General features: G+C 67.2%; 50 protein-coding genes and 4 tRNA genes (1 of these 54 running past the window's edge). 19 read left to right on the top strand and 35 right to left on the bottom strand.

Features of this window, described 5'->3' with window-relative positions; genetic code table 11:
* Positions 1-1,475: the 3' portion of a glycerol-3-phosphate 1-O-acyltransferase gene (locus NFL01S_RS06685; protein WP_062972595.1), read on the top strand. It extends 1,018 nt beyond the left edge of the window; only the last 1,475 of its 2,493 coding nucleotides appear in the window; its start codon lies off the left edge, out of view; the stop codon is at positions 1,473-1,475.
* The gene (locus tag NFL01S_RS06680; protein ID WP_062972593.1) at positions 1,472-2,920 is read left to right on the top strand and encodes a 1-acylglycerol-3-phosphate O-acyltransferase; all 1,449 of its coding nucleotides are present in this window, start codon (positions 1,472-1,474) and stop codon (positions 2,918-2,920) included. Before NFL01S_RS06685 ends, NFL01S_RS06680 begins: the two co-directional genes overlap by 4 nt.
* Here NFL01S_RS06680 and NFL01S_RS06675 read toward each other — a convergent pair.
* The 6 genes from NFL01S_RS06675 to NFL01S_RS06650 form a co-directional block, all read right to left on the bottom strand.
* On the bottom strand, positions 2,917-3,636 hold the full coding sequence (locus NFL01S_RS06675) for a polyprenol monophosphomannose synthase (protein WP_210745201.1): 720 nt from the start codon (positions 3,634-3,636) through the stop codon (positions 2,917-2,919). The two genes, NFL01S_RS06680 and NFL01S_RS06675, sit on opposite strands and share 4 nt — an antisense overlap.
* 160 nt (positions 3,637-3,796) lie before the next feature.
* Positions 3,797-3,979 (bottom strand): hypothetical protein, encoded by a 183-nt coding sequence (locus NFL01S_RS06670; protein ID WP_062972589.1) that lies wholly within the window; start codon positions 3,977-3,979, stop codon positions 3,797-3,799.
* A 73-nt stretch (positions 3,980-4,052) separates the two neighbouring features.
* A tRNA-Phe gene (locus NFL01S_RS06665) sits at positions 4,053-4,126 on the bottom strand.
* A 59-nt stretch (positions 4,127-4,185) separates the two neighbouring features.
* Positions 4,186-4,259 (bottom strand) — tRNA-Asp (locus NFL01S_RS06660).
* A gap of 30 nt (positions 4,260-4,289) precedes the next feature.
* Positions 4,290-4,362 (bottom strand) — tRNA-Glu (locus NFL01S_RS06655).
* 95 nt (positions 4,363-4,457) lie between these two features.
* Complete coding sequence (locus NFL01S_RS06650; protein WP_062972781.1) at positions 4,458-5,120, bottom strand: TetR family transcriptional regulator; 663 nt, start codon at positions 5,118-5,120, stop codon at positions 4,458-4,460.
* Positions 5,121-6,009: 889 nt separating this feature from the next.
* On the opposite strand from NFL01S_RS06650, the gene NFL01S_RS06645 reads away from it, so the two are divergent.
* Together NFL01S_RS06645 and NFL01S_RS06640 are read left to right on the top strand one after the other, a co-directional pair.
* Positions 6,010-6,082, top strand: a tRNA-Lys gene (locus NFL01S_RS06645).
* Between the two features lie 380 nt (positions 6,083-6,462).
* Positions 6,463-7,431, top strand: a complete 969-nt coding sequence (locus tag NFL01S_RS06640; RefSeq protein ID WP_062972587.1) for an acyl-ACP desaturase — start codon at positions 6,463-6,465, stop codon at positions 7,429-7,431.
* Between the two features lie 126 nt (positions 7,432-7,557).
* Here the strand turns inward: NFL01S_RS06640 and NFL01S_RS06635 are convergent, their stop codons facing one another.
* Positions 7,558-8,187 (bottom strand): hypothetical protein, encoded by a 630-nt coding sequence (locus tag NFL01S_RS06635; protein WP_157116306.1) that lies wholly within the window; start codon positions 8,185-8,187, stop codon positions 7,558-7,560.
* A gap of 355 nt (positions 8,188-8,542) precedes the next feature.
* Here NFL01S_RS06635 and dusB point away from each other — a divergent pair, with 355 nt between their 5' ends.
* From dusB to phoU, 3 genes are all read left to right on the top strand, one after another.
* On the top strand, positions 8,543-9,691 hold the full coding sequence (gene dusB / locus NFL01S_RS06625) for a tRNA dihydrouridine synthase DusB (RefSeq protein ID WP_062972584.1): 1,149 nt from the start codon (positions 8,543-8,545) through the stop codon (positions 9,689-9,691).
* 824 nt (positions 9,692-10,515) lie between these two features.
* Positions 10,516-12,456 carry an LCP family protein gene (locus tag NFL01S_RS06620; protein WP_063915880.1) on the top strand — a complete coding sequence of 647 codons (1,941 nt, stop codon included), beginning with the start codon at positions 10,516-10,518 and terminating at the stop codon, positions 12,454-12,456.
* Positions 12,457-12,537: 81 nt separating this feature from the next.
* Entirely contained in the window at positions 12,538-13,200 is a 663-nt protein-coding gene (gene phoU / locus NFL01S_RS06615; protein ID WP_062972580.1) for a phosphate signaling complex protein PhoU, read from the top strand.
* Positions 13,201-13,357: 157 nt separating this feature from the next.
* Here the strand turns inward: phoU and pstB are convergent, their stop codons facing one another.
* From pstB to NFL01S_RS06585, 6 genes are all read right to left on the bottom strand, one after another.
* Positions 13,358-14,134, bottom strand: a complete 777-nt coding sequence (pstB, locus tag NFL01S_RS06610) for a phosphate ABC transporter ATP-binding protein PstB (protein ID WP_033244108.1) — start codon at positions 14,132-14,134, stop codon at positions 13,358-13,360.
* Between the two features lie 19 nt (positions 14,135-14,153).
* On the bottom strand, positions 14,154-15,059 hold the full coding sequence (pstA, locus tag NFL01S_RS06605) for a phosphate ABC transporter permease PstA (RefSeq protein ID WP_174555652.1): 906 nt from the start codon (positions 15,057-15,059) through the stop codon (positions 14,154-14,156).
* Entirely contained in the window at positions 15,059-16,030 is a 972-nt protein-coding gene (pstC, locus tag NFL01S_RS06600) for a phosphate ABC transporter permease subunit PstC (RefSeq protein ID WP_062972578.1), read from the bottom strand. The genes pstA and pstC overlap by 1 nt, the downstream gene beginning before the upstream one ends.
* A gap of 88 nt (positions 16,031-16,118) precedes the next feature.
* The gene (pstS, locus tag NFL01S_RS06595; protein ID WP_062972576.1) at positions 16,119-17,228 is read right to left on the bottom strand and encodes a phosphate ABC transporter substrate-binding protein PstS; all 1,110 of its coding nucleotides are present in this window, start codon (positions 17,226-17,228) and stop codon (positions 16,119-16,121) included.
* Positions 17,229-17,485: 257 nt separating this feature from the next.
* Positions 17,486-18,415 carry a mycothiol synthase gene (mshD, locus tag NFL01S_RS06590; RefSeq protein ID WP_084492468.1) on the bottom strand — a complete coding sequence of 310 codons (930 nt, stop codon included), beginning with the start codon at positions 18,413-18,415 and terminating at the stop codon, positions 17,486-17,488.
* Positions 18,412-19,179, bottom strand: coding sequence for a winged helix-turn-helix transcriptional regulator (locus NFL01S_RS06585; protein WP_062972574.1), 768 nt, complete (start codon positions 19,177-19,179; stop codon positions 18,412-18,414). Before NFL01S_RS06585 ends, mshD begins: the two co-directional genes overlap by 4 nt.
* Before the next feature lie 325 nt (positions 19,180-19,504).
* Between NFL01S_RS06585 and NFL01S_RS06580 the strand changes: the two genes are divergently transcribed.
* The 6 genes from NFL01S_RS06580 (at position 19,505) to NFL01S_RS06555 (ending at position 24,275) form a co-directional block, all read left to right on the top strand.
* The gene (locus NFL01S_RS06580) at positions 19,505-20,314 is read left to right on the top strand and encodes an LmeA family phospholipid-binding protein (protein ID WP_062972572.1); all 810 of its coding nucleotides are present in this window, start codon (positions 19,505-19,507) and stop codon (positions 20,312-20,314) included.
* On the top strand, positions 20,311-20,757 hold the full coding sequence (locus tag NFL01S_RS06575; RefSeq protein ID WP_062972570.1) for a thioredoxin family protein: 447 nt from the start codon (positions 20,311-20,313) through the stop codon (positions 20,755-20,757). The genes NFL01S_RS06580 and NFL01S_RS06575 overlap by 4 nt, the downstream gene beginning before the upstream one ends.
* 451 nt (positions 20,758-21,208) lie before the next feature.
* On the top strand, positions 21,209-21,709 hold the full coding sequence (locus NFL01S_RS06570) for a DUF4395 domain-containing protein (protein WP_062972568.1): 501 nt from the start codon (positions 21,209-21,211) through the stop codon (positions 21,707-21,709).
* 28 nt (positions 21,710-21,737) lie between these two features.
* A complete protein-coding gene (locus NFL01S_RS06565) occupies positions 21,738-22,571 on the top strand; it encodes a sulfurtransferase (protein WP_062972566.1) in 834 nt (277 codons plus the stop codon).
* A 5-nt stretch (positions 22,572-22,576) separates the two neighbouring features.
* Entirely contained in the window at positions 22,577-22,882 is a 306-nt protein-coding gene (locus NFL01S_RS06560; RefSeq protein ID WP_033244100.1) for a DUF1416 domain-containing protein, read from the top strand.
* Positions 22,883-23,531: 649 nt separating this feature from the next.
* A complete protein-coding gene (locus tag NFL01S_RS06555; RefSeq protein WP_062972564.1) occupies positions 23,532-24,275 on the top strand; it encodes a heme-binding beta-barrel domain-containing protein in 744 nt (247 codons plus the stop codon).
* Positions 24,276-24,672: 397 nt separating this feature from the next.
* On the opposite strand, the gene cydC is transcribed toward NFL01S_RS06555, so the two are convergent.
* The 5 genes from cydC to NFL01S_RS06530 all read right to left on the bottom strand — a co-directional run bounded on the left by cydC (position 24,673) and on the right by NFL01S_RS06530 (position 32,172).
* Positions 24,673-26,490: a thiol reductant ABC exporter subunit CydC gene (gene cydC, locus NFL01S_RS06550; RefSeq protein ID WP_062972562.1), complete on the bottom strand. Its 1,818-nt coding sequence runs from the start codon at positions 26,488-26,490 to the stop codon at positions 24,673-24,675.
* Positions 26,491-26,597: 107 nt separating this feature from the next.
* Positions 26,598-28,607, bottom strand: coding sequence for an ABC transporter ATP-binding protein/permease (locus NFL01S_RS06545; RefSeq protein WP_062972560.1), 2,010 nt, complete (start codon positions 28,605-28,607; stop codon positions 26,598-26,600).
* A 6-nt stretch (positions 28,608-28,613) separates the two neighbouring features.
* On the bottom strand, positions 28,614-29,648 hold the full coding sequence (gene cydB / locus NFL01S_RS06540) for a cytochrome d ubiquinol oxidase subunit II (RefSeq protein WP_062972558.1): 1,035 nt from the start codon (positions 29,646-29,648) through the stop codon (positions 28,614-28,616).
* A 9-nt stretch (positions 29,649-29,657) separates the two neighbouring features.
* The gene (locus NFL01S_RS06535) at positions 29,658-31,115 is read right to left on the bottom strand and encodes a cytochrome ubiquinol oxidase subunit I (RefSeq protein ID WP_062972556.1); all 1,458 of its coding nucleotides are present in this window, start codon (positions 31,113-31,115) and stop codon (positions 29,658-29,660) included.
* A gap of 136 nt (positions 31,116-31,251) precedes the next feature.
* Positions 31,252-32,172, bottom strand: a complete 921-nt coding sequence (locus tag NFL01S_RS06530; RefSeq protein ID WP_062972773.1) for an aminodeoxychorismate lyase — start codon at positions 32,170-32,172, stop codon at positions 31,252-31,254.
* Positions 32,173-32,324: 152 nt separating this feature from the next.
* Here NFL01S_RS06530 and NFL01S_RS06525 point away from each other — a divergent pair, with 152 nt between their 5' ends.
* The 5 genes from NFL01S_RS06525 (at position 32,325) to NFL01S_RS06505 (ending at position 35,892) form a co-directional block, all read left to right on the top strand.
* Positions 32,325-32,744, top strand: coding sequence for a sterol carrier family protein (locus NFL01S_RS06525; protein WP_062972554.1), 420 nt, complete (start codon positions 32,325-32,327; stop codon positions 32,742-32,744).
* Positions 32,745-32,790: 46 nt separating this feature from the next.
* The gene (ygfZ, locus tag NFL01S_RS06520; protein WP_062972551.1) at positions 32,791-33,906 is read left to right on the top strand and encodes a CAF17-like 4Fe-4S cluster assembly/insertion protein YgfZ; all 1,116 of its coding nucleotides are present in this window, start codon (positions 32,791-32,793) and stop codon (positions 33,904-33,906) included.
* Positions 33,907-33,946: 40 nt separating this feature from the next.
* Positions 33,947-34,558, top strand: coding sequence for an MOSC domain-containing protein (locus NFL01S_RS34195; RefSeq protein WP_084492483.1), 612 nt, complete (start codon positions 33,947-33,949; stop codon positions 34,556-34,558).
* Positions 34,555-35,520 carry an asparaginase gene (locus tag NFL01S_RS06510; protein ID WP_062972549.1) on the top strand — a complete coding sequence of 322 codons (966 nt, stop codon included), beginning with the start codon at positions 34,555-34,557 and terminating at the stop codon, positions 35,518-35,520. The genes NFL01S_RS34195 and NFL01S_RS06510 overlap by 4 nt, the downstream gene beginning before the upstream one ends.
* 162 nt (positions 35,521-35,682) lie before the next feature.
* Complete coding sequence (locus NFL01S_RS06505; protein ID WP_033244090.1) at positions 35,683-35,892, top strand: DUF3073 domain-containing protein; 210 nt, start codon at positions 35,683-35,685, stop codon at positions 35,890-35,892.
* 669 nt (positions 35,893-36,561) lie between these two features.
* Here NFL01S_RS06505 and purM read toward each other — a convergent pair.
* The 10 genes from purM to purS all read right to left on the bottom strand — a co-directional run bounded on the left by purM (position 36,562) and on the right by purS (position 48,370).
* Positions 36,562-37,641, bottom strand: coding sequence for a phosphoribosylformylglycinamidine cyclo-ligase (purM, locus tag NFL01S_RS06500; protein WP_062972547.1), 1,080 nt, complete (start codon positions 37,639-37,641; stop codon positions 36,562-36,564).
* 135 nt (positions 37,642-37,776) lie between these two features.
* Positions 37,777-39,372, bottom strand: coding sequence for an amidophosphoribosyltransferase (gene purF / locus NFL01S_RS06495; RefSeq protein WP_062972545.1), 1,596 nt, complete (start codon positions 39,370-39,372; stop codon positions 37,777-37,779).
* 357 nt (positions 39,373-39,729) lie between these two features.
* Entirely contained in the window at positions 39,730-40,224 is a 495-nt protein-coding gene (locus NFL01S_RS06490) for a WapI family immunity protein (protein ID WP_157116302.1), read from the bottom strand.
* Positions 40,221-40,898, bottom strand: coding sequence for a CPBP family intramembrane glutamic endopeptidase (locus tag NFL01S_RS06485; protein ID WP_063915878.1), 678 nt, complete (start codon positions 40,896-40,898; stop codon positions 40,221-40,223). Before NFL01S_RS06485 ends, NFL01S_RS06490 begins: the two co-directional genes overlap by 4 nt.
* Positions 40,895-42,634 (bottom strand): alpha/beta hydrolase, encoded by a 1,740-nt coding sequence (locus NFL01S_RS06480; RefSeq protein ID WP_062972541.1) that lies wholly within the window; start codon positions 42,632-42,634, stop codon positions 40,895-40,897. The genes NFL01S_RS06485 and NFL01S_RS06480 overlap by 4 nt, the downstream gene beginning before the upstream one ends.
* Positions 42,635-42,710: 76 nt before the next feature.
* Positions 42,711-45,002: a phosphoribosylformylglycinamidine synthase subunit PurL gene (purL, locus tag NFL01S_RS06475; RefSeq protein WP_062972539.1), complete on the bottom strand. Its 2,292-nt coding sequence runs from the start codon at positions 45,000-45,002 to the stop codon at positions 42,711-42,713.
* A 407-nt stretch (positions 45,003-45,409) separates the two neighbouring features.
* Positions 45,410-46,690 (bottom strand): M18 family aminopeptidase, encoded by a 1,281-nt coding sequence (locus NFL01S_RS06470; RefSeq protein ID WP_062972537.1) that lies wholly within the window; start codon positions 46,688-46,690, stop codon positions 45,410-45,412.
* Positions 46,691-47,093: 403 nt separating this feature from the next.
* Positions 47,094-47,351: a hypothetical protein gene (locus NFL01S_RS06465; RefSeq protein WP_062972535.1), complete on the bottom strand. Its 258-nt coding sequence runs from the start codon at positions 47,349-47,351 to the stop codon at positions 47,094-47,096.
* Between the two features lie 108 nt (positions 47,352-47,459).
* Positions 47,460-48,137, bottom strand: coding sequence for a phosphoribosylformylglycinamidine synthase subunit PurQ (gene purQ / locus NFL01S_RS06460; protein WP_062972533.1), 678 nt, complete (start codon positions 48,135-48,137; stop codon positions 47,460-47,462).
* The gene (gene purS, locus NFL01S_RS06455; RefSeq protein ID WP_033244081.1) at positions 48,134-48,370 is read right to left on the bottom strand and encodes a phosphoribosylformylglycinamidine synthase subunit PurS; all 237 of its coding nucleotides are present in this window, start codon (positions 48,368-48,370) and stop codon (positions 48,134-48,136) included. The genes purQ and purS overlap by 4 nt, the downstream gene beginning before the upstream one ends.
* A gap of 148 nt (positions 48,371-48,518) precedes the next feature.
* Here purS and NFL01S_RS06450 point away from each other — a divergent pair, with 148 nt between their 5' ends.
* Complete coding sequence (locus NFL01S_RS06450) at positions 48,519-49,163, top strand: MBL fold metallo-hydrolase (RefSeq protein ID WP_062972531.1); 645 nt, start codon at positions 48,519-48,521, stop codon at positions 49,161-49,163.
* Positions 49,164-49,224: 61 nt separating this feature from the next.
* On the opposite strand, the gene NFL01S_RS06445 is transcribed toward NFL01S_RS06450, so the two are convergent.
* The 7 genes from NFL01S_RS06445 to NFL01S_RS06415 all read right to left on the bottom strand — a co-directional run.
* Positions 49,225-49,926, bottom strand: a complete 702-nt coding sequence (locus NFL01S_RS06445; protein WP_062972529.1) for a DUF2334 domain-containing protein — start codon at positions 49,924-49,926, stop codon at positions 49,225-49,227.
* 322 nt (positions 49,927-50,248) lie between these two features.
* A complete protein-coding gene (locus NFL01S_RS06440) occupies positions 50,249-52,414 on the bottom strand; it encodes a S9 family peptidase (protein ID WP_371851783.1) in 2,166 nt (721 codons plus the stop codon).
* A 24-nt stretch (positions 52,415-52,438) separates the two neighbouring features.
* The gene (locus NFL01S_RS06435; protein ID WP_174555655.1) at positions 52,439-53,371 is read right to left on the bottom strand and encodes an alpha/beta hydrolase; all 933 of its coding nucleotides are present in this window, start codon (positions 53,369-53,371) and stop codon (positions 52,439-52,441) included.
* A 442-nt stretch (positions 53,372-53,813) separates the two neighbouring features.
* Positions 53,814-54,245, bottom strand: a complete 432-nt coding sequence (locus NFL01S_RS06430; protein ID WP_062972769.1) for an HIT family protein — start codon at positions 54,243-54,245, stop codon at positions 53,814-53,816.
* A 293-nt stretch (positions 54,246-54,538) separates the two neighbouring features.
* Positions 54,539-55,966 carry an adenylosuccinate lyase gene (gene purB, locus NFL01S_RS06425; RefSeq protein WP_174555651.1) on the bottom strand — a complete coding sequence of 476 codons (1,428 nt, stop codon included), beginning with the start codon at positions 55,964-55,966 and terminating at the stop codon, positions 54,539-54,541.
* A gap of 6 nt (positions 55,967-55,972) precedes the next feature.
* Positions 55,973-56,611: a TetR/AcrR family transcriptional regulator gene (locus NFL01S_RS06420; protein ID WP_033244076.1), complete on the bottom strand. Its 639-nt coding sequence runs from the start codon at positions 56,609-56,611 to the stop codon at positions 55,973-55,975.
* A 102-nt stretch (positions 56,612-56,713) separates the two neighbouring features.
* A partial coding sequence (locus tag NFL01S_RS06415; protein ID WP_062972525.1) for an RNA-guided endonuclease InsQ/TnpB family protein occupies positions 56,714-57,671 on the bottom strand: 958 nt, incomplete at its 5' end.

Raw genomic sequence — 57,671 nt, 5'->3', positions numbered from 1 at the left:
TCGGATATCTGCTGGCCCGCCGCTTCAACCTGGAGTGGTATTTCGAGGGCGGGCGTACCCGCACCGGCAAACTGCGGCCGCCACGCTACGGCCTGATGAACTATCTGGCCGCGGCGATCCGCCGCGATCGGGTCGCCGACGCGTTGCTGGTACCGGTTTCGATCACCTACGAGCGGCTCAACGAGCTCGGCGCCATCGCCGACGAACAGGTGGGCGGCCGGAAGAAGCCCGAAGGTATCGCCTGGCTCGCCCGCTATGTACGCAACCAGCAGCATTCGGCCGGCCATGTGTACGTCCGCTTCGGCGACCCGATCTCGGCGCGCGACCGACTGGCCACACACGGCGATCCGCTCACCGCACCCCCGGTTACGATCCCGCTGCACCGTACCGATACCGGCGAGCGCCCGGCCCGCGCCGAACCCGATACTCTCGGCGAACATCTCGGCGAACGAGAACGCTCCGCGGTGCAACGGCTCGCCTTCGACGTGGCTGTCGGAATCAACGCGGTCACCCCCATCACCGCCAACGCACTGGTCACCCTGGCGCTGCTGGGCGTGCACGATCGCGCACTGACACTGGCCGAGGTCTGCGAAGTCCTCAATCCGGTCATGGACTACATCGCCGATCGCGATCTCCCCCGCGGTGAGGTCGCGAAATTACGCGACGAGCACAGCCTGGTCGCCGTGCTGGAGCAGCTGTCGCTCGCCAAGGTGGTCACGATCTATCGCGGCGGGGTCCAGCCGGTGTACGCGATCGAACCCGGCGCTCATCTCGAGGCCGCGTTCTACCGCAACAGCGCGGTCCATTGGTTCGTCGATCGGGCAATCCTGGAACTGGCGATTCTGGCCGCGGTCGAGGCGGCCCCCGACGCGCCGGCGGCAGGAGCCGTCGGACCGGACGCCGATGCCCTGGATATCGGCTGGGCGGAGGCGTATCGGCTGCGGGATCTGCTCAAGTTCGAATTCTTCTTTCCGGACCGGATGGAATTCGCCGAGCGGATCACCGCGGAAATGCTGCTGGTGGACCCCGCCTGGCGGACCCGTCCACGCAATACGCTGGGCAGTGAAATCCTCGCGGCGCTCACCGGTAGCGGTTTCATGATGGCCCACCGTGTACTGCGTTCCTTCTTCGATGCGCAATTGGTGGTGGCCGAGCGGCTGGCCGATCGGGAACCGACCGTCGAAATCGACCACAAGGAGTTGATCGCCGAATGCGTATCGGTCGGTAAACAGATGCTGCTGCAGAAACGCCTGCACAGCACGGAATCGGTATCCACCGAGCTTTTCGGGAGTGCACTGAAATTGGCCGCGAATCACGGACTGGTCGAAGCCGCCGACCCGGATTCGGAGAAATCCGTGACGGCGCTGGCCGAAGCGCGGCGCGATTTCGCCGACCGGCTGCGCACGATCGGGATCCGCATATCGCAGGCCGCCGCGCTCGACCCGTCCAACCGCACCGAAGGGCGGACGCGATGAGCAGGCCCGCCACCACGGAGACCGGTGGCTCGGGTGCGCTCGACGCGATGGTCACGGCGATCCGTTCGGGTCCGCACGGCGCGGGTATCAGCGCGGTTTTCGACCTGTCGGCGGTCGCGGATCTGCGCACCATGCCGGGCCGCCGGTTCCGTGCCCCCGATTCCGCGACGGCCGGGCTCCTGTTCGAGCAGTTACGCCACAGCGGCGACAGTTCGGGGCCCGAGCTGCTCGAACAGCTCGCCGGGCACGCCGCCGGAAAAACACCCGGCGAATTGGCCGCGCAGGGTGAGCGGGTGTTCAAACGCGGCTGGTACGACCGGGTGTATCCGGAGGCCTGGCGGCTGGTACGGGAACATGTCGCCGCCGGACACACCGTGGTACTGACCGGCACGGTCACCGAGTACCAGCTACATCCCGTGGCTGCGGCGCTGGAAATCGGCCATATCCTCGGTGCCCGGCTCACGGTGACCGGCGACCGGTTCACCGGAGGGTTCGACGGTCCGCTGCCCTACGGCCCGGGCAAAGCTGCGATGGTCGCCGATTTCGCCGGCGCCCACGGTATCGACCTACGGCGTTCCTATGTCTACGCCGGTAGCGCCACCGATCTCCCGCTGTTGTCGAGTGCGGGAACCCCGGCCCCGATCGCACCGGATACCACCCTCGCGGCCACCGCGGCCGACCAGGACTGGATCAGGCCGGTCGTCGCCGCCCGGACCGCCCCCACCACCGGCGACCGGCTGCGCACCGTCCTCGGCTTCGCCGCGCTGCTCGGCGGCGCGTTGTTCGGAGTGCTGAGCAAGGCATATACCCGCGACCGCCGCACCATGGCCGACGCATTGATGCGCTACGGCACCGGCTGGCCGTTACGGCTGTGCGGGATCAGGCTGCGGGTCACCGGCGCCGAATACGCCCGGAATCCGCGGCCGGCGGTGTTCCTGTTCAACCACCAGAGCCAGTTCGATGTCCTCATCGTTCCGGCGGTCCTCGGTGCGGGGGTGACCGGGGTCGGGAAGAAAGAACTCATCCGGCATCCGGTTTTCGGTCCACTCATGCGGTTCGTGGGGGTGACCTTCATCGACCGTTCGAACACCGATCGCGCGAAGGCCTCGCTGGCACCGGTGGTGCACACGCTGCGCGATGGGCTGTCGATAGCGATCGCTCCGGAAGGAACCCGCTCTTATACGCCGCAACCGGGCAAGTTCAAGAAAGGAGCGTTTCATATTGCCGCGCAGGCGGGTGTACCCGTCATACCGGTGGTGATCCGCAATGCCGCCGATATCGGCCGGCGCGATTCCATGATCGCTCGCCCCGGCATCGTCGATATCGCGATTCTGCCGCCGATCGACAGCAGCGACTGGGATCCCGGGGATCTGGGCCGGGAGGTCGCTGCGGTCCGGCAGCGCTACCTCGATACCCTCCGGGACTGGCCTGCCACCGCCGGCTAGAGCGACCGGCCCAGCAGCAGCTTCCAGGGCATGAGCGCGGATTCCAGCTGTACCGACAGGCTCATCTTGGATGCGCCCAGCGTCCGCTCCTCGAAGCGGATCGGAACCTCGGCGATTCCGGCGCCCTGCTTCTTGGTCCGGTAGTTCATCTCCACCTGGAACGAATAGCCGTTGCTGCGGATGGTTTCGATATCGATCGCCCGCAGCGTATCGGCGTGCCAGGCCTTGAAACCGGCGGTGGCGTCTTTGATGCCGAGCCGCAGGATGGCGTTGACGTAGAAGTTCGCCCAGGCCGAGAGAGCTTTGCGGTACCACTTCCATTCCGCGGCGGTCGAGCCGCCGGGCACATAGCGCGACCCCAGTACCACGCCGATCCCGGGCCGGCTCAGCTGTTCCAGCATGGCCGGGATCACCTCGGCGGGATGGGAAAGGTCCGCGTCCATCTGGATCACCACATCGGCGCCTTCGTCGAGCGCCTGGGTGATCCCTGCGATATAGGCGCGCCCGAGGCCGTCTTTCTCGGTGCGGTGCAGCACCGAGACGACGTTCGGCAGGTCCACGGCCAGTTTGTCGGCCACCTCGCCGGTACCGTCCGGGGAGTTGTCGTCGACTACCAGTACGTGCAGGTCGGGCACGGGTAGCGCAGTCAGCCGTTCCACCGCAACCGGCAGATTGTCCCGCTCGTTGTAGGTCGGCACAACAACGGTAACCCTCAAGGGTCGCCCTCCCTGGTCTCGCTCGGCGGCCGAACCATGAGCCGCGGGCGTCGCTACGTATTACCCGTGAACGGTAGCCCAACCGCGGACACACAGCTGCAGCGCACCGGTCATACCGGCCGCTTCCCGGGCCGGACCGGCCGATCGTGACCCGGCAGCGTCACCGCCCGTCGCGCCACTCCCGGTCCGCCGCGTCCTGTGCGGCGTTGCGCTGCCGCACTATATCCAGCGCCCGCTCGGCGGTGGCGCGGTCCGGATACGGACCCATCCGGTCGCGGAACCAGCACTGACGTCCGCGCTCGGCCCGCTGATGCTTCAAACAGTAGTACCACCGTTCGGCCATGACCCCAGCATCCCATCCCTCCGGGGCCAGGACGAACAAAACCCTCGGACCATTGCGGTCAGGGGGTGAATTGTGGCCAGGGCCGGGATCGAACCGGCGACCTTTCGCTTTTCAGGCGAACGCTCGTACCAACTGAGCTACCTGGCCGCAGGCACCCGGAACGAATGCCATCCGATGGATGGCGGATTGCTCCGCACATCCATGGGCGACCCTGACGGGACTCGAACCCGCGACCTCCGCCGTGACAGGGCGGCGCGCTAACCAACTGCGCCACAGGGCCTTGCTCTGTGCAACCTACTCTCGTAAGTCGTACCCCCTACGGGATTCGAACCCGCGCTACCGCCTTGAAAGGGCGGCGTCCTAGGCCGCTAGACGAAGGGGGCTCGTCCCGGATCTCTCCGGACCGGCTTTTCAACGGCTGTCCGTTGGGAGCTCGCATAGCTTATGTCAGGGTGCGTGCAATTCCCAAATCGGCTGGTCACACCGGGGAAGTGAGCTCCTCCAGCTGCGCGTGCGCCCGCCAGCCGTTCGCCTGGAACTCCGCGGCCCATTCCGGCGTGCAACTCGCCTGCACCACGACCTCCAGCACCTCCCGGAACCGGGTACGCAGATCCGGGCCGCCGCGGTGGACATCGACGATATACCGCTGACCTATCAGCGCACCGGCGAGTGTGCGTGTGAAACGGTCGAGATCGATATCCGGCCGTAGCTGTCCCTGATCGACGGCTCCTACGGCCAGTTTTCGGATGGTCGAGCAGAGCATCCGGCAACCACCGCCGTCCTGCTGCCCGAAACCCGGATCGACGACCAGACGGAATTCGGCCTGCACGATGATGTCGTGTTCGAGGCGCAGCGCTACCTCGTCGAAGATCCCGTGCAAAATATCGAGCGGTCCCAGTTCCGCACGAATGAGCCAGCGATCGATGGTGCGGCCGTAGCGTTCTACGGCCGATTCGAGTACCGCCCGCGCCAGATCCTCTTTCGAGTCGAAATGGAAGTACATGGCGCCCTTGGTTGCTCGCGATCCTTCCAAAATACGGTTGAGCGAAGCCGCGGCATAGCCGCTCTTCCCGAACTCAACGGCGGCGGACCGGATAATTGCCGCCCTTGTCCGACGGGCCCGCTCTTGCTGCCGTGCCATGCTCGAAACGCCTCCGAAGCCTTGTGCATCCGCCGGAATTTCCACCTGCGGAATGCCCGCGACCGATCAGCTGCTTTCGACGAGCGGGCCGACGTCGCGAACGTATCCTGTTGTATCCGACCTTCGGTCGGTTTTATGACCTGTATAGAACTTTCGGTACGGAACCCAGCCCGAAGAAGAAACACACCGGCTGGTATAATTTGAACGCCCGGGTGCGCCGCAGGGGGTGCGCATCCGGGCAACTCCGTTGCGCTCTTCCTCGTCCCCGATCCGCCTCCCACAGCGTCGACCCAAGTGACACCCCGAATTCGCTGAATCGTCACGGTACTCGGAATCGGGTACCGACACGCGGTAAACCGATAGAGCCGTCTACGATTTCGCGAACGGGATTTTGCGAACGCAACATGGTCCGCCAGGTCGCGAACGGAGGAACGAATCGAACCGGGCAACGCCGAATGTTCTCCCGCCGAGGCAGGTTTCGGACCGGAGTTCAGCCGGCCGCTCCCATCCCTCGGTACATACCGCCTCGCCCAGGGGCGATCACGGACCGCCGACACTCCGGAAAACTCGGCCCCGGACCCCACTTTTGCGAGAATTCTGCCTTTACCGATCCAAAGGCATTGGTATCCAACATATTTGGATCGTATCGTGCTACCCGTTGTATCAACAATGCCAGAGGTACCGTGTTTCGATACCCAGTGGTATGGTTTCGGGTCGCCGAGCAATCCCGAACCGGCCGGACAACCGCGCTACCTCGCCCGACACCACACCCGCAGATGACGCCAACCGGTGCCGGAACACCTCGGGCGGCCACACCGAGTGACACAAAGCACCAGCTTATCCACCCGATTACGTCCTCGCACCGTCTTCCCAGTACACTATCGCCCGCGCCCCTATAGCTCAGTTGGTAGAGCTACGGACTTTTAATCCGCAGGTCCCAGGTTCGAGCCCTGGTGGGGGCACAGCTCGGGCTCCCGATGGTCATCGATGGTCGCCGGGAGCCCGTTCCCGTTCCCGGAAGCCCGCCGCGGCGCTGTGACTTCCCCCAGGTTCCACCCCAGGGCACTGTGACCGAAATCGGCCACCGCCCGCCGCGACCCGCGATGTGCCGTTTCCCACGCCCGCTAACGCAAATGAGAAGGCCATCGATATGCCCATAACCGAGCTTCGGGTCATACACTCGCTGTGACGACCGATGGCGGACGCCGTACATCACCGTGCACTCTGTGTCCGCTGGATGCGTTTCGCATCACACCTACGGTGCCGTAAGGTATGGCCGCATCGGCAACGGTCTACATCAGGTGACCCGCACCAACGCGCAACATATGAAGGGCTTGATCACATGGCAAGGGATCTGACTCAACTCGAGCTGCTCTCCGAGTTGGAGCCGGTTGCCGAGCAGAACGTCAACCGGCACCTCTCCTTGGCTAAAGAGTGGCATCCGCACGACTACGTCCCGTGGGACGAGGGGCGAAACTTCGCCGCGCTCGGCGGTGTGGACTGGGACCCCGAACAATCCAAGCTCAGCGAGGTCGCGAAGGCGGCCATGATCACCAACCTCCTCACCGAGGACAACCTGCCTTCCTACCACCGGGAAATCGCCGAGAATTTCTCTCAGGACGGCGCATGGGGGACCTGGGTCGGGCGCTGGACCGCCGAGGAGAACCGACACGGCATCGCTATGCGCGACTACCTTGTGGTCACCCGCGGCGTAGATCCGGTGGCGCTGGAGCAGGCCCGGATGGTCCATATGACCAACGGCTTCGCCTCCCCTGCCGAGGCCGACGCCGGATTCCTGCACTCGGTCGCCTACGTGACCTTCCAGGAACTGGCCACCCGTGTCTCCCACCGCAACACCGGCAAGGTCTGCGACGACGCCATTGCCGACCGGATGCTGCAGCGCATCGCGGCCGACGAGAACCTGCACATGATCTTCTACCGCAATATGTGCGGAGCGGCCCTGGACCTCTGCCCGGACCAGGCACTCGACGCGATCACCCTGATTCTGGAGAACTTCCAGATGCCGGGCGCGGGGATGCCCAATTTCCGGCGTAACGGCGTCCTGATGGCCAAGCACGGAATCTACGATCTGCGCCAGCACCTCGAAGAGGTGGTTCAGCCGGTCCTCAAGAAGTGGAATATCTTCGGCCGTACCGATTTCACCGCCCGCGGTGAGGAAACCCGGGAGCGGCTGGGCCTTTTCCTGGACAAACTGTCCAAGGACGTCGACAAATTCGAAGAACAGCGCGACCGGATGCTCGCCCGCGAGGCCGCCAAGCGGGAAAAGGCTCTCGCCTCGACCGGCAGCTGAGATCACTCACCCATATCCCCCCATATCGCAAGACAACGACGTAACCGCCGGGAGCATCCCGGCGGTTACGTCGTTGCGACCCGGCCGGGCCGATCAGTTCGCGGTGCCGCCCAATTCATGGGCCGCTCAGTTCATGGGTAGAGCACCATCCACTCCACCGACGTCGGTGATCTGCCAACCGGCGTTTTCGTCCAGGGTCACGGTGTAGGTGACCGTTGTCCGGGTGCCGTCCGGGTTCTGTGCATTGGTCGAGGTCACATTGACGAAAACGTTCACCTTGAAGGTCCCTTCCTGATCGGACATGACCTTCGCGGTGATGGGGCTCGCCGTGGACGTCCATTGCAGCGGAACCAGGATCTGCTCCAGTTTCGGCGCCGTTTCGTCGAACTTCCCGGCCAGCTGCGGGGTGGTGTTCTTCTTCAACGCGGTGATCCAGGCGTCGAGATCCTGGAAATTCACCGTGGCTGCGCCCACCGCGTATTCGGTGGCCAGTTGTTCGGCACGGCGGTTGTCGGCGGCACGTTCGTCACGTTCGGCCAGATCGGCGCGCGCGGTGAAATACAGCACGGCGAACACGATCGCCACCACCGCGAGCACGGCGATCAATGCGCCACGGACCAGGCTGGATACCTGGATCGACACGGTGCCCGGCCGTTCGGCACCGCGCCGGCCGCCCGGCTTGTTTCCCGGGGGATCAGCGGTCGGGGCCGGGCCGGCGCTCGGTTTGCTACCGGGGTCTTCGGTCTGGTCGGCCATGGTTCTGTCGTCCTCTTTCGTTCGCCCCCGGTCGAGCCGGCCCGGGCTGTGCGGGAAAACTTTCGGTTATCGGTGGCCGCCACCGGGAACTGTTCGTTCCCGCAGGTCGCAGCCGCGGTATTCGGCGACCTCGTCACGGGCGATGCAGGGTTCGGCGGAATCGCCTCCGGCGGCCGGCAGATAAGGCCGTACCGCGGATCCGTCGTGGCCGCGGACCCGGGTCGGGCCGTGAACACCGGGCGATTCACTTTCCATGAGGCTAGCGGTGGCCATGATGCAATCGACCGGCAGGGGCGCGCGCCGGTGAGACACCCGATAGTGACGCCGGACCCCGCAGCAGGGAAAATAGATCCTCATGCAGGCAGAGTTGGAACAGGAGACAGGTTTGCGGATCGGCCCCTACCCGGTCGACCCGCCGGTGGTACTCGCCCCGATGGCGGGAATCACGAACCTGGCATTCCGGAAACTCTGCCGGGAGTTCGGCAGCCCGACGGCAATCTATGTCTGCGAGATGATCACTGCCCGGGCCGTGGTGGAACGTAACGAGAAAACACTGCACATGATGTCGTTCGACCAGGGCGAATCACCGCGGTCCATGCAGTTGTACGGGGTGGATCCGGCCACCCTCGGCGAGGCTGTGCGCATCATCGTCGGCGAGGGCTGGGCCGACCATATCGATATGAACCTCGGCTGCCCGGTGCCGAAGGTGACCCGGCTCGGCGGCGGTGCCGCCCTGCCGTACAAGCGGAACCTGTTCGCCTCGATCGTTCGCGAGATGGTCCGGGCCGCCGAACCGGCCGGTGTTCCGGTGACCATGAAATTCCGGATAGGCATCGACGACGACCACCACACCCATCTCGATACCGGGCGGATCGCCGAGGCCGAAGGCGCCGCTGCGGTCGCGCTGCATGCCCGCACCGCCGCCCAGCGCTACTCCGGCACCGCGGACTGGTCTGCCATCGCACGACTCAAGGAAGCGGTCACCACCATCCCGGTGCTCGGGAACGGGGATATCTTCAGTGCCGGTGACGCCGTCGCGATGATGGCGCAGACCGGTTGCGACGGGGTGGTGGTCGGCCGCGGCTGCCTGGGCCGGCCCTGGCTGTTCGGCGAACTGAGTGCCGCCCTGCGCGGCGAACCCGCTCCCACCCCGCCGAACCTCGGCGAGGTCGGCAAGATCCTGGCTCGGCACGCCGGATTGCTCGCAGAGCACCACGGCGAAGACAAAGGCATGCGCGACCTGCGCAAACATATGGCCTGGTACTTCATGGGCTTTCCACTCGGGGCCGAGTTGCGCCGCGGTTTCGCCACGGTCTCCTCCCTCGCCGAACTCGACGGTCTGATCGCACAGCTCGATCCCACGGCCCCCTTCCCCGAGGACGCCGAAGGTCCGCGTGGCCGGCAGGGCTCGCCGGGTAAGGTCGCGCTACCGCACGGCTGGCTCGACGATCCGGACGACAGAACCGTGCCGACCGCGGCCGACGTGATGCACAGCGGGGGCTGACCCGGCTCGACACGCCGTAGCGCGGGTAGCCGAAACCGCCGCGCGTCGCGTGAAAACATAGCCTCAGGCAACTTTCCAGCGTTACCCGCACCGCCCGCCCGCTCGAGATGTCCGAGTGGCTCTCAGTGGCGAAATCGTTATCATTGCGGAATCCCGCCACAGCCTTTCGAGCACGGCTGCGGCGGCAGCGAGTTGCGAAAGAGCGAGGTTCATTGGTGGGTGACGATCGGAACGGGCGTTCACCACGGTCCGGAGGTCGCGCACCGTGGGAGCGCTATCCCACGGCCGAGCCCCCCGAAATGGACGACGCACGAGGGGCTCGGCGGCAACGGCAACCCGAGCCGCCGGCAGACCAGGCACCACTGACGGTGCAGGACCTGGTCGATCGGGTAGACAGCGAACGTACGGCCCGGCGCCGCCCGGGCGAAACGGGCCGGCACGCCTCGCCGGGTCCGCCGCAACCACCGCCGGACCGGCCGGCGGGTCCACCGGCGCGCCAGGGTGCCGAACCCCGCCCGAGGCCGGAGGCGTCCGGGCCCACCGGTCCGCCGACCGGCCGAACCGCACGGCCCCCGGCCGTACCCGCCGGCCGGCCTCCGGGGCCTCCGCCGGGGAAAGCGCCCGGCCCGCCGCAGCGCCCCGCACCGCCGGGCGGCCCCGGGCCGCGCCGTCCCGATCGAGCACAACCTCCGGCGACGCGCTCCCAGCCACCGGTCCCCCCCGCCCAGCGCGCCGACAGCGACCCCGTCGCAGGCTCCGCCCGCCCGCCCGTCCCGCGCGGTGCGAGAGATCCGGCCGGCACGGTTCGTCCACCGGGGCGGCCCATGGACCCAGGCCCCCGGCCGGCCGGTGACCCGCCCGCTCGCGGCCCTGCCCGGCCGCCCACGGAGGGCCGGGCAGCCGTACCTGCGCCGCCGCCCGAACAGGCCCGGGATGCTCCCCGCAACCGGCCGCCGAACGCCCGGCGTCCCGCGCCGGCCGCGGAGCCCGAACCCACGACCACGCTGTCCCAGCAGCCGGACCCGGAGCTCGGTGCTTCGCGAACCGATGCCGGTGCCGCCCCGAAACGCTCCCGGCAATCACGCAGCACACTCGGCCGGCGCAGAAAAGCCACCGCGGCCGCGGTCGACGAGAATGCCACCGATGTATTGCCTCCCCTCGACGAGAAGGGCGGAACGCGTACCGGCGGACGTACCGATACCGGCGGCTGGCCCACCTCCGGAACGGCCCAGCCCGAATCGGTCGGCAAGCCGAAGTCACGGTCGGCGCCACAGTCGCGGCGCGAGAAGCGGCTACGCCTGGCGGCCCGTGCGGGCGTCGCGTTCCTCTCCGTGCTGGCATTGCTGATCACCGGTGGCGGGTGGAGCTATCTGCGCGCCACCGGCAACAGCTTCACCCAGGTCTCGGCTCTGGCCGAGAACGAAGACGATGTGATCGATGCGCAGGCTCAGCTCGGTGACGAGAACTATCTGATCGTCGGCACCGATACCCGCGCCGGGCAAAACGCCGAAGTCGGCGCAGGCACTGTGGAAGATGCCGAGGGCGCGCGCGCCGACACCACGATGCTGGTACATATCCCGAAGAACCGGCAGCGGGTAGTGATCGTGTCCTTCCCCCGCGACCTGGATGTCACTCGGCCCGAATGCAAAGGCTGGGACAACGAGAAACCCGGCTACACCGATGAGGTGTTCCCCTCGGCCATGGGCGACAAGCTCAATGCCGTGTACGCGCTCGGCGGTCCCCGCTGCCTGCTGTCCACTATCCAGCGTTTGACGGGTAGCACGATCAATCACTTCATCGGTATCGATTTCGCCGGTTTCGAACAGATGGTGGACAAGGTCGGCGGCGTCGAGGTGTGTGCGAGCAAACCGCTCGAGGACGGCATGCTCGGCACGATCATCCCGGTGGCGGGGCGCCACAAGATCGATGGGAAGACCGCCCTCAACTATGTGCGGGCCCGGCACGTCTACGGCGAAGAGCGCAGCGACTACGACCGGATCAACCGGCAGCAGAAGTTCCTCGCTTCACTACTGCGCGGCGCGCTGTCGAGCAGAATGTTGTTGGATCCCGGCAGGTTGAACGGATTCGTCCAGGCCTTCTCCCAGGCGACCTTTGTCGACCAGGTCGAACCCAACGATCTGCTGATGCTGGGCAAATCGCTGCAGGATCTGGAATCCGGGGCAGTGACGTTCCTGACCGTGCCTACCGCGGGTACCACGTCCTACGGCAACGAGATCCCCCGCACCTCCGATATCCAGGCGATCTTCCAGGCAATCCGCGACGATCAGCCGCTGCCCGGTGAGAAGACCGCACCGGCACCGCCGCCGACCTCCGAAGCTCCGGTGCCGCCGTCGCTCACGGCAGTGGATCCCAGCACGCTGTCGCTGCTGGTATCCAACGGCTCGGGAATCGAGGGGCTGGCGAGCTCCACCGCGAGCGAGATGGCCAACGTCGGTTTCAACATCTACAACTACGGCAACTACACGGAAGGAAACGCGACCGAGACGAAGGTCCGCTACTCCCCCGGTCACGAGGCCGAGGCCGCCACGGTGGCGAGCGCGATCCCCGGTGCGACCATGCAGCTCGACGAGTCTCTCGGCAGCATTGTCGAACTCGTTCTGGGCGAGAACTACCAGCAGATCGTGAACGAGCCGGCCCTGGTCGGTAGCGCCATCACCGATGTGCCGGCCGCCGGCACCGAACCGGTGGAACTGCCCAGCGACCTCGAGCATGTGAACGCCGGCGACGATCCCTGCGCCGCCTAGTGGCCTCCGAAACAACCCTGCTGCGGGTTTGTTCATCCTCTGTTGGTGACGTGGACAGTGGAGCGAACTAGTCTTCGGATCATGCGTGTCATCTACAACGAGCGAATGGCCGATCTCGCCCACCTACTGGGCGAGATGGCCGGGCTTGCCGGTTCGGCCATGGATCGCGCCACGCAGGCTCTGCTCCAGGCCGACCTGCCGCTGGCCGAACAGGTCATCAGCGAGGGTGATCGGATCGCCGAGATGATCGCCGACGCGGAGGAGAAGTCCTTCGCGTTGCTGGCCACACAGGCCCCGGTCGCCGGCGATCTCCGGCAGGTCGTCAGTGCGATCCAGATCGTCAACGATGTCAACCGGATGGGTACGCTCGCCCTGCATGTGGCCAAGGTGGCCCGCCGCCGGCATCCCAACCACGCCCTGCCCGAGGCGGTGAACGGATATTTCGCCGAAATGGGCCGGATCGCGGTCAGCATGGGCCAGGGCGCGAAGGAAGTGCTGGAATCCCGCGACCCCGAACGCGCCGCGCAGCTCAACCAGGACGACGAGGCGATGGACGATCTGCATCGCCACCTGTTCACCCTGCTGATGGACCGGGAATGGAAGTACGGGGTGGCGCCCGCTGTCGATGTCACCCTGCTCGGCCGCTACTACGAGCGGTTCGCCGATCACGCGGTGGAGATCGGTCGCCGGGTCATCTTCCTGGTAACGGGCGAACTGCCCCCGGATGCCGACGCCGAGAGCTGACCCACTTCCGCCCACCAACGTGAGCTGTGACCCGATGAAGTTCATCGGGTCACAGCTTTTCTTGCGGATTCGGTAACGGTAGGAGAATTCCGGACGGTACGATGCCGACAGAGAAGCCCGCGGAAATCGTTCCCGCGGGCTTTTCGTCGTCGGCGGCTCAGCCGAAACGGCCGGAGATGTAGTCTTCGGTGGCCTTTTCCCCGGGATTGGAAAAGATCTTCTCCGTATCGTCGATCTCGACCAGCCGGCCCGGTTTGCCCTGGGCCTCGAGGTTGAAGAATCCGGTCTTATCGCTCACCCGCGCCGCCTGTTGCATGTTGTGGGTGACGATGACGATCGTGTATTCCTTCTTCAGCTCGGTGATCAGGTCTTCGATCGCCAGCGTGGAGATCGGGTCCAGTGCCGAACAGGGTTCGTCCATCAGCAGCACATCCGGGGAGACCGCGATCGCGCGGGCAATGCACAGACGCTGCTGCTGGCCGCCGGACAAACCGCCGCCCGGCTTGTCGAGCCGGTCCTTGACCTCGTTCCACAGGTTCGCGCCGCGCAGCGAGCGTTCCGCGACCTCGTCCAGTTCGGACTTGTTGCGCATGCCCTGGAGTTTCAGGCCGGCCACCACATTGTCGCGAATGGACATGGTGGGGAACGGGTTCGGGCGCTGGAACACCATACCGATGGTGCGGCGCACGCCCACCGGGTCCACCTGGGAGCCGTAGATGTCCTCACCGTCGAGCATGACCGCACCCGAGACGCTGGCGTTCGGGGTCACCTCGTGCATCCGGTTCAGCGACCGCAGCACGGTGGATTTACCGCATCCGGAGGGGCCGATGAAAGCGGTCACGCTGCGCGGCAAGACGTTCAGCGAGACATCTGCGACGGCATGGAATTTGCCGTAGTAGATGTTCAGGTCTTTGATATCGATGCGCTTGGCCATCTATTTTTCCGTTTCCGCCTTATCGGTTCCGCATCAGGAACTTGTTGACACCCGCGGCCGCCAGGTAGAGCAGTGCGATCAGTAGGATGAGCGTGAGCGCCGCACCCCATACGCGCTGGCGACCCGCGTCTTCCGCGTTCGCCAGTTCCTGATAGATCAGCAGCGGCAGCGAGGCCATATTGCCGTCGAAGATATTCATATTGATCGACTTGCTGTAGCCGACCAGCACCAGCACCGGCGCGGTCTCACCCATCACGCGGGCCAGCGCGAGCAGGATGCCGGATATCATGCCCGGCAGGGCGGTCGGGATGACGACCTTGACGATCGTCTTCCATTTCGGGATACCGAGCGCATAGGAGGCTTCGCGCAGTTCGTCCGGGACGAGTTTGAGCATTTCCTCGGTGTTGCGCACCACCACCGGCAGCATCAGCAACACCAGGGCCAGGGCGACCGCGAAGGAGCTCTGCGGGAAGCCCAGGGTCGCGATCCACAGGGCGAAGACGAACAGCGCGGCGACGATCGAGGGGATACCGGCCAGGATATCGACCATGAAGGTGGTCACCTTGGCGAAGCGGCCGGTGCCGTATTCGATCAGGTAGATCGCAGCCATGATGCCCAACGGCACCGCGATCACTGCCGCCACCGCCGATTGGACGATAGTGCCGTAGATCGCGTGGTAGACACCGCCACCGGGCTGATCGGGCAGAATGCCCTTCTGCGAGTTCTGCCACCAGTCCAGCGAAAGGATTGCCTCGACACCGTTGGCGATCACCATGCCCAGCACCCATACCAGCGGGATGAGTGCGATGACGAAGCAGAGGGTGAACAGCCCGGTGGCGATATTGTTCTTGATCTTCCGCGCGGTGCTCACATCGCGGAAAGTCGGTGCCTTGATCGGCTGATCGAATTTGGTCATGGTGGCCATCAGCCGTTCACCTTTCCGCCGGCCACGAACCGGGCCAGCGCGTTGACCACGAACGTCAGCACGAAGAGCACGAAGCCCGCCGCGATATAGGCGCCGGTCGGTAGCGGCGCACTGAACTCGGCAGCGGCCGATGCGATCTTGGATGCGAAGGTGAAGCCGCCGTCGAACAGCGACCAGCCGCCCGCATCCGCCGATGTTTTCAGGATGAGGAGCACGGCGATCGTCTCGCCGAGCGCCCGGCCCAGACCGAGCATGGAGCCGGCGATGACACCGCTGCGCCCGTAGGGGAGCACGGTCATCCGCACGACTTCCCATTTGGTGGCGCCGAGCGCCTGTGCCGCCTCGATATGCGCGGCGGGGGTGAGCGCGAACACTTCCCGGGCGACCGAAGTGATGATCGGCAGGATCATCACGGCCAGGACGATTCCGGCGGTGAAGATCGTGCCGCCACCGGCGATGGACACATTGCCATCGGCGAACAGGAAGAACCAGCCCAGGTTGTCGTTGAGGAAATGCTGGACCGGTTTCAGGTAGGGCGCCAGTACCAGCAGACCCCACAGGCCGTACACGATCGAAGGCACGGCGGCCAGCAGATCGGTCAGCATCGAGAACGGGCGGGCCAGCTGTTTCGGTGCGTAGCGGGTGAGGAACAGCGCGATACCGACCCCGATCGGCACCGCGATGATGAGCGCGAACGCGGAGCTCAACACCGTCACCATGAACAGGTCACGGATACCGAAGCGGAGATTGTCCGCGTCACCGGTGTTGAACTCCGTGCTGGTGAAGAAGTTCACCTGGTCAGCCCCGAGCGAAGGCACCGCGCGGATGAGCAGGAACAACGCGATCAACGCGATCGAGCCCACGATGATCGCCGCGGCGGCTACGGCCAGCGATTTGAAAACCAGTTCGGGCCGTCGGCCGTGCCCGCCGCCCAGCGGGCGTAGCGGCGGTTTGTTCGGTTCGCTCGACATGGATGCGGTGTCTCCGGCCTTACGCAGGCTCGCCCCGGTGGACGAGCCCGCGGAGGCTACCTCTGGGTTGACTGTCATATTCGCACTATCAGGAGATGGCGTTGATCGCCGTGGTCAGCTTGGTTTTGAACTGCTCCGGGATCGGTACATAGCCGTTGTCCTCCAGGCCTTCCTGACCATTGGTGACGGCCGAGGTCAGGAACCCCTTGATCGCGGCGGCGACCTCACCATCGGCGTACTCGGAGCAGACGATCTCGTAGGTCGGCAGGATGATCGGGTACGAACCGGCCTCGGTGGGCTTGTAGAACGACGAGGTGTCGAGCACCAGATCGTTGCCCTCACCCTTGATCTTCACGCCGTCGATCGCCTTGCCCGCGGTTTCCGAGGTCAGCTCTACGGGCTCCGGGCCGGCCGAGGTGATGACCCGCACCTGGGACAGGTTCTGCGCCTTGGCGAAGGACCACTCGTTGTAGGAGATCGAGTTCGGAGTCGACTTCACCGCAGCCGAGGTGCCCTCGTTGCCCTTGGCACCTTCACCGACGCCGCCGTTGAAGACCTTGCCCGCTTCCTTGCCCCAGGCGCCTTCGGAGGCCGCATCGAGGTAGAGCTGGAAATTGTCGGTGGTGCCGGACTCGTCCGACCGGTAGATGACCTTGATCGGCTCGGCGGGCAGCTGCGCGTCCGGGTTGAGCGCCTTGATCTCCGGCGCGTCCCAGGTCTTGACGGTGCCGTTGAAGACCTTGGCCATGGTGGGGCCGTCGAGCGCCAGATCGGTGACACCGGCGACGTTGTAGGTGATGGCGATCGGACCGAACACCGTCGGCAGGTTCCAGGCCGGTGATGCGCAGCGCTCGGCGGCCTTCGCCACCTCGCCCTTGGATTCGCTCAGCGGCGAGTCGGAGCCGGCGAAATCGGTCTGCCCCCCGAGGAATTCCTTCACGCCCGCGCCCGAGCCGCTCGAGGTGTAATTGAGGGTCTGGCCGTCGCAGTTGGTTTCGTAGGCGGCGGTGAAACGCTCGACGGCGTTCTTCTGCGCCGAGGAACCGCTGGCCTTGAGTGCTTCCGTGCCACCGCACTGGACGTCGGCGTTGGCTTCGACACCGGTCGCGCCCGTGTTGTCGTCGCTGCCACAGGCAGCCAACGGCAGGATCGCGGCGGCGAGTACGCCGACGATGGCGCTGCTGCGCTTGTACTTCACTCCAGTCCTCCGGATACATCCTGCTCGCCCGGTCCCTCACCGGCCCGGACGGGCCTCATGGGCGTGACCGTTCGCGAGGAACTTGCACACCAGGCGGCCCACGACCGCCCAGAATCAACCTAGGTCCCGTCGGTAGACAGCCGGACCAGGGCGAGTGAACGGAAAGTGAACACCGGCGCGGTGATGGCGCCCGATATGTGTGATATTTGCCGCGCTGTTACTCGGCACACGCCCGGATGCCGCCGAACGGTCGCTTTTCAGCCGTTCCCGTCCGGTGCCGAGTAGGCGATATCGATATGCGCCGTGCCGAAACCGAGACGGCGGTAGGTCCGGACGGCGGCGGTGTTGTCGGCCTCGGTGTACAGCAGCACTTCGCCCAGCCCCGCATCCCGCAAATGGTGCAGGCCGATCAGCGTGAGCAACCGGCCGAGCCCGCGCCCCTGCGCGGCGGGATCGATACCCACCACATAGACTTCACCGGCCGGCGGACTCTCGTCGTGATGCACCTTGGTCCAGTGGAAACCGAGCAACCGGCCGGGATCGTCGGCGGCGAAGGCCAGGAACAGACCCGACGGGTCGAACCAGGATTCTGCGCGCCGTTGCGCCAGCTCGGACGCGGACCATCCGCCCTGCTCGGGGTGCCAATCGAAGGCAGCGTTGTTGACCCGCAGCAGTTCGGCGTCATCGGCCGGTCCGGCGTAGTGACGCACCACGATATCGGCCGGGATCTCCACCTCCGGTAACTGTGGAGTTGCCAGCGGGCGGCGCATCTGCCACAGCTCGCGCGCCGCGACCAGACCCAGCCGAGCCGCGACCGCCTCCGCCGCGGGTAGTTTCCCGTGCGCCCACACCCGGGCCCCACTACCGCCGGCCGCGAGCACGGCGGCCACCATGTCCCGGCCGATCCCCCGGCCGCGGTACGCGGGTGCCACGGCGGCCTCCGCCATGGCGGGATGTTCGTCGTGCATCGGGGTGAGGCCCGCGTAACCGGCCACCACACCGTCACTCGAGGCGAGTAGATGCCGGACCGGCGAACCACCTCGCAGCGCGAGCAGCCCCTGTTCCGATACCGGTGCGACACCGTCGGCCGCCGTGGCGGCGGCCAGCAGGGCATTCACCTCATCACCGTTGCCGAGCGCACCGTCGACCCAGCGCAATTCGATATCGGGCACCGATTCCCCACTCATTGGACCGTACCGTTCACCGGGGCCACCGAATCCGCGTCCGCACCCTCGCGATCGCCACTACCGGCACGAGATTCGGCATCGCCCTTGTTCTGCGACCGAGCGGGCCGCACAGCCTTGTAACCCACATTGCGGACCGTACCGATCAGCGATTCGTATTCGCTGCCCAGCTTCGCCCGCAACCGCCGCACATGCACATCGACCGTGCGCGTGCCGCCGAAGAAGTCGTACCCCCACACCTCCTGCAACAGCTGCGCCCGGGTGAAGACCCGCCCGGCATGCTGCGCGAGGTACTTCAACAGCTCGAATTCCTTGTACGTGAGGTCGAGCGGGCGGCCACGCAAACGTGCGGTGTAGGTGCCCTCGTCGATCACCAGCTCCCCCAGGGTGATCTTGCCGGCGTTTTCCGGGCTCGCCGCCCCACCGGTGCGGCCGACCAGCAAGCGCAACCGGGCATCCAGCTCGGCCGGACCGGTACCGGGCAGCAGAATATCGTCGAGCCCCCAATCGGCATTCACCGCGACCAGACCGCCCTCGGTGAGCACGGCCACCACCGGAACGGACGATCCCGTACTGCCGAGCAGCCGGCACAAACCGCGCGCGGCAGCCAGATCGGTCCGCGCATCCACCAGCGCGATATCGGCGGTACCCGCCTCGAGCAACGAGGCCACCTCGGTAGGCGCGGGCCGCACATTATGTGCGAGCAGCGATAGCGAAGGCAGAACCGAATCAGGGTCCGGATCGGCAGTCAGCAGGAGCAGCTCCACGGCACTCCTCCCATCTCGTAGCTACGCGAAAGCCAGCTTCGTCGCCGTCGCCACGTTGCTTATCCACAAGTGATGGCTGCAAGATTAGCGCGCTGCAACGCTGTGCCGCCTCCGGCGGCGCGGGTTCGGGTCCCCCGAGGTCTCGAATTCTGCCTCCTCCGCTCCTCCGCTTCGCTCCCCTCGCTCCGTCGGTCCAGATCCGGGCCGGGACCCGAACCGCAGAGATGAACCGCAGGCAGCGGGCGTTTTCGGGGCATCGCCGTTTCGATTCCGGAAGACGTACCGCGGGCAGCCGACCCGCGGAGCGTCCATTAGGGTGCATGACATGCGGAAGCTGATCATCGGACTGCTGTGCCTGGCCGGCCTGGCAGTGGTCGCCGATTTCGGCGCGGCCGCATATTCGGAATACCGGGTGTCCCGGTCGCTGCGGGTCGGCGCCGAACTCAGTGCCGACCCGGAAGTCACCTTCCACGGCTTCCCGTTCCTGCGCCAGGCGCTCGGCGGCCGTTACGACAATATCGAGGTCAATGCCGACAGTGTGCGCGCCGATATCCCCGGCGAAATCGCGCTCGAAGCCACCCTGCTGGGGATGCGGTTGCCGTTCGGCGACCTCGTCGACGGCCGGGTACGCAGCCTCCCGGTGGATCAGGTGGACGTCCGGATGCGGGTCGCCCCCACCGAGCTCGGCCGGCTGTTCGGCATACCCGATCTCGAAGTGCATTCGCGGCCCGCGGACAAATCCGACGGAACCGGGGGCTCGGGCGGCTCGGGAATGACCACGGCCGGCGCACTGGTGCTGACCGGGACGCTACCGAAGGCTCCCAGCGGCCAGCAGGGCGCGAGTTTCACCGGCGAACGGGTCAGTGTGGCGGCGGATCTGCTGCTCGACGGCGACCAGGTGCGGATAGTGGCCACCGGCCTGTACTCCGACGAACTCTCCCCCGTCCCGTCGGAGCCGGTGGTCGACGAGGCAGATATCCCGGCGGTGCTGGCGATGTTCACCCGTACCATCGATACCAAGGAACTCCCTTTCGGGATCCGGCCCACCGAGGTGACCGCGCTGGGCGGCCATATCGTGGTGGAAGGCCGGGGTGAAGATGTGACGATCGACCTGAACAGATTGCGGCGACCATGATCGAGATCACCATTCTGGTGGTAATGCTGCTGGCAGGGCTGGCGGTGGGGTTCTACCTGCGTCACCGCGAAGGCACGGTACGGAACGCTCCGGCCACCCTCGATCGCGATACCGCCGCCCGCGACGAACTGCTGGTCGCCGCCGGGGTCACCGGGCCCGGGCCCGCCGTACTGCATTTCTCGGCCGATTGGTGCGGGCCGTGCGCCGCGGTACGCCGGGTCGTCGCCGACGCCACCGCAGACCTGGCCGATTCCCCGCAGCCGCCACGGGATATCGAAGTCGATATCGACGCGGATCCGGCGCTGGCGCGGGCGTTGAACGTACTTTCGCTGCCCACCACCTTTGTCTTCGACGCCGAGGGGCGGGAACGGTTCCGTATCTCCGGGGTGCCCAAGACGAGTGATCTGCGCAGTGCACTGAGTCCGCTGACGGCTGCGCTGTGATTTCCCGCTCCGTCGCTCCAGAACAGGGCGGGCCCCACCCGGGCTGAACCCTCCAGGGGAGGCGTGGGGATCGGCGGCGGGGGTGATCCGGGGATGGTGAGCGAACGGTCAGCCGGCTGGAACGGCGAAGCGAGGATCGCTCGGTGGCGGCTCGGGAGCGAGCCCGGGCTGCCGATGGTTGCTGCAAGGGGGCCTGACCAGGCGGTTACCCCCTACCCATTGGTTCCTCGACAGGATTGGGTAGACTGCGCGTTGTGCAAAACCACCGCGAGCTGATGCTCACCCGTCGCCGCACAGTCGATCTGTGCCGCCTCGGTGGTTGTTGCTGCCTGTGCCGCTGAGCGGTCGGCTCTTTTCCTGACGCCGACCACGGTTCGTCCGCGCGAGTGATTTCATCCCCCGGCGAACCGGCCGAATACCGCCGAACAGTTCGAGCGCAGGAGTTTCGTTCATGTCCCCTATCACCACCTCGGCAAGCGGCCCGGGAACAGCCGCCGGGCAGGTCGATATCCGTGGTCCCCGCTTCGTCGCCTGGATCACCACCGGCGTCCTGGTCGTGGTGTTGCTGCTGGCCGCCGTCGCCACACCGGCCGCGACGGTGCTGATCGCCATCCAGACCGTTGTTTTCGCGCTGGGCGCTGCCCTGGGACCGCGCCGGCATCCGTACGGTCTGCTCTACGCTCGTCTCATCGCGCCACGCTCGGGACCGGCCACCGAGACCGAGCCGGCCGCGCCGTTGCGGTTCGCCCAGCTCCTCGGTTTCGCCTTCGCCGCCGTGAGCCTGCTGGGTTTCCTGCTCGGCGTCTCCGCGGTCGGCGCACTCTTCGCCGGGTTCGCCCTGTTCGCGTCATTCCTGAATGCCGCATTCGGTATCTGCCTCGGCTGCAAGATCTACCCGCTGGTCACCCGGCTGGTCACCCATTCCCTGTCCGAATCTCCCGCACCGAACTGAATCGCTGTTCACCACTGAAAGGAAACAAATGGCTCGCTCCGATGTCCTGGTCTCCGTCGACTGGGCCGAAGAGAATCTCAAGACCCCCGGCGTCGTCTTCGTCGAGGTCGACGAGGACACCTCCGCCTACGAGGGCGGGCACATCGAGGGCGCCGTGCGGCTCGATTGGAAGACCGACCTGCAGGATCAGGTTCGTCGTGACTTCGTGAACCAGGAGCAGTTCTCCGCGCTGCTCTCGGAACGCGGAATCGCCAACGACGACGAGGTCGTGCTCTACGGCGGCAACAACAACTGGTTCGCCGCATACGCGTACTGGTACTTCAAGCTGTACGGGCACAACAACGTCAAACTGCTCGACGGCGGCCGCAAGAAGTGGGAGCTCGACGGGCGTCCGCTCTCCCGTGACGCGGTGTCCCGTCCGGCCACCCAGTACAAGGCCGCCGCACCGGACAACTCGATCCGCGCGTTCCGCGACGAGGTCATCGCCGCCATCGGCACCAAGAACCTGGTCGACGTGCGCTCCCCCGACGAGTTCACCGGCAAGATCCTGGCGCCTGCGCACCTGCCGCAGGAGCAGAGCCAGCGGCCCGGCCATATCCCGAGCGCGATCAACGTGCCGTGGAGCAAGGCCGCGAACGAAGACGGCACCTTCAAATCGGACGACGACCTCGCCGAGCTCTACAAGGCGGCCGGGCTGGACGGCAACAAGGAAACCATCGCCTACTGCCGGATCGGCGAGCGTTCCTCGCACACCTGGTTCGTGCTGCAGGAGCTGCTCGGACACCAGAACGTCAAGAACTACGACGGCAGCTGGACCGAATACGGTTCGCTGGTCGGCGCACCGATCGAGTTGGGAGAGTAACCACCATGTGCGCAGCACCCACCCAAGGTCAGGCCATTCCGGCCGGCGTCGATGTGGAGAAGGAAACGGTTATCACCGGCCGTGTCCTCGGCACCGACGGCGAGCCCGTAGCGGGCGCCTTCGTCCGCCTGCTCGACGGCAACGGTGATTTCACCGCCGAGGTCGTCGCCTCCGGAACCGGCGATTTCCGCTTCTTCGCGGCCCCCGGCGCCTGGACCCTGCGGGCGTTGTCGTCCGCGGGTAACGGCACCTCCGAGCTGAAACCCGAAGGCCCCGGCATCCACAACGTGGACGTCACCGTCTCGAAGTAGCAGCTGAACGGAACGGCCCAGGACCGGCTCGTACGAGTCGGTCCTGGGCCGTTTCGCACTCTGCGGCCGATGCGGATGCTGGTTGGGTAGCCCGTTGCGGGTCCCCCGGAGTCAGCAGTCCTGCAAGGCGATCACGGCTCCTCCCGCACCGGCCCCGCCTGAGTACAACGAGCCCTCGTAAGCACGCAGCCGACACCGAACCACACTGGACAAGCAGCGCACCCCATTGCGGCGCTTCACCGCCTCTGCCGCGACCTATCGAAGACCGCGGCAGGGAGTAGGTCCCGGGCAAAGCAGCAGCCGATTCGGTCGATACCGAACCTCGGGCGAGCAACAGCGATGCCGAAGTTCAGCGAAACCCGCACCGACTCGCCGGTTCACACCGGACCCGGCGTAACCAGCGGCGCAGCCGAGGCTTACGAGGCACTGAGAGGTTTTGGCCCGTCCCTGCTGTCCGTGGTCGATGCGATGCGGCGAAGCCGCGAGTGCCGAGTGCGGACAGCAGGGACCAAGGGGGCCGAACCCGCGGCGCCGCAGGCTCCGCATAAACTGACGCTGTGGTCCTCTTCTTCGAGATTCTGCTGATCGCCGTATCGGTCCTCATCGGATGGTTCGGCCTGTACGTCTTCTACCGGCTGTTCACCGAATCATGAGTGGTCTCGCGAGCGAGGGTTCCGATCCGGCCGAGCGAGCGAGCGATACCAGCAACGGCGGCCCGGCGGCCGAGCCGTCCGTCCCCGACGGTAACGGGCGGCCGGCCGGCGATCGGGCGCCGTTGAGCGGCGACCGGGCGGTGGCCGATGCGGCCGAGCGCGCCAAGGAGACCGCCGGACGCAATATCCCGGTCCTTCCCGATCTTCCGCTGCCCGACGATACGGCCAATCTGCGACTCGGCCCGGATCTGCATCCGGCCATGCTGGCGCTGTTGCCGATGGTCGGTGTGTGGCGGGGTGAGGGTGAGGGCAACAATCCCGAGCGCGGCGACTACCGCTTCGGGCAGCAGATCGTGATCTCCCATGACGGTGGGGATTATCTGAGCTGGGATTCGCGGTCCTGGTTCCTCGAATCCGACGGCAGCTACGGTGGCCCGGACCTGCGGGAGAGCGGGTTCTGGCGGGTCGGCATCGAGGGCAACGACGAGGTACTGGAGCTGCTGCTCACGCACAGCACGGGCATTGTCGAGCTCTTCTACGGCACCGCGCTCACCCAGTCGTCCTGGGAACTCGCCACCGATGTGGTGATCCGCAGCCAGACCGGCGCGGTGGTGGGGGGTGCCAAGCGGCTGTACGGGATCGTCGAGGGCGGCGATCTGGCGTATGTGGAGGAGCGGGTGGTGGCCGACGGGCCGCTGGAGCCGCGGCTCTCGGCACGCCTGCAGCGCTATATCGGCTGATCTCCCCGGGCTCGGGCGCCTCGCCGTCCGGGCCGATGAGTTCACAGGCTGCTCGATGAATGGGCAGCAGAATTTCGCCGGCGCGGTCGTCGGGCACACCGGCAGCTCGTCCCGTGCGCGAGGCCTTGCCGTATCGCTCCCGTCGTGGTCCGGATATGGAACGACCCCCGAGCCATATCGGTGCGATCCTCCCGGCGGATACCGGTGCGATCAGCAGTCCGATCCCGATCGGACGGATCGGGGACTCGGGGGCCGGGTGGCTGCCTGGAATTCGCTCAGCGCACAGGGGTGAACGGAATCCGTGCACAGCCGGCTACAGCGCTCAGCTGACAGCCACCTCACGCGTCCTTTGAATTTCCATTCGTCGGATCACCTCCTTCCTTGTGTACTCACGAACCTAGCCGCGGGTGGCCGGGGTCGGCAACGGAATTTCGTCGACGGCGTAATGCATCGCGGCGCCGTCCGGAAAAGCCGCCCGGACCTGGCCGGATTCGTCCACGGTGAGTACCAGTCCGGCGTGGTGCCCGGCCGGGAGCTGATGTGTGACTACCACCACATCGCGATCCGGTGCGACCAGACCACTGTCGGTATCGAGCAGATCGCGCAGCAGCCGGGCCCCCGCGGCGGCGTCCAGATGTTCGGTGGGCTCGTCGAGGAGCAGGACACGGGCGGGCGAGACCAGTGCGCGGGCGAGCAGGATCCGCCGGCGCTGTCCGCCCGATACGGCAGCGGCCCCACCGACGAGATCGGTGTGCACACCGTCCGGCAGACCGTCCAGCCACTTCCCCAGCCCGACGGTGCGCAACGCCCGTTCTGCCGTTTCGGCATCCAGGTCACCGCGGGCCACCCGCAGGTTCTCCAGGACGCTCGTGCCGAACAGGTGCGCATCCTCGGCAAAGAAACGCACCTCGTCGTCGAGATGGTCGAAAAGTCCGGCCCAGGCCATCAGCAAGGTCGTTTTCCCCGCCCCGCTGGGTCCGACCACCGCGATCCTTGCGGCCTGCGGGCGTTGCGGTATCTGCCATTGCCCGTCGCCGACCCAGCCGATAACCACACCGTCGGCGCGGCTGTCGGCGTACGGGAAGGGGTGCGGGTTGCCGCCCGAACCGAATCGTTTACGGGTATCGGCGGGGGCAGCAGCCTCCGCAGGCTGCGGTTCGACCGGCTCGGTGCGGTGGTCCGGCGAGACTGCGCGCAGCCGGTGCAGCGCCGCCCGCGCCACAGTGAGGGACTGAGCCGCGGCCGGTAGCGCGCCGGTCGCCTCGAAGGACGAGAATGGCAGCAGGACGAGCACAGCCATCGCCATAGGTGTCATGGCCCCGGGAGTACCGCCGTCCGGTCCGTAGAGGGAGATCCCGATCAGGAGGGCCGCGAGCACACTGATCCCGGTTGCCAGCGGGGTCGCGGCGGCCGCCCATGCGGTACGGGCGGCGGCGCTGTCCTCGGCCGCGAGAACTCGATCGTCGGCCGCGGCGGCGGTCGCGAGGGCGGTATCCAGTTTCCCCGCGACCCGTAGCTCGGCGGCGTGGTCCAGAACCGTGAGCGCGTGGGCGGTGAATTCCGCTCGGTCGGCCCGCGCGGCCCGTTCGGCGCCGGACGCGGCCCGCGCCGACAGCCACGGCGCGACGACACCGGCGAAGACCAGCGCGGCAGCCAGGACGGCCGCGGCCGCCGGTGAGATGAAGGCCAGCAGCGCAACTGCGGCCACCGACAACACCAGTGCCACCGCGATGGGGACAAAGGTGCGAACCACGACGGCACCGAGATCGTCGATATCGGTGCCCACCCGGACCAGCACATCACCGCGACGCAGCCGGCCGGGCACACCCGGTGCGATGGGCAGAGGCCGGCCGGAGGCACCCGCCGTGGCCGCGGTTTCGGCCGTACCGGGAAATCCGGTTTCCGAACGGCGGGTCAACCACAGCGGTGCCCGTGCGAGCGCCCGGTACACCGAGGTACGGGCCGCGGTCATCGAGCGCAGCGCAACATCGTGGGTGGCGAGCCGCTCGAGATAGCGGCACAGTCCCCGCGAGATCCCGAGTGCCCGGACCGCGACCACGGCGACGGTGAGATCCAGTACCGGTGGCATCTGCCAGGCGCGGGCGATCAACCAGGCGGCGAGCGCGGCCAAACCGAGACCGCTGCCCAGGGCCAGAACACCCCAGGCGACCGCGACCGCCAACCGCCATCGGGGTATTTCCAGCAGATCCCACATCTGACGGGTGTCGCGCAGCACAAACCGTATCCGGGCCCAGCGGCGTCGCGGCCCGCGAGCCGCCCGCGAGAAGGAATGCGGCCGCTGGGAGTTCGAGGGCCGGCTGTTCATCGGGCCACCCGCTGAGCGGTCGACGGGACCGTGACGATTTCGTCCGCGGCGGACAACAGTGCGGGGCGGTGTGCAACCACCACGACGGTGGCACCGGTACGCGCGAGTGTCGTCAATGCGCCTGCCACCGCGGACTCGCTGTCGGGATCCAGATGAGCGGTCGGTTCGTCCAGCAGCACGATGGGACGCCCGGCGGCGAGGACCCGGGTGAGGGCAAGGCGCTGACGTTGCCCCAGGGAGAGCCCGACGCCGCCGGATCCGACGACGGTATCCCACCCGGCGGGTAGCGATTCGAGCACAGTATCGAAACCGGTTGTAGCGCAGGCGGCATCGAGTTCGCTGAGCACCCGGGTCGCGCCTCGCCGTGGCGAGCCGGACACGGTAGCACCGAGCAGTTCGAGGTTCTCCCGCAACGTGCCCGGCACCAGGACCGGCCGCTGCGGCAGCCACGCCAGCCGCTGCCACCACTGTTCCGCGGGCAGCTGCCGGATATCCACTCCACCGGCGAACACCGCGCCGCGGGTGGGCTCGATCAGGCCCAGGATCGCCTGTAGGACGGTGGATTTACCGCTGCCGTTCGGTCCGGTGAGCGCGGTGACGGCACCGGGGTGCAATTGTGCCCACAAGCCGTCGGGCGCGGCGCCGTCCCGCGATTCGACAGTCAGGTCCCGTAATTCGATCACTCCACGCCCGCCACCCGTGGCACGTCCCGGCGCGCCCGCACCTGCCGTCGACTTTTCCGAGATGGCCGCGTGGACCGCTGCCGATGCCTGCCGGGGCCCCGGTCCACCGCCATTCGCCGCCGCACCGTCTCCGGCTTCTCTCCGGTCGGCAACGCCCCACGAGCTTTCGGCCCCGGCGCGTCCGCCGGCGCCGGCCGGCGCACACTCGCCACCAGCGGCCGGCCCGCGTTCCCGTCCGCCGCCTGTACCGGCACCAGCGCGCTCCGGCGAATCGACCGCCGCCGGCTCCTCCCGGTCGCGAACCGGATCCGAGCGGTCCCCGTCCTGCGCACCCGCCGGGTCGAGGATCGCGAAAGCTTTGTCGGCGGCCGCCATTCCGTCCTGGGCAGCATGGAACCGTTCGCCCACGGTGCGCAGCGGCAGATAGACCTCGGGTGCGAGAACCAGCGCAACCACGCCGGCATACAGGCTCATATCGCCGTGCACCAACCGCATTCCGATCGCTACGGCGACCAGAGCTACCGACAGGGTCGCCAGCAGCTCGAGCACCATCGAGGAGAGGAACGCGATCCGCAGCGCGCTCATGGTGCGCCGGTGCAACGATTCGCCCAGTTCCCGGACCTGACGGCTCATCGTGCGACCGGGGGTTTCGGTGGCCGTGCCGGTTTCCCGGCCGAGGGCACGCAAGGTGGGCATCCCGGCGAACAGGTCGAGGAGCTGATCGGACAGCCGGGTGGTGGCGTCCAGGGTGGCGCGGGCCCGGCCCTCGGTGAGCAGGCCGATGAGCACCATGAAGATCGGGATCAGCGGCAGGGTGATGATCACGATGACGGCCGAGGTGAGATCGTGCGCGGCGATCACCACCAGCACCACCGGCGGTACCACGACAGCCAGCAGCAGAGCGGGCACGTACCCGGCGAGGTAGGGGCGCAGGCCGCCGAGCCCGCTGCTCACCACCACGGCGAGTTCGGTGCGTCGCGTTTCCAGTTCGCGAGGCGGTAGGCCCGCGCCCGCGGCGAGGACCGACTGTTCCAGCTCGGCGACGACCCGGGCGCCGGCCCGGTGCGCGATCCGCGCCTGCCACCAGGCGGCCAGCACCCGGACCGCGATCGCCGACGCCAACAGCGCCAGTTCGGTGTGCCAGGCGCCCACGGACCGCTGCCCCGGGTCGGTGATGACACCGGCCAGCACCCGCCCCAGCAGGACCGCGGCGGCCACGATGGCGACCGTGGTCAGCAGCGACAGACCGACGCTGAGCACCAGATAGTTCCGGGCCGAGCGTGCGTACCGCCACAGGCGTGGGTCCACGGGCGGGCGGGCCATCAGGGGTCACTCCTCGTTTGCGACACGTGGGGAAAGTCCGATTCCGGCTGGGATGTGCTCGACACTAATGCGTTTGCGGAACACCCAGTACGTCCAGGCCTGGTAACCGAGGACCACCGGGGTGACGGCCAATGCCGCCCAGCTCATGACCTTCAACGTGTACGGGGTGGACGAGGCGTTGTCGACCGTGAGGTTGTACGCGGGGTCGATGGTGGAGGGCAGGACATCCGGGAACAGGGCGCCGAACAGCAGCGCGGTGGCGGCGAGGACGGTGAGCGCCGTACCGGTGAACGCCCAGCCGTCGCGGCCGGCGAACAGGGCCGCGGCTCCTCCGAGCAGCCCGAATACCGCGGCCGCCAGCAGGATCCAGGTCCAGTCCGCCCCGTACGCGAGCTGGGTCCAGAGACCGAAACCGCCGACCACGGCGGCCGCGGGCACCAGCAGCAGCCGGGCGGTGCGCACTGCGTCGGCGCGCACGTCACCTGCGGTTTTGAGCGCCAGGAAGACCGCGCCGTGCAGGGCGAACAGCAGACCGGTGGTGAGGGCGCCCAGGAGAGCGTACGGGCTGAACAGGCCCGCGATCGCACCGGTGAACTGTTTATCGGCATCGAGCGGTACGCCGCGCACGATATTGGCGAAAACCCAGCCCCACGCCAACGCAGGTACCCAGGAGCCGATACCGATACCGAGGTCGCACCGGGCCCGCCAGCGTGGATCGTCGATCTTGCCGCGGTATTCGATCGCGCAGATCCGCAGGATCAACGCCACCAGCAACAGCAGCAGCGGAAAGTAGAAACCGGAGAACATGCTCGCGTACCACTCCGGGAACGCCGCGAACAACGCACCGCCGGCGGTGATCAGCCAGACCTCGTTGCCGTCCCAGACCGGCCCGATGGTGTTGAGTACCACGCGCCGCCGGGTATCGGAGCCTTTACCGAGTATCGGCATCAGCATCCCGACCCCGAAATCGAAACCCTCCAGCACGAAGTACCCGGTGAAGAGCACCCCGATCAGTACGAACCAGAATTCCTGCAGTTCCATCCCCGGCTCCTAGTAGGCGAACGAAAGCTGCTCGGCGGCAGGTTTATCCGAATCGGGCGCATCCTCGGGCGGCCGTTCCGGCCCTTCCCGCACGTAGCGGCGCATCAGGTAGAACCACACGACAGCGAGCAGCCCGTAGACGACGGTGAAGGTGATCAGCGAGATCCACACCGTCGCGGTCGCGTGATCGGAGACCCCGTCCTGGACCATGAGTCGCAGATCCTGGTCACCGGTCGGGTTGGGCACCACAACCCAGGGTTGCCGGCCCATCTCGGTGAACACCCACCCGGCCGCATTGGCCAGGAAGGGGGTCGGGATGGCGAGCAGACTCAACCACGAGTACCAGCGCTGATCGGGTACGCGGCCGCGGCGGGTCATCCAGAAGCCGGCGAACACCAGCAGAGCCGATCCGGCGGCGAGGCCGATCATGGCGCGGAACGACCAGTAGGTGACGAACAAGTTGGGCCGGTAGTCGCCGGGCCCGAATTTCTCGTTGTAGGCCTGCTGCAGGTCGACCACGCCCTCGAGTTCCACGCCGGTGAACTGGCCTTCGGCCAGCCAGGGCAGCACGAAGGGTACATCGAGCACATGGGTGACGCTGTCGCAGTTGTTGTGGGTGCCGACGGTGAGGATCGAGAAATCCGGGTCGAGGGCGGTATGGCACAGCGATTCCGCCGACGCCATCTTCATGGGCTGCTGCTCGAACATGAGTTTGCCCTGGACGTCGCCGGTGTAGACCAGGGCGGCCCCGGCGACCACCGCGATCAGCAGGGAGACCCGCGCCACCGGACGCCACATGGTGCGTGCCTCGGCCAGTTTGCCCGCGTCACCGCTGCGCGCGTTGCGCACCATCCACCAGCCGGCGATCCCGGCCACGAAGGTGGCGGCGGTGAGGAACGAGCCCGCTACCACGTGCGGGAACGCGGCCAGGGCAGTGTTGTTGGTGAGCAGTTCGACGATGCTGGTCAGCTCGGCGCGGCCCGTTTCCGGGTTGTATCTGGCGCCGACCGGGTGCTGCATGAACGAGTTGGCGGCGATGATGAAGTACGCGGAGGCGTTGACGCCGATCGCCACCATCCAGATGGTGGCCAGATGTACGAGTTTCGGTAACCGGGACCAGCCGAATATCCACAGCCCGATGAAGGTGGATTCCATGAAGAAGGCCACCAGCCCTTCGAGGGCCAGGGGCGCCCCGAATACGTCCCCGACGAAACGGGAGTATTCGCTCCAGTTCATTCCGAACTGGAATTCCTGCACGATCCCGGTGGCGACCCCGAGAGCGAAGTTGATCAGGAACAGTTTCCCGAAGAATTTTGTCAGCCGGTACCAGTGATCTTTACCGGTGATGACCCAGGCGGTCTGCATCCCGGCGACCAGTGGCGCCAGGCCGATCGTCAGGGGAACGAACAAGAAGTGGTAGACGGTCGTGATGCCGAACTGCCATCGCGAGACATCCAGGGCATCCACACGAGCCTCCTGTTACTACGACGTGTCGTAGTACAAGATTACGCGCCGTTTCGGGCGGATCAATGTGTCCGCCGACACCGAATAACCGACGATTCCGCCACAACTCATAACAGCCCGGTGACCCGGGCCGCACAACTCACCAGTCCGCGATCGTCCCGGCTCGTTCGATCCCCCGGTCCACCATCTCGACGATCTCGGTCGCCGAATCCGTCGCCGACAGCCGTACCCCGTCCAGCGAGTTGACCCGCGCCGCCAGCGTCACACTGCTGAGCATCCAGATACTGTCGCAGTCGAACAGGTCGGCACTGAACAGCGGCTCGTAACGGCAGTCGTAACCGTTGCGTTCCGCTTCCGCGTACAGCGCCCGCTGAGTTATCCCCGGCAGCACCCCGTGCTTGGCCGGCGGAGTGATGAGCTGCTTGTCCCGCACGATCATCACGGTCGAACGCGGCCCTTCGAGCACCCGGTGCTCCGTACTCGTGAAGATGACATCGTCGGCACCCATCCGGGCGGCGAACCGCAGCGCAGCCATATTGGTCGCGTAGGAAAGGGTTTTCGCGCCGAGCAACTGCCAGGGGGCGGCCTGTGCGAGATCGACCGAGATACCGCGGGTCAGTGTCACCACCGCGACACCCTCGTTTCTGGCCGCCGCCACCCGTTCCGGTACCCCCGTGACCATGACGTAGGTCGTCGGGACCGGAACGGCCTCGGACAGTTCCCCCGAGCGCACAGCCGATTTGGGGCCGCCCGATTCGCTTTCCCGGCCGCGGGTCAGCACCAGCCGCATAACCCCCTCGGCCTCGGCTCCCCATTCCTTTGCCGCGGTCTCCATCGCTTCCCGCCAGCGCGCGAGGTCGGGCTCGGGTAGATCGAGTGCCTGCGCGGAACGACGCAACCTGGCCAGATGGAAATCGAGCGCGCAAACCGTGCCACCGCGGACCAGCGCCGTCTCGAAAATTCCGTCACCGCGCAACGTGCCGAGATCATCGGCATACAACAACGGCTGGTCCGCGTCGCGGACTTCACCGTCGAGTGTTACAAGTACTCGATCCACCATGCGCATGAGCGTAGGCCAACACCGGGCCGCGTGAGGGTCGCAAACATCGACAGTACTGGCAATACCGGCCGTCCGATGTCTCGAGCACGCCACTTCTGCGCATGGCGATCCGGCGTTTCGGCCGGGATTTCGGCGCTCGTTAAAGTCTGATCATGGCTCGACGGACGGAGATCGACCCGGCCGAGGTGCGCTCGGCGGTGATCGCGGTGCGCGCATGGCTGCTCGACGAAAACTCCCCGGCCCCGGCGCGCACGGAACTGGCCGCCGCGGTCCGCGGTACCGCCCGCACGCTGGCCGCCGCAGCACCGGGGCATTCGGTGGAGGTCCGGGTGCCGCCGTTCGTCGCGGTCCAATGCGTGGAAGGTCCGCGGCATACCCGCGGCACCCCGCCCAATATCGTGGAGACCGATCCGCGGACCTGGTTGTTGCTGGCGACCGGACTCCTGGATTTCCCGGCCGCAGTGGCCGCGGGCCGGGTCGACGCCTCCGGCAGCCGCGCCCCGGAAATCGCCCGCCGGCTGCCGCTGGTACCGGTGCACCCGGATCGGGACCCGCCCGAAACCCCTGGTTGACACCCCGACCGTGCGCGCCGGCGGGTTTTGCTCCTAGAGTGGAGCCGTGTCCGTGGTCGCCGCACCCAGCCCTGTCCTCGCTGTACCGGGAGCCGTAGCCGCTGTGCCCGGTTCCCCGGACGCCCCGGTCCCCTGGCATTACGGCGACCCACTCGGCGAACAGCGCGCCGCGAACGAACGGCTCGCGCTCGTGGACCGGTCGCACCGCTTCGTCTTCTCCATCACCGGCGCCGAGCGGCTGACCTGGCTGCATACCGTCACCAGCCAGCACATCGCCGAACTGGCCGACGGACGCAGCGCGGAGAACCTCGACCTCGACCTCAACGGCCGGGTGCAGCATCATTTCGTCCTCACCGAGCTCGCCGGCACGGTGTGGATCGATACCGAGGCCGACCGCGGCCCGGCCCTGCTGGACTTCCTCACCAAAATGGTCTTCTGGGCCGATGCCAAACCGCAGGCGGAGCCGGACTACGCGGTTCTGAGCCTGCTCGGCCCCCTTGCGCACACCGCGACGGCCGCCCTGGGGGTGGACCGGCTACCCGAAACCTACGAGGCGCTACCGCTGCCGGGGGGCGGTTTCCTGCGCCGGATGCCCTGGCCCACGGCGGATTCCTTCGATCTCGTGGTCCCCCGTGACCAGCTGATGACGTACTGGACCGAACTCACCGCCGCCGGTGCGCAACCGGCCGGTTCCTGGGCCTACGAGGCCCTCCGTGTCGCCGCGGCGCGCCCCAGGATCGGTGTGGACACCGACGACCGCACCATCCCGCACGAGGTGAACTGGATCGGCGCGCCCGACGAGTACGGCGCCGTGCATCTCGAGAAAGGCTGCTACCGCGGCCAGGAGACCGTGGCCCGCGTCCACAATCTCGGTAAACCACCGCGGCGGCTGGTCCTGCTGCATCTCGACGGCTCCGCCGTCGAACGCCCCGCCCCCGGCGACCCGATCACCGCGGGCGGCCGGACGGTCGGTGTGCTCGGCACCGTGATCGACCACTACGAACTGGGCCCCGTCGCGCTCGCACTGATCAAACGGAACATCCCGGTCGATACCCAGCTCACCGTGGGCGATACCGCCGCGGCCGTCGACCCCGATTCGGTGGTCGCCGACGACAGCCCTCAGCCCGGCCGCCAGGCCATCGAACGGCTCCGTGGGCGCTGACCCGCCGCATATCGAGCACGACGATCCGAGAGGAGCGCGGATGCGGGTTGGGCACACCGGCCGGGTACTGGCCGTCTGCGTCGTCCACGCCGAGCTGACGGTGCCGGGCCGAGTCGGGCGCAGCGCAATCGATAAACGCCCCGTCACCGGGCGGGTCCGGGCGCAGCGCCTCGGCCTCGCCGGCGACCACGTCTGCAATACGAGAGACCACGACGGCGTACACCAGGCCGTCTACGGGTACGCCGACGAAGACGCGGCCAACTGGTCCGCCGAACTCGGCCGGGAACTACCCGTCGGCTGGTTCGGGGAGAACCTGCGGATCGCCGGACTCCCGCTCAGCGATGCCGTCATCGGCGCGCGCTGCACCGTCGGCGAGGCGGTGCTCGAGGTCAGCGGACCGCGCGTCCCCTGCGCCACCTTCGGCCATTGCCGCGCCCAGATCGCCCGCCACGCGAGGCGCCGCCGCGCCGCCGGACCCGGTCCCGGGCAGTCCCGTCGCGCTCGCGACGGCCGCCCCGGAAAAAGCTTTGGCCGCACTCCGTCTTCCGGCCGGAGAAACCGAGGCAACCGTATGAACGGACGGGGCCTGTCGACGGCAGTGCGGGTGTCCCCGGAACGCGGTGGCCACTCACTTTCGGAGGACAACGCATGAGCGTCGATCTGGTGGAGGTAGTGCGCTCCGGTTTTCGCGAATGCGTGCACCGCGGTTCGGTGGTGATCATCGGCCCGGACGGTGAACCGACGTTCGAAGCCGGTTCCGTACACGTGCCGATCTACCCGCGTTCCACCAACAAACCGTTGCAGGCGCTCACCCTGCTGAAACTCGGCTTCGACCCGATCGACGAGGACGAGCTCGCCATCGCCGGCGCCTCGCATACCGGCGAGCCGGAACATATCCGGCTGGTCGAACGTCTCCTGGAGCGCTACGGTTTCGCCGAGGACGACCTGGCCTGCCCGCCCGACCTGCCGATGGACGAGAAGGCCCGCGCCGGGATGATCCACCGTGGTGACGGCCCCGCGAAACGTTTTATGAACTGCTCCGGAAAACATGCCGCCATGCTGGCGACCTGTGTCCTGAACGGGTGGCCGACCGCCGGCTACACCGAACCCGGCCATCCGCTGCAACAGGCGGTCGTGGCCGAGGTGATCGCGATGACCGGCGAACCGGAAACGGATCTCGGGATCGACGGGTGCGGCCTGCCCATCGTCCCGGTCGCGCTGGTCAACCTCGCACGCGCGTTCACGACGCTGGCCACCTCGGCTCCGGGTACCCCGGAACGCCGGATCGCCGAGGTCCTACGCGACCGGCCATGGGTGATCTCGGGCACCAACGGACCCGATCTGCTGGCCATGCGCGCGGTGCCCGGACTGCTCTGCAAGATCGGTGCCGACGGTGTGCACGCGGGTGCGTTACCGGATGGCAGCGCCTTCGCGTACAAGATCGACGACGGCGCCGACCGGGCAAGAATCCCGCTGACCATGGCAATTCTGCAGCGCATGGGGGTCGCGTGGTCGGCGGAATTGGCCGAGCTCGCCGCGCCCCCGGTATTCGGGGGAGGCAGCCGCGTGGGTGTGATACGCGCCATACCCGAGGTGATTCCGACTAGCGACTGAGCAGCGAAACATCGGCAAACCGGTCGGTTGATACACCCGATAGCGGACTCATGGAGGCGCAACCGCCGGACACGCGCTAAAGTGTCTGTCAGGAAGATATTAATTCGAACGGGGCCGCCACCAATCCCCAGGCCGCCCCGCTGTGACGCGAGGGGGTCAGCCATGGGCCGTGGCCGGGCTAAGGCAAAGCAGACCAAGGTCGCTCGCGAGCTGAAGTACAGCTCGCCGACGACTGATTTGGCGAGCCTTCAGCGCGAGCTTTCCGGTAGTGACAACGCCCGCCGTGGCGGAGTCCTGTCGGATGAGCACGACGCGGACGACTCCTTGTCCAAATGGGACGAGGACGACAACTACGACGACTGGCGCCGCTGATCAGGTAAAACGTTCGGGGGGAGGCCGATAGGCCTCCCCTTTGGCCGTTGACGCCGGTTCGCGCCGTTCCCCGCCGGGTTTTCCGGGCGGTGGATGACGTGAACCGGCGAGTCGGTCCGAACGGTACCTATCGGCAGCGCCGAATCGGAACAATGTGTGAGCAGGTGGGCCGCGCCGACGGGCCGCCAGTTCATTCTCTCCATAGTGGGAGCGACCGCTGTCCCGCGAAGGGTCGCTTAGTCCCGCAAACCGATGGGCGCACTGTCCGATTGCAGCGCCCCGTAGGGTTCAGGTTTCGGCCGAGCGGCGCTGCTGATTCGGCTTCGTGTCCGGCGGTCCCTGGGCAATCCGGTCCATCGAGCGCCCTGCTCGACCCTGATCCTGCCGGACTCCGAAGCGGCGATCTCGGATCATCAAGAATCCGCCACTGATTCGGAGTAGACCGGGCTGCGCCCGGCCGCACGCTCGTTCGGCCGGGCAATCACACCCGCCGCGGCCGGCCGCGTACCGGTGCCGGTCTCGATCACCGCGGGCCGGACCACCAGTCGCCGAGCCCGGAGCCGACCGCGCGCTACTCCCGAGGCCGGCCGATCGGCCCCACCAACCGCGGCCGACCGCAGGAGCGGGTGCAAGCGGGCTCGCTTGCTCGCCCCCGGCTACAGGCCCGGTTCAGAAACGGGGATGGTCGCCCACGAGAACCGTACGCGGTGCATCGGCGTCCTTGGCCTTCTTCACCGTGCCCAGTGTCCAGCATTCGATATGGCGGGCGGTGAGTACGGCCAGCGCCCGATCGACATCCTCGGGAGCCACCACGGCCACCATTCCGACGCCCATATTGAACGTCTTCTCCATCTCGGCGCGATCCACCCGGCCCCGTTGCGCGATCATCTTGAACACCGGTGCCGGGCTCCACGACCCACGATCCAGTTCGGCCACCAGCCCGGCCGGTAGCACCCGCGCCAAGTTGGCCGCCAGACCACCGCCGGTGATATGTGCGAAGGTGCGGACATCGGTCTCGGCGATCAGCGCCAGGCAGTCCTTGGCATAGATCCGGGTCGGTTCCAGCAGTTCTTCACCGAGGGTGCGGCCGAACTCCTCCACATGCCCGCTCAACGCCATCCGGTCGATCTCCAGCATCACCTTGCGGGCCAGGCTGTAGCCGTTGGAATGCAGACCGGACGATCCCATGGCGATCACCACATCACCGGGGCGTACCCGGTCCGGGCCGAGTAGCTCATCGGCTTCCACCACACCGACGCCGGTGGCCGACAGATCGTAATCCTGAGCACCCATCATCCCGGGGTGTTCGGCGGTTTCCCCGCCCAGCAATGCGCATCCGGCGCGCACACACCCCTCGGCGATACCGGAGACCAGTTCGGCGACGCGTTCCGGCACCACCTTGCCGACGGCGATGTAATCCTGCAGGAACAGCGGCTCGGCGCCGCATACCACCAGGTCGTCGACGACCATCGCCACCAGGTCCAGGCCCACGGTGTCGTGTTTGTCCATGGCCTGCGCGACCGCGATCTTGGTGCCGACACCGTCGGTGGACGACGCGAGAAGGGGCTCCCGATAATTCTTCTTCAGCGCGAACAGCCCGGCGAAACCACCCAGTCCGCCCTGCACCTCGGGGCGGGTGGCCTTACGCGCCAGCGGGGCGAACAACTCGACGGCCCGGTCACCGGCCTCGATGTCCACGCCTGCTTCGGCATAGGAGGCACCGGCACCGGTAGCGTTCTGCTCAGTCATTGTCGGGGGAAGCTCCAAACCGAATCCGCGGATAATTTGCCTGGTCTGAGTCTATGGCGCGGCTCCGGCGCGCGGGGTGCTACCCCTATGTTTGCTTTCGGGCCGAACTCCGCGCCGCCCGCGGCGGCACCCGTGTCACGGCCGGCTGAGGGCGCTGGCGTTGGCGTTTTCGGTGAGCAGGCTCGGCGAGCGGCCGCCGAATTCCAGGAGGTTCTTGCCGATGGAGGCTTCGGTGGGCAACGGGATCGGGTAGTGGCCGTCGAAACATGCGGCACACAGCCGGGAGCTGGGCTGTTCGGTGGCGGCGATCATACCGTCGAGCGAGATGTAACCCAGGGTGTCGGCGCCGATGGACCGGCGTACGCCCTCGACCATCTCGTGCAGTGCCGCCGGGTCGGCGGCCGTACCGGTGGGGCCGTCCGGGTCGGTACCGGCGTTGTTGGCGACGAGTTCCGCACGGGAAGCGAAGTCGATTCCGTAGAAGCACGGCCACTTCACCGGCGGCGAAGCGATCCGGACATGGATTTCGAGCGCGCCCGCTTCGCGCAGCATCCGGATCAGCGCGCGCTGGGTATTGCCGCGGACGATGGAATCGTCGACCACGATCAGCCGCTTACCCCGGATCACCTCACGCAAGGGGTTGAGTTTCAGCCGGATTCCGAGCTGCCGGATGGTCTGGCTGGGCTGGATGAAGGTGCGGCCGACATAGGCGTTCTTCATCAGGCCCTGCCCGTAGGGCACACCGGAGCCCTGGGCGTAGCCCACCGCGGCCGGTGTACCGGACTCGGGGACGGGTATCACCAGGTCGGCATCGACGGGATGCTCACCAGCGAGGCGGCGACCGATCTCGACCCGCGTCGCGTGGACGGAACGGCCGGCGATAGCGCTGTCCGGGCGGGCCAGATAAACGTATTCGAATACGCACCCCTTGGGTTCGGGGTTGGCGAAACGCAGCGACCGCACGCCATCGGCGTCGATGGCCAGCAGTTCCCCGGGCTCGATCTCGCGGACGAAGGAGGCTCCGACGATATCGAGGGCGGCGGTTTCGCTGGCGACCACCCAGCCGCGGTCGAGCCGGCCGAGCACCAGCGGGCGCACTCCGTGCGGGTCGCGGGCGGCATAGAGGGTGTGCTCGTCCATGAAGGTCAGGCAGAACGCGCCGCGCACGGTGGGCAGCAACTCCATGGCGGCCTGTTCGATACTCGAATCGGCGGCGGCATGGGCCAGCAGGGCGGTCATCACATCGGAATCGGAGGTGGCCGAGACCGCACCGGGGCGGCCGGGGCCGCCGACCAGGCCGAGTTCACGGGCTCGCTCGGCCAATTCGGCGGTGTTGACGAGATTGCCGTTGTGGCCGAGCGCGAGCCCGGAACCGACGGCGGTGGTCCGGAAGATCGGTTGCGCGTTCTCCCAGGTGGTGGCACCGGTGGTCGAGTACCGGCAGTGGCCGATGGCCACATGTCCGGGCATGGCGGCGAGGGTTTGCTCGTCGAAGACCTGGCTCACCAGCCCGAGATCCTTGAAAACCAGAACCTGCGAACCGTCGGAGACCGCGATACCCGCCGCCTCCTGACCGCGGTGTTGCAACGCGTACAGGCCGTAGTAGGTGAGTTTGGCCACGTCCTCCCCCGGAGCCCAGACTCCGAAGACTCCGCATTCCTCACGAGGCGGGTTCTCCGTCTCGTCGGTTGCGGTGGGGTTGCTGAGGGCCGATCGATCGGCGAGGGTCACCGTGCGCTCCCTGGTCGGGCGGGTGTGGGGGCAACCGACATTCTACGGGTGCACGTACCGGAAGCGGCACCGGATCAGCACCCCGGCAGCAAGCGCGGTCGACCGGTCGAACCGCGCTGTCAGCAACTCCGCCTCGCGCATGGGCAACCAGGCGCCGATAACCGGACCCACCCAGTTAACCTGCCTTTCACCTGCACAAACGGTGCGGTACGGCCGGGTGATCCGGAACGGTTCCCTCGCCGGGGCGAGCTACCCGAGGGATATATCAGGGTGATCACCCATAAGCCTCGTGGACGGCCGGGCGCAACGTGGGCGATATCACCCGGTGTAGCACTCCCGGCGCAACCCGGTCACGAATCAGCGGACGCGGCCGAGCAAGCGGCCACCGGGCGGCAGATAACTGCCCAATTCGGCACCGAGGTCCTCGGCCGCGGTCGTCAGCTCCGCCGCGCCGAGCCGCGCCGTGATCACGCTGGGCTCGCCTGCCGTCACGCGCCGGTTCCACGGCGGGGAGAATTCGAGGTCGAGGCCGATCCGCAATTCCACCGCATCGGCCATGGATACGGCGGTGAAGCTCAGATTGGGTTCGGTGAACTCGAGGCGTGCGGGCCCGGGTAGCGGGTCGCCGCCGGGTTCGGCTGCGACGGCAATACGACGTAGCCATTCGGCCAGTTCGACCGCATCGTCGAGCGTCAGTGCCTGCCAGCGGAAGGCCCAGTTCCCCTCGGGGCAGTTCGCGGTGCCGGCGATTATCAGCCAGCTGTACCTGATTCGCGGATCGATATGGTCCGGAAACTGATATCCGGCAACAGTGAGCTCCACACCGTATCCGTCGCTGTCGATCAACCTCACCGGCGAAGTGTGTCACTTTCGCGACGTCCGCGCCCACCGGAAACCGGCGAAACCGGCGCCGCGCGAACGGAGCCGAGCCGGGCGAACAGGGCCCCGCCCGCATTCACTGTCCAATGCAGCAAGGCGGGCGCGGTGGCACTGCCCGTCCACCGTCGCAGCGTGCCGAACACGAACCCGGCGGCACCGGTGACAACCACCGTGCCGAGCACGCTGTCCCCTGCGGCGCGGGCCGGGTGGATATGCCACAACCCGAAAGCCGCGCTGCCGAGGGCTGTTCCGGCACGGACACCGAATTGTTCGTCCAGCAACGGCTCCAGGGTGGCACGGAAGATCAGTTCCTCGGTGTAGACGGTGCCGAGCGGGATATGCACCGCGATCCACTCCACCGTGCCCACATCCGCCGCGCGGTCCCCCGGCCCCGAGAGCGAGCGACGCACGGCAGGTACCGCGAACGCTGCCGCATACCCGGCCGCGACCAGCGCGGCACAGCCGATCCCGACGCCGGCTCCGCGGGCGGAGAACCAATTCGGGCGGCCGCGCAACGTGATTGCGTATCCGGTCGCCGCAAGGGCACCGGCGGCGGTGCGGCCGCGGCGGTCCAGTGCGAGCCGCGGCAACAGCCAGTTGTTCCACACCAGCGGCGCGGCCACCGCGGCGACGACCCGGATGATCATTTCACCTCCCGCTCATAGGCCTCGTATGCCTCGATCTCGAGCCTGACGCGTTCGGCCAGTTCGGGGTTCCAGCCCGGCGGGTGGGTGATCGCGGACCAAGCGTCCATGACGAGGCTCCCGTACCGGTGCCCATGCCCGTCCCGGACGCCCTGTGCGTTCGTGAGATCCGCGGAGACCTGCCAGAACGTGACCAGCGGCGCCCAGCGCATCCGCGGGGAGACATCCACACCGCGCGGTTCGGACAGCCAGTCCGGACGGCTGAAGAGGAGATCCGTCGACCACCAGACGATCGGATCGGAGGCGTGTTGCAGATAGGCGATTCGCGGGGCCCGCCATTCCGGGCCCGGGCGGCCGAGATCGGCGGCATCGGTGGCGAACCGGATCACCAGTCCGTCGGCGTACACCGGCCGTGTCTCCGGCGAGCCCGGGTCGCGGCGGCTGACGAATTGCTGCCACAGCCGGTTGGAGTTGGGCGGGCCGACCCAGAGCGCACCGTCGACTTTCGCGCGCAGATCGGCCAGTCCGTCGAACGCGGCCTCCGAACCTTGCGAACCGAGACTTTCCCCGTACACCAGCAGTTTCGGGCGGTCTTCGGGCGCGCGGGCGCGGGTCCTTTCGTACACCGCATCGAACAATTCGCGGCCCGCGGCGGCAGCCTTGCCGCGGTCGGCCAGGAAGGACAGTGCGCTGGGCAGATACGAATACTGACTGGCCACGATGGCGGTATCGCCGCCGTACATGTACTCGATCGCGTTGGCCGCCATGGAATTGACCCAGCCCGTACCGGTGGTGGTGACCACGACCAGCACCTCGCGATCGAAGGCACCGGTTCGTTCCAGTTCCGCGACGGCGAGTTCGGCCTGGGTCCGCTCGGTATCGGCGACGGATTCGAGTCCGATATAGGCGCGGATCGGTTCGCGGGCCGGCCGGCCGGTGACCCAGGAGATCCGCTCCGCGCTCGGGCCGTGCGATACGAACCAGCGGCCCTCGAAGCCGAGGGTGTCCCACGCCGCCAGTGAATCCGGGCTGCCGGACCGTTCCGGCAGCCGCGGTGGGATCGCGTAGTCGGAGGTGGTGTCGTTACGGACGCTGAACGCGGAATTGGCGACGGCGAAGAAGGCACGGGTGGCCACACCGTTGAACAGGGTCACCACCAGCAGAACCAGCACCAGCGCGCCGGCCGCGGGCGCCAGTTCCCGCGGTATCCGCACCCAGCGGTTCAACTGCCGGGCGAAGAACAGGATGAGTTCGCGCACGGTGCGATACCCGGCGACGACGAGGATGCCGATGGCCAGGCTCAACCCGCCGGTCCGTAGATACGCCGGGGTCGTGGTGCCTTCCATCCCCATCAATGCCGCAATTTCCCGCTGCCAGTGCGCCGATTGGACGAGCATGTAGGCCGCCCCCAGCGCGGCACTCAGCAATACCGCGGATTTCAGCGCGTACCGAGTCCAGCGGGGCGGGGCGGGAATCCGGGTGAGCCGGGGCCGGATCCACAACCGGAAAAGCCATTCGAGCAGGCACCCCACGCCGTAGCCGATGGCCGCGTTGATCCCGCTGATCAGGCCCTGGAACATCCAGTCGCGCGGCAGCAGCGACGGCGTCATCGAGAGCGCGAAGAACACCGTCGCGACCACCAGACCCACATAGTTCAGGTCGACGATCCGCTCGGTGCGCTCGATCATCGCGATACAGCGCGACCGCAATCGGGTCACTGTGTTCGCGGTCTCCAGCACTTATCCAGTATGGCGGGCGTAACCGGTACCGGCAGGTGGCCCGGGTCACCTCCGGCGTGGCACGCCCGCCCCGGAATCAGGCGTGGCCGCCGAAAAGGGCCGGTAGCGTGCCCTCGTAGGCGGCGCGGAGTTCGGTCATCGGTACGGAGAACTGGCCCTGGACCTCGATCGAATCCGAGCCCTGGTCCACCACACCGATCCGCACCCACGGCAGTTCGCGGGCGGTGCACATCCGGGTGAACCGGGTCTCCTCCGACCGCGGCACCGCGACCAGTACCCGGCCCGCCGATTCGGAGAACAGCGCGACGAACGGGTCGGCATCCTCCGGCAGCAGGATGCGGCAGCCGGTCTCGCCGGCCAGCGCGGCTTCGACCACGGCCTGGGCCAGACCGCCCTCGGACAGATCGTGGGCGGCGCTGATCATGCCGTCGCGGGACCCGGCGGTGAGCACCTCCGCCAGCAGCTTCTCCCGGGCGAGATCCACCTGCGGCGGCAATCCGCCCAGGTGATCGTGTGCGACCTGCGCCCAGACCGAGCCACCGAATTCGTCCCGCGTATCGCCCAGCAGGATCAGGGTCTCCCCCGGCTCCAGGCCGAGGCCGGTCGGAATACGCCGGTGCACATCGTCGATCACACCGAGCACACCCACCACGGGGGTCGGCAGGATGGCGTTCTCTCCGGTCTGGTTGTAGAAGCTGACATTGCCACCGGTCACCGGGATGCCGAGTTCGGCGCAGCCGTCGGCGAGTCCGCGTACGGCCTGCTGGAACTGCCACATCACGCCGGGATCCTCCGGCGACCCGAAGTTCAGGCAGTTGGTGACGGCCTTCGGGGTGGCGCCGGTGGTGGCGACATTGCGGTACGCCTCGGCCAGCGCCAGCCGCGCGCCGGTGTAGGGGTCGAGCTTGGTGTAGTGGCCGTTGGCGTCGGTGGCCAGCGCGATACCGCGCCCGGTTCCCTCGTCCACCCGGATCACGCCGGCGTCGGCGTATTCGGCGAGGACTGTGTTACCCCGGACGTAGCGGTCGTACTGTTCGGTGATCCAGCGGCGGCTGCAGAGCTGCGGGCTCGACACCATCTTCAGCAGGGTGTCGCGCAGTTCCTCGGCGGTTTTCGGCCGGGGCAGGTTGTCGGGGGTGTCGGCGTTGAGGGCGTCCTGGGTGCCGGGGCGCTGGACGGGGCGCTCGTACACCGGACCTTCGTGCGCCACAGTGCGTGGCGGAACATCCAGCACGGTTTCCCCGTACCAGCTGATTTCGAGCCGCTCACCGTCGGTGACCTCACCGATTACGGTGGCGAGCACATCCCATTTGGCGCAGACCGCGAGGAACGCATCGACGTTCTCCGGCGTGACGACCGCGCACATCCGTTCCTGCGATTCGCTGGACAGGATTTCGGCCGGGGTCATATCGGCGGCCCGCAGCGGCACCCGGTCGAGCTCGATCCGCATTCCGCCGTCACCGGCGGCGGCAAGCTCGGAGGTCGCGCAGGCCAGTCCGGCACCGCCGAGGTCCTGGATCCCCACGACCAGTCCGGCGTGGTACAGCTCGAGACAGCATTCGATGAGGACTTTTTCGGTGAACGGGTCACCCACCTGCACGCTCGGCAGCTTCTTGCGACCGGTACCGGATTCATCGCCGGAGAAGGTGTCCGAGGCGAGCACCGAGACGCCGCCGATACCGTCGAGGCCGGTACGCGCACCGAACAGGATGATCTTGTTACCGGCGCCGGACGCGAACGCCAGATGCAGATCTTCCACCCGCATGGCACCCGCGCACAGCGCGTTCACCAGCGGATTGCCCTGGTAGGAGGCATCGAACACGGTCTCGCCACCGATATTCGGCAGTCCGAGCGAGTTGCCGTACCCGCCGATACCGCGCACCACACCGTCGACGACCCGGCGGGTGTCCGCGGCATCCGCGGCGCCGAACCGCAGCTGGTCCATGACCGCGATCGGCCGCGCACCCATCGCCATGATGTCGCGGACGATTCCGCCGACCCCCGTGGCCGCGCCCTGGTACGGCTCGACATACGAGGGATGGTTGTGACTCTCCACCTTGAAGGTGACCGCCCAGCCGTCACCGATATCGACCACACCCGCGTTCTCACCGATACCCGCAAGCATCGAGGCGCGCATCTCGTCGGTGGTGGTCTCCCCGAAATAGCGCAGGTGCACCTTCGAGGATTTGTAGGAGCAGTGCTCGCTCCACATCACCGAATACATGGCCAGCTCGGCATCGGTGGGCCGGCGACCCAGAATTTCCCGGATCCGGGCGTATTCGTCGTCCTTGAGGCCGAGCTCGGCGTACGGCTGCGGCGTATCCGGATGTGCGGCGGCGATGGCGACCGTATCGACCTGCTCAGTCACGGGATTACCAGGATCCTTTCGTAGGTTGGCGCGCCGGCGCGCGCGGGCTCCGGTCCGGGTCGCGTATCCGGGCATTCCACGGCTGCTTTTTCGCGTCGACGCCGCGGGATATCGGGAACACGGGTGGGGCCGGAACACAGGGCCTCGACGGCGGGGCCCCGACAGGTTTGATCCAGCACGAATCTTACGTTCACCTGCGCCGCGCACATTCCCGGCCCCATTGCCGCCGACGCCCCGGTCATCGAGCCGGGGCCGAGCGCTGCCCGGTCACCGCCCGAACTACCGGGCGCGGCCGCGGACCACCGCCGAACCGACGGGGTAAATCCCCGGCCCGCCCTACCGGTAGCACGAAGGCGGTGCACGGCGCAGCGCCCCGAGCGGAGCGATTGTTTCCGGCGTCGTCCGGATCAGTTCTCGGGTGCGAGGAAGGCGGCCAGTGCCGCGGCGTACGCGGTGATATCGGCGACGCCCATCATTTCCCGCGCCGAGTGCATCGCCAGCTGCGGTGCGCCGATATCCACGGTCGGCATACCGGTGCGGGCAGCGGTCATCGGGCCGATGGTGGATCCGCACGGCAGATCGGCCCGATGCACATACCGCTGCATCGGGACGCCCGCCTGCGCGCACGCCAGCGCGAACGCGCCTGCACCGACCGCATCGGTCGCGTAGCGCAGATTCTGGTTGACCTTGAGCACCGGTCCGCCGTTGATCGCGATCCCGTGCGCGGGCTCGTGCCGCTCCGGATAGTTCGGGTGGGTGGCATGAGCCATATCACCGGACGCGCACACAGACCCCGCCATCGCGGCCAGGAAATCGGCGCGACCGCCGCCCCGCGCCAGCACGATCCGTTCCAGCACCGTGGACAGCAGTTCGGACTGGGCACCGCGGTCGGATTGGCTGCCGACCTCCTCGTGATCGAATACCGCGAGCACCGGAACCGCGGCGCCCGGGTTGTCCACCGCCGTACGGAACGCCTGCAGACCGGCGTAGCAGGTGCCCTGGTTGTCCAACCGCGGCGCGCTGATCAGATCCTGGCCCGCGCCGATCACCCGGCTCGCCGCAAGATCGTGGGTCATCAGTTCCCATCCGAGCACGGCCGCGGGATCCACCCCGGCGGCTTCGGCCACATAGTCCAGGAAGGACGCGGGTTCGCCGCCCACGCCCCAGATCGCGTTCAGATGACGCTGCGGGTCGAGCGTCACCCCGCGCCGATCCTCGGAGAGGTGGATGGCCAGCTGCGGGACACGCAGGATCGGCTCGTCGATCCGCACGAGCCGCTCGGCGAGCCTGTTGCCCTCCCGCACACTGAGCCGCCCGGAAATTCCCAGTTCCCGATCCAGCCACGAATTCAGCCAGGCCCCGCCGTACGGTTCCAGCCGCACCAGCTGCCATCCGGCCACCGACAGATCAGGGTGCTGTTTGACTCGCAGGTTGGGGCTGTCGGTATGCGCCCCGACAACCCGGAAGGGGCCGGTCCGCGCCGGATCGGCCCAGGCGACGAGCGAACCACCCCGTACGACGTAATACCTGCCACCTGCGGTGGGCCAGGGCTGCGTCTCGTCGAGACGAACGAAACCGTTCCTGTCCAGATCTTCGGCGATGGTCCGGCAAACGTGGAACGGCGAAGGAGAAGCATCGATGAAGGCGCACAGCCCGGCGGCCGAAGCCGCGGTAGCAGAACTCGGCATAAGAGTGACCTTATGCGTGCCACATGAAGATCTGTCAGACCACCACCAGCCGCACCGCCGGGTCGAGCGCGGTCAAGTCGTCCGGGTCGGAGGTGACGACGCGGTCGGCGCAGGGCCCTGGCGGCCACGATCACGTGAGCGTCCACCATGTCGGCGGTACCGGACGCGGCAAGCACCACGCCGATGGCGACGGCGGCCGCCTCGTCGAGCGCAATGATGCTCACCGTATCTGTTTTCAACAATCGTCGAATCGGATGCTGCCGGGGATCATTGCGCCACGATTGCGCCAGCACCGTTGCCGGTACGACGATTCGGGTTCTCCGGCGGGCGGCTTCCGCGAGCAGCCCGACAGCGCGAGGCTTGCCTTTCCCGAGTCCGATCAGCGCACCGGTATCGAGAACGATCACGCCGCGCCGCCGAGGGGATCGGAGTGCTCGGCATCGATCTCATCGAACACGCCGGCAGCCCATTCGCGATCGGCGCCGGTTACCCCGGCCTCGACGGCGAGTTCGGCGAAGATTTCGGCGGCGGCAGCCCAGTCGGGTTCGCGGCGGGCCAGATCAGCGAACCACGCCGACACCGAGGAGGCATCGCCGGAGTCGACGGCGCGAGCAGCCTTTTCTGCGATCTCGTCCGGGATGCTGATCGTGATCTTTTTCACGAAAGCAGCTTACCGGCCCGGTATTACCGAGTCATACCGTTAGGTGCGTCCGAGACCCTGACCACGCTATTCGCGACACCGAACACCGATTCCCCACCGGGCACCGATTCAGGAAGCAACCAAGACATCCAAGGCAGACAGGAACAACCCCAGCCCGTCGTCACTCGGACCGGTGAGCGCCTCGGTGGCGTGTTCGGGGTGCGGCATGAGCCCCACGACCCGCTTGTTCGCCGAGGCGATTCCCGCGATCGAGCGCTGCGAGCCGTTGGGGTTGTCGCCTTCGTAGCGGAACACCACCCGGCCCTCGCCCTCGAGTTCGTCGAGCACCGGCTGCGACGCCTGGTAGCGGCCCTCGCCCGATTTCAGCGGGACCAGGATCTGCGCGCCGGGTTCGTAGCGGGAGGTCCAGGCGGTATCGGTGGCCTCGACCCGCAGCCATTGGTCGCGGCAGATGAAATGCAGGCCCTCGTTGCGGGTGAGCGCACCGGGCAGCAGCCCGGCCTCGCACAGCACCTGGAAACCGTTGCAGATACCGAGTACCGGCATACCTTTGCCGGCCGCCTCGATCACGGTGCCCATCACGGGGGCGAACCGGGCGATGGCACCGCAGCGCAGATAGTCGCCGTAGGAGAAACCGCCGGGGACCACGACCGCGTCCACGCCTTTGAGGTCGGCATCGGCGTGCCAGAGGTTCACCGCTTCGGCGCCGGCCAGCCGCACGGCGCGGGCGGCGTCCACATCGTCGAGGGTGCCCGGGAAGGTGATGACCCCGATACGGGCGGTCACGAGACGCGCACCACCTTCCAGTCCTCGATCACGGTGTTGGCCAGCAGCGATTCGGCGATCGCCGCGATCTGGTCGTCGCTCATATCGTCGCCGACCTCGAGTTCGAACCGTTTGCCCTGCCGGACATCGGTGACGCCTTCGAATCCCAGGCGCGGTAGCGCGCCGGCTATGGCCTGCCCCTGCGGATCCAGGATCTCGGCCTTCGGCATCACCTCGACCACGACACGTGCCACGGGTTGCTCCTCACGAAAAGGGGTGAGCTGCGCCCGGCGCTGCAACGGGCCGGAACGCTGATGGGGTTACCTGAGCAGCCTAATTGCCGCGACTACCGGCGCTCGCGGCGGGTGAGGTGAACCCGTCCTGCAGTACTAGCCTGGGAGCATGCATGTAGCCCATTTCGGTCACTCCTGCGTACTCGTCGAACTGCACGGTAAGAAGGTTCTCTTCGATCCCGGCGCGTTCTCGCACGGTTTCGAAGGTCTCACCGGATTGGACGCCATCGCCGTCACCCATCAGCACGCAGACCATATCGACCCGAAGCGGATCGAGGCGCTGATCGCCGCCAACCCCGGCGCCCGCCTGCTGTCGGACCCGCAGACCGCCGAGTTACACGAGGGTCCGTGGGAGGCGGTGCACGCGGGCAATGTGATCGAGCTCGGCGAGTTGCGGATCACCGGCGGCGGCGGCCGGCACGCGGTGATCCATCCCGAGCTCCCGGTCGTCGACAACACCGTGTTCCAACTCGGCAACACCGGCAACCCGACCCGGTTCGTCCATCCGGGTGATTCGCTGTGGGTGCCCTACACCCCGGTGGATGTACTGGCGGTCCCCGCCGCGGCGCCGTGGATGAAGATCAGCGAAGCGGTCGACTATCTGCGTTCGGTCGCGCCGCGGGTGGCGTTCCCCATCCACTACGGGATCATCGCCGAGCAGGCCTGGGGGGTCTACTTCAGCCGGCTCGACGAAATGCGCAAGAGCGACACGGAGTTCACACCGCTCCGCCCGGAAGACACCACCGCCTTCTGAGCCGGCAATACCCGGCCGAAACCGCCGCCCCCGTTATCGCCGATCAGGGGGCGGCGGAGTCTCAGGCCGCGCGCACCGCGGCAACGACTTCCCAGCGGTACACATCGCCGCGCGCCCCGTGATACAGCGCGAGATCGACCGCATCCAGCATCGCCTGCCGCGGACCCGGCCGCCCCAGCTGCGCGGCCGACACCGCCAGCCGCAACACCCCGCCGCGCCGGGCGGTCCGGGCAGCGCCGAGCACCAGCGCCCGGCACCACCACGGTTCGGCCCGGAAACCTTCACCGATGCCGTAGACCCGCGCCTTCTGCACGGTATTGCGTTGTAGATCGTGAATACCGTTCAGCCCCAGCGACACCCGGAAACCGAGCTCGGGCAGCGCCGCGACGGCACCGGCGGATGCATCCCAGCGCGGGGCCGCGAACAGCCGGGTCCGCAGCCCGACCTGCTCCATCACCCGATCGGCCGCCGTGAGCCGCAGCAGCGCCTCGTGTTTGGGCAGGGTCGCGAATTCGGCACGGCGCCGTTTCGTGGCAGCCTGGTCGTACCCGTGCAGCACGATGGCGTCCCCGCGTTCCCGGCGGCCACGCAACCACTCCTGCGAGGTGGGGTCGTCGGTCAGCCGGTACTTCCCCTTCAGGCGGGGCGCCACCAGCAGCGACAACCGCACACCGCGCTGATCCATCTCCTCGGCGAACCCGATCGCCGCGTCCCGGGTGGTTTCCCGGACTCCGGACACCGATACGAGCAGCTCAGCGTTCATGTACCAACGGTGGCAGCCGGAGGTGACCGCCGTATGCCATGCCGATGACCTATACATGCAGGTCCGGTGACCAGACCGTGCAGCGGGTGTGACTGCCGGGCGAACATCCGGCCACGGTCCGGTCGCCACCCCCCCGCGGGCGCCCGCGGCCGCGCACCCGGCGAGCGTGGGACGGAACGACGCACGCCGGTGCCGTGACGTGCGCGGACGGGAACCGCGCGGCGCCTGCCGTCCGGTCGCTCGGTAGGCCGGTGGCTCTACCCGTCCGGTCGCCCGGCAGCCGGAAGGGTAGAGCTATCACCGTGGCGATCAGCGCTGCCGACTACCGGTCGCCGGCACCGACAGTGTCGAGGACCCAGGCGTACTCGAACGCGACCTCGCGCCATTTCTCGTACCGCCCGCTGACCCCGCCGTGCCCCGCGCTCATCTCGGTTTTCAGCAGCAGCGGCGCGTCCCCGGTCCTGGTGGCGCGGAGTTTCGCAACCCATTTCGCCGGTTCCACGTACAGCACCCGGGTGTCGTTGATGCTGGTGATGGCAAGGATTGCCGGATAGTCCTGCGCCACCACGTTCTCGTAGGGCGAATACGATTTCATGTAGTCGTAGACGTCCTTGTCCGCCAACGGGTTTCCCCATTCGTCCCATTCGATCACGGTCAGCGGGAGCGAGGGGTCGAGTATGGAGGTCAGCGGGTCGACGAAAGGCACATTGGCCAGCACCCCGGCGAAGAGTTCCGGTGCCATATTCGCCACCGCACCCACCAGCAGGCCACCGGCGCTGCCGCCGTCGGCGATCATCCGGTCCGCCGACGTGGTTGCGTTCTCCACGAGATGCCGTGCGCAGTCGACGAAGTCGGTGAAGGTGTTCTTCTTGGTGAGGGTTTTGCCGTTCTCGTACCACAGTCTCCCCATCTCACCGCCCCCGCGCACATGGGCGATGGCGAAGACCATCCCGCGGTCCAGCAGCGACAACCGTGATACCGAGAACCCGGGGTCCATACTGGCCTCGTAGGAGCCGTACCCGTAGAGCAGCAGCGGTTTCGGGCCGGTGCCCAGATCGGTATCGCGGCGGGCGACGATCGAGATCGGGATCCGGGTGCCGTCCGCGGCCTCGGCCCAATCACGGTGTTGTACATAGTCTCCGGCGTCATAGCCACCGAGCACGGGCTGCTCCTTGCGCAGCAGCAGTTCCCCGGTGTCCACCACATAGTCGAAAACCTGGGTCGGGGTGATGAACGAGGTCAACCCGACCCGCAGGGTGGGCTGATCCCATTCCGGGCAGGATCCGAGCCCGGCACTGTAGAGCTCGAGGTCGAATTCGATCTCGCGCAGCTCGCCGTAACCGTCCGGGCCGAGCGGCCACACCGCTACCCGCGGTAGCGCCTCCCGGCGGTAGCTGAGCACCAGCTGCCCGGCGAACGCGTCGATATCCTCGAGCCGCACATCATCGCGGTGCCCGATCAGCGTGCGCAGCTGCGCGGGATCGTCGGCCGGGGCCTCGGCAAGTACGAAGTTCTCCGCCTTCACTCCGTCCACGACGTCGTTGTGCAGGATCAGGAACCGGTCCTGTCCCGCCACCACAGCGTGTTCGGCGGCGTACTCCACGCCCTCACGGCGGGGCATCAGCACCCGGAACTCACCGGTCGGGTTATCCGATTCCAGTACCCAGCCCTCGGTGGTGATCTTGGACCCCACCCAGATCATCAGGTACTTCTCGGACCTGGTGCCGCCGATACTCACCCAGTACCGCTCGTCCGGCTCGTGGAAGACCTTGACATCGGTTTCGGTGGCGGACCCGAGCCGGTGCCGCCAGACGGTATCGGGGCGCCATGATTCGTCGACCGTCTGATAGAAGACGTGGCTGCCGTCCAGCGACCAGGTGGCGCCGGGCGCAGTCCGCGCGATCTCGTCGCCGAGCAGTTCACCGGTGCGCAGATCCTTGAACCGCAGCGTGTAGCGCTCGTCGCCGGCGGTATCGACCGAGAAGGCCAGCAGGTTCCCGTCGTGGCTGATCGAGAACGCGCCGAGGGCGAAGAAATCGTGGCCTTCGGCCAGCTCGTTGCTGTCCAGCAGCACCTGCTCGCCGGGGATCTGGGTATCGGCCTCCAGCTTCGGCGGGGTCCAGGCGTCGATACCGGCCGCGGCGGCGTCGATCGGGCAGCGGCACTGCACGCCGTACTGCTTACCCTCGAAGCTGCGCGAGTAGTACCAGTACTCGCCCAGCCTGGTGGGCACCGAGAGATCGGTTTCCCGCGTGCGAGATTTGATCTCGTCGAAGATCTTCTCGCGCAGCGGAGCCAGATGCGCGGTCTGCGCCTCGGTGTAGGCGTTCTCGGCCTCCAGATAGGCGATGACCTCCGGGTTGTCCTTGTCCCGCAGCCACTCGTATTCGTCGATGAAACGATCGCCGTGATGCACTCGCTCCTGCGGCACCGTTTTCGCCGTCGGCGCCGTCACCGCCTCGGTCATCGGACCACCAGTCTCAGCCATGGCCACCACCGTAGCGGCCCGGCCCTACGCCCCGATCGCGCGGCCGACGACCGGCCAGGACGCCTTGAGGTGGTCGTTCCAGTACGACCAGGAATGGGTGCCGACCGGGCTGTAGTCGACCCGGATCGGCACGCCGGCCGCGCGCGCACGCCGTTCGAAGGCGATCACACAGGTGTCGACCGCGAACTCGATCGGACCGCCGAGCACGATGTTCTCCGGCAGCTGGGGTTTCAATTCCAGTTCGTGCGGGCCCGGCAGGCCGGTCCCGGTGGACAGGTACAGGGTTTTACCGCGCAATCGGTCCAGCATGAGGGCCGGATCGTGGGCCGCCCATGCCGGGCCGCCGGCCGGACCCCACATATTGTCGGGATTGCCGCCACGGGTCATGATCGAGAACTGCACCGCGCCGGTGGCCATCCCCGTATCCGGACAGGCGCTGTACCCGGCGACCGCGGTGTACAGCGCAGGATGCCGGGCGGCGAGGATGTAGGCCGCATGCCCGCCCATCGACAGCCCGCCGATCGCGTTCACCCCGTTACCGGCGAAGTTGGCGTCGATGATCGACGGCAGCTCCTGGGTGAGGAAGGTTTCCCACTTGTAGTGGCCCAGGGCCGGGTCGGGACGCTGCCAGTCGGTGAAATAGCTGGCCTTACCGCCGACCGGGAGCACCACGTTCACGTCCTTCCCCAGGAAGAACGGTTCGGCGTCGGTGGCGTTGGTCCAGGTACTCTGCCCGACCCCCGGATCCAGCCCGTCCAGCAGGTAGTAACTGGGCCGCGAACCACCGCCGGCCGGATGCAGCACCTGCACCTGCACGATCTCGTTCATCGCGGGCGAGGCGATGAACACCGCGGACCGGGTGGGGCTCAGCGCGTCGATTCCGACGACCTCGGCCGCAGCCGCCGGAGCCGGCCGGAGAACCGGGAGGCCACCAACCGATCCGACCACCGCCAGCATGAGCACAGCTAACCTGAACAACCGCACGTCCACACCTCCGTATCCCCACCCAGAACTCGGCGTAGGCCAACGCACACCATCATGCCCCGGCGATATCGTCGACATTCAGCATTCGAACAGCAAACGTACCAAGAGTTATTGATACACGACCTTACGTGTCCTCGGACGCCCAGCCCCGCGAAACCGCTCCGGCAGTGGGAATCACCCGCCCCGCCCCGGTAGGCGCCCGACCGGACCCGGTCGACAGCAGACATCCGCCCTCGGGACCGCCGGCCCCCCCGCCGCCCACATCGACGGAACTGCGGACAAAACCGGAACGCGGGCATCGAGCCGCATACCGGTGGCGTTTGGCGTTGCGCATCGACTCCCGAGGAGGCACAAGAACCGAATGCCGGCGTAGCCCCCTGACCAGCGCGCCGAAGTGGTTTTCGACGGCACGCCCCTATCGCGCTCCCCGTTCCAGCGCACCCCGGACGGAACCGGCGAGGTAGTCCAGATCGGCCCGCGGTGGCGTCCGCGGACGCGCCCGCAGCCCGAACCCGTCTCCGGGGGTCCGCGGAATGACATGCAGATGGACGTGGAAAACCTCCTGGCCCGCGGTGACGCCGTCGGCCAGGAAGAAGTTCACGCCGTCACATGCCACTTCGCTCGCCCGCAGCGCCGCCGCCAGCCGCTGCCCCACCTTGAACAACTTGCCGCCGATTTCCGGATCCAGCTCACCGAGATCCCGGGCCGGGATCTTCGGAACAACCAGCAGATGCCCCGGGGTCAGCGGCCGGATATCCATGAACGCGAGCACATCGTCGTCCTCGTACACCCGGCTGGCCGGGGCGCGTCCGGCGATGATGTCGGCGAAAATCGAATACGGATCCATAGCGCCACTATGTGCACTGACCCGCGCGCACGAGAACCGGGCCCGGCGGTTCGCGATCTGACATCGCACTCGCCTCGCCCACCGATGCGGGCCGGAAGCCCGGCAACGGCCGGAATCCCGTCGGTGGGCAGGCGCGAGACCTCCTCGCGCGGGTGCACCCGAATCACCGGACGGCCACGGCCTCGCCGGTTCGGTCTCGCGGCCTCAGGGCCCTTTCGAGCACATCCGGACATCGCTGCCGCCGGTCCATCGGACTATCCTGCACGCCTCACGCGCGTGCGGTGGCAGGCCGCTCAGAGGATGGGTGCGGGCGTGTAGCGGGCGGCCTCGGGATAGGCGTCGGCCAACTTCCCGACCTGGGCGACCACCTCGGCGACCTGGGCATCCGCCGCGCCGATGAACGCCGACTTGTCCGCCAGCGCCGCGTCCAGGGCGGCGCGATCCAGCGGGAGACGGTCGTCGGCCGCGAGACGGTCCAGCAGATCGGGTTCGCGCCCCTGCTCGCGCATTGCCAGCGCCACCGCGACCGCGTGTTCTTTGATCACCTCATGGGCCGCTTCCCGCCCGACCCCGGCGCGGACGGCGGCCATCAGGATGCGCGTGGTGGCCAGGAACGGCAGGTAGCGATCCAGTTCGCGGGCGACCACCGCCGGGTAGGCGCCGAATTCGGCGAGCACCGTCAGGAAGGTTTCGGTCATACCGTCGAGGGCGAAGAACGCGTCCGGCAGCGCGACCCGGCGCACCACCGAGCAGAACACGTCACCTTCGTTCCACTGCGCGCCCGCGAGCTCGGCCGCCATCGACCCGTACCCGCGCAGCACCACCTGCAACCCGTTGACCCGTTCACAGGAACGGGTGTTCATCTTGTGCGGCATGGCCGAACTGCCGACCTGCCCGGGCTGGAAGCCTTCGGTGACCAGTTCGTGTCCGGCCATCAGCCGGATGGTGTGCGCCAGCGAGGACTGTGCCGCGCCGATCTGCACCAGCGCGGACAGCACATCGTGGTCCAGCGAACGCGGATAGATCTGGCCCACGCTGGTGAACACACTGGTGAAGCCGAGATGCCGGGCCACCTGCTGTTCCAGGGCGGCCAGTTTCGCGGCGTCACCGCCGAGCAGATCAAGCATGTCCTGCGCGGTACCCATCGGGCCCTTGATCCCGCGCAGCGGATAGCGTTCGATCAGTTCGCGCAGCCGGGTGAGGCCGATGAGCAGTTCGTCGGCGGCCGAGGCGAAACGTTTGCCGAGGGTGGTGGCCTGCGCCGCGACATTGTGCGAGCGGCCCGCCATCACCAGCGCCTGGTATTCGGCGGCGCGTTCGGCGAGCCGGGCGGCCACCGCGACCCCGTGCGCGTGGATATGTTCCAGCGACAGCCGGATCTGCAATTGTTCGACGTTCTCGGTGAGATCGCGGCTCGTCATCCCCTTGTGCACATGTTCATGGCCGGCGAGGGCGTTGAATTCCTCGATCCGGGCCTTCACATCGTGGCGGGTCACCCGCTCGCGTTCGGCGATCGACGCCAGGTCGACCTGCTCGACGACGCGCTCATAGTCCGCGACCACTCCGGGCGGTACCTCGACACCCAGCTCGGACTGGGCGCGCAACACCTCCAGCCACAGCCGCCGCTCGAGCACGATCTTGTGCTCGGGAGACCACAGATGCACCAGCTGCGGGCCGGCGTAGCGGGTGGCGAGGACGTTGGGAATCAGGTCGGAGGTCACGTCCGGTCAGTCTAATGACCGGTACCGGTCCATCGGCTGGTGCGTCGCCGGAGCGACGATATCGATGACCTCCAGCAGTGCTCCGCGGGCCAGCCGCCGGGGTTGCGGATCGGGTTCGCTCAGGGCGGCGACCGCCGCGCCGTCGACCACCGCGACCAGCCTGCGAAGTTGTTCGGGCCGCACGATCCGGTCGGATCGGCGCAGCACATCGGCAAGCAGCTCGTCGAGCTGCCCGCGTAGTCGGAGCTGGACCTCGCGTAGCTCGGGATGGCGCGCGGAGGCGACGGTGCGCTCGTAGCGGGCGATCAACCGGCCCCGCGCGCCGTCGTCCACACCGTCGGAGCCGATCAACAGGTCGAGTACCAGATCGACGGTCGCTTCCGCACCGCGGCGGCGGTGGGTCACTTCGCCGACACGCCGCCGCATCGCCTCGAGTTCGGCGTTACCGCTGAACTCGACGGCGCGCGCGATCAGATCCTCGAGCGATTCGAAGTAGTACGTCGTCGAAGCCAGCGGGAGTTCGGCGCGGGTCGCGACCGATCGGTGCCGTACCGCATCGAAACCGCCTTCGAGCAGCAATTCGGCGGCAGCAGCCACCAGCGCCTGGCGACGCCGTTCACCTTTCGGAGTCGTCGCGGTTATCACCGTGCCATCGTGCCAGTCTTGGCTTCTACCCTCGCCCGAAAGCGGAGGATTCCCAGGTTCACACCCAGGGTTTCCTGTTTCATCGACAGTTGCCTCCCCACATCAGCTGCGGGGTGGTCTCACACCATCTCCGCAGGCCAAGACCGCCAGCCCAGCGGCCCGAATATTCTTCGCAGCATTGACGTCCCGATCGTGAGATGCACCGCATGGGCACATCCAGTTCCGGACTTGCAACGGCATCGAATCGTTGATCCGGCCACATACCGAACAGGTCTTGCTGGACGGATAGAACCGGTCCACCGCAACCACATTGCGCCCGTACCAATCCGCCTTGTACTCCAGCATCATCCGGAATTGTGCCCACGAAGCATCCGAGATCGCCCGCGCCATGCTTCGATTGCGGACCATGTTCCGCACACTCAAATCCTCGATGGCGATCACTTGGTTCTCGCGCACCAACCGAGTCGAGAGTTTGTGCAGATGATCGAGGCGACGATCCGCGATCCGAGCATGTATCCGCGCAAGACGCGCACGTGCCTTTGCCCGGTTCCTCGAGCCTTTTTCCTTCTTCGACAGCGCCCGCTGCGCCCGCGCCAAACGAACGCGATCCTCGCGCTCGTGCCGGGGGGTGCTGATCTTCTCCCCGGAAGAGAACGCATAGAGGCTGGTGAGCCCAGCGTCCACGCCTAGTACAGCCTTCGTGGGAGCATGCTTCACGACCGTGTCCTCGACAAGAACGGCTATGTGATAGCGGCCCGCCGCGTCCAGCGATACGGTTACCTGCGACGGTACTGCCCCGGCCGGCAGCGGACGGGACCATCGAATGTTCAGCGGCTGCGACTGTTTGGCGAGTTTGATCTGCCCGCTGCGATAGGTGAAGCAGTTGGCGAAGTAGGTGGCCGAATCCTTCGACTTGCTCTTCTTCTTGAACTGCGGGTAGCCGGTCTGTTTGCGCCAGAACTTGTCGAACGCCGCTTGCAGATTCCGCAGTGCCGCCTGCAATGGTCCTTTGGAGGGTTCGGCGAGCCATGTGGTGCCGAGCTCGCGTTTCCAGGCTGTG

Source organism: Nocardia flavorosea NBRC 108225, from assembly GCF_001613385.1.
GTDB classification, from domain to species: Bacteria; Actinomycetota; Actinomycetes; order Mycobacteriales; family Mycobacteriaceae; genus Nocardia; species Nocardia flavorosea.
Note: the sequence above shows the minus strand (reverse complement) of the source record. Positions and strands in the feature narration are given on the sequence as shown.

What these genes read in the sequence shown, in the direction of transcription:
- NFL01S_RS06680 (WP_062972593.1), top strand. Translation starts at nt 1,472, where the DNA reads ATGAGCAGGCCCGCCACCACGGAGACCGGTGGCTCGGGTGCGCTCGAC.
- NFL01S_RS06670 (WP_062972589.1), bottom strand. Translation starts at nt 3,979, where the DNA reads ATGGCCGAACGGTGGTACTACTGTTTGAAGCATCAGCGGGCCGAGCGC.
- NFL01S_RS06650 (WP_062972781.1), bottom strand. Translation starts at nt 5,120, where the DNA reads ATGGCACGGCAGCAAGAGCGGGCCCGTCGGACAAGGGCGGCAATTATC.
- NFL01S_RS06640 (WP_062972587.1), top strand. Translation starts at nt 6,463, where the DNA reads ATGGCAAGGGATCTGACTCAACTCGAGCTGCTCTCCGAGTTGGAGCCG.
- NFL01S_RS06635 (WP_157116306.1), bottom strand. Translation starts at nt 8,187, where the DNA reads ATGGCCGACCAGACCGAAGACCCCGGTAGCAAACCGAGCGCCGGCCCG.
- dusB (WP_062972584.1), top strand. Translation starts at nt 8,543, where the DNA reads ATGCAGGCAGAGTTGGAACAGGAGACAGGTTTGCGGATCGGCCCCTAC.
- NFL01S_RS06620 (WP_063915880.1), top strand. Translation starts at nt 10,516, where the DNA reads ATGGACCCAGGCCCCCGGCCGGCCGGTGACCCGCCCGCTCGCGGCCCT.
- phoU (WP_062972580.1), top strand. Translation starts at nt 12,538, where the DNA reads ATGCGTGTCATCTACAACGAGCGAATGGCCGATCTCGCCCACCTACTG.
- pstB (WP_033244108.1), bottom strand. Translation starts at nt 14,134, where the DNA reads ATGGCCAAGCGCATCGATATCAAAGACCTGAACATCTACTACGGCAAA.
- pstA (WP_174555652.1), bottom strand. Translation starts at nt 15,059, where the DNA reads ATGGCCACCATGACCAAATTCGATCAGCCGATCAAGGCACCGACTTTC.
- pstC (WP_062972578.1), bottom strand. Translation starts at nt 16,030, where the DNA reads ATGTCGAGCGAACCGAACAAACCGCCGCTACGCCCGCTGGGCGGCGGG.
- mshD (WP_084492468.1), bottom strand. Translation starts at nt 18,415, where the DNA reads ATGAGTGGGGAATCGGTGCCCGATATCGAATTGCGCTGGGTCGACGGT.
- NFL01S_RS06580 (WP_062972572.1), top strand. Translation starts at nt 19,505, where the DNA reads ATGCGGAAGCTGATCATCGGACTGCTGTGCCTGGCCGGCCTGGCAGTG.
- NFL01S_RS06575 (WP_062972570.1), top strand. Translation starts at nt 20,311, where the DNA reads ATGATCGAGATCACCATTCTGGTGGTAATGCTGCTGGCAGGGCTGGCG.
- NFL01S_RS06570 (WP_062972568.1), top strand. Translation starts at nt 21,209, where the DNA reads ATGTCCCCTATCACCACCTCGGCAAGCGGCCCGGGAACAGCCGCCGGG.
- NFL01S_RS06565 (WP_062972566.1), top strand. Translation starts at nt 21,738, where the DNA reads ATGGCTCGCTCCGATGTCCTGGTCTCCGTCGACTGGGCCGAAGAGAAT.
- NFL01S_RS06560 (WP_033244100.1), top strand. Translation starts at nt 22,577, where the DNA reads ATGTGCGCAGCACCCACCCAAGGTCAGGCCATTCCGGCCGGCGTCGAT.
- NFL01S_RS06555 (WP_062972564.1), top strand. Translation starts at nt 23,532, where the DNA reads ATGAGTGGTCTCGCGAGCGAGGGTTCCGATCCGGCCGAGCGAGCGAGC.
- cydC (WP_062972562.1), bottom strand. Translation starts at nt 26,490, where the DNA reads ATGTGGGATCTGCTGGAAATACCCCGATGGCGGTTGGCGGTCGCGGTC.
- NFL01S_RS06545 (WP_062972560.1), bottom strand. Translation starts at nt 28,607, where the DNA reads ATGGCCCGCCCGCCCGTGGACCCACGCCTGTGGCGGTACGCACGCTCG.
- cydB (WP_062972558.1), bottom strand. Translation starts at nt 29,648, where the DNA reads ATGGAACTGCAGGAATTCTGGTTCGTACTGATCGGGGTGCTCTTCACC.
- NFL01S_RS06530 (WP_062972773.1), bottom strand. Translation starts at nt 32,172, where the DNA reads ATGGTGGATCGAGTACTTGTAACACTCGACGGTGAAGTCCGCGACGCG.
- NFL01S_RS06525 (WP_062972554.1), top strand. Translation starts at nt 32,325, where the DNA reads ATGGCTCGACGGACGGAGATCGACCCGGCCGAGGTGCGCTCGGCGGTG.
- NFL01S_RS34195 (WP_084492483.1), top strand. Translation starts at nt 33,947, where the DNA reads ATGCGGGTTGGGCACACCGGCCGGGTACTGGCCGTCTGCGTCGTCCAC.
- NFL01S_RS06510 (WP_062972549.1), top strand. Translation starts at nt 34,555, where the DNA reads ATGAGCGTCGATCTGGTGGAGGTAGTGCGCTCCGGTTTTCGCGAATGC.
- NFL01S_RS06505 (WP_033244090.1), top strand. Translation starts at nt 35,683, where the DNA reads ATGGGCCGTGGCCGGGCTAAGGCAAAGCAGACCAAGGTCGCTCGCGAG.
- purM (WP_062972547.1), bottom strand. Translation starts at nt 37,641, where the DNA reads ATGACTGAGCAGAACGCTACCGGTGCCGGTGCCTCCTATGCCGAAGCA.
- NFL01S_RS06485 (WP_063915878.1), bottom strand. Translation starts at nt 40,898, where the DNA reads ATGATCATCCGGGTCGTCGCCGCGGTGGCCGCGCCGCTGGTGTGGAAC.
- NFL01S_RS06470 (WP_062972537.1), bottom strand. Translation starts at nt 46,690, where the DNA reads ATGCCGAGTTCTGCTACCGCGGCTTCGGCCGCCGGGCTGTGCGCCTTC.
- NFL01S_RS06450 (WP_062972531.1), top strand. Translation starts at nt 48,519, where the DNA reads ATGCATGTAGCCCATTTCGGTCACTCCTGCGTACTCGTCGAACTGCAC.
- NFL01S_RS06445 (WP_062972529.1), bottom strand. Translation starts at nt 49,926, where the DNA reads ATGAACGCTGAGCTGCTCGTATCGGTGTCCGGAGTCCGGGAAACCACC.
- NFL01S_RS06440 (WP_371851783.1), bottom strand. Translation starts at nt 52,414, where the DNA reads ATGGCTGAGACTGGTGGTCCGATGACCGAGGCGGTGACGGCGCCGACG.
- NFL01S_RS06435 (WP_174555655.1), bottom strand. Translation starts at nt 53,371, where the DNA reads ATGCTGGCGGTGGTCGGATCGGTTGGTGGCCTCCCGGTTCTCCGGCCG.
- NFL01S_RS06430 (WP_062972769.1), bottom strand. Translation starts at nt 54,245, where the DNA reads ATGGATCCGTATTCGATTTTCGCCGACATCATCGCCGGACGCGCCCCG.